General features: G+C 41.9%; 63 protein-coding genes (2 of these 63 only partly in view). 32 read left to right on the top strand and 31 right to left on the bottom strand.

The annotated features are described in order from the left end of the window. The 7 genes from NSS92_RS16635 to rbsB all read left to right on the top strand — a co-directional run. A protein-coding gene (locus NSS92_RS16635; protein WP_267586792.1) for a Ger(x)C family spore germination protein crosses the window boundary here: on the top strand, positions 1-570 show its final stretch. 573 nt of this gene lie to the left of the window's left edge; only the last 570 of its 1,143 coding nucleotides appear in the window; its start codon lies off the left edge, out of view; it ends in the stop codon at positions 568-570. A 118-nt stretch (positions 571-688) separates the two neighbouring features. Next, a complete protein-coding gene (locus NSS92_RS16630; protein WP_267586793.1) occupies positions 689-1,675 on the top strand; it encodes a LacI family DNA-binding transcriptional regulator in 987 nt (328 codons plus the stop codon). Then, positions 1,672-2,550: a ribokinase gene (rbsK, locus tag NSS92_RS16625; RefSeq protein WP_340869360.1), complete on the top strand. Its 879-nt coding sequence runs from the start codon at positions 1,672-1,674 to the stop codon at positions 2,548-2,550. Before NSS92_RS16630 ends, rbsK begins: the two co-directional genes overlap by 4 nt. Beyond that, positions 2,547-2,939, top strand: coding sequence for a D-ribose pyranase (gene rbsD, locus NSS92_RS16620; RefSeq protein WP_267586795.1), 393 nt, complete (start codon positions 2,547-2,549; stop codon positions 2,937-2,939). Before rbsK ends, rbsD begins: the two co-directional genes overlap by 4 nt. A 14-nt stretch (positions 2,940-2,953) precedes the next feature. Continuing rightward, complete coding sequence (locus NSS92_RS16615) at positions 2,954-4,435, top strand: sugar ABC transporter ATP-binding protein (RefSeq protein WP_340869356.1); 1,482 nt, start codon at positions 2,954-2,956, stop codon at positions 4,433-4,435. A gap of 1 nt (position 4,436) precedes the next feature. After that, positions 4,437-5,390 carry a ribose ABC transporter permease RbsC gene (rbsC, locus tag NSS92_RS16610; RefSeq protein WP_340869354.1) on the top strand — a complete coding sequence of 318 codons (954 nt, stop codon included), beginning with the start codon at positions 4,437-4,439 and terminating at the stop codon, positions 5,388-5,390. Positions 5,391-5,403: 13 nt separating this feature from the next. Beyond that, positions 5,404-6,321: a ribose ABC transporter substrate-binding protein RbsB gene (gene rbsB, locus NSS92_RS16605; protein WP_024423679.1), complete on the top strand. Its 918-nt coding sequence runs from the start codon at positions 5,404-5,406 to the stop codon at positions 6,319-6,321. Positions 6,322-6,358: 37 nt separating this feature from the next. On the opposite strand, the gene NSS92_RS16600 is transcribed toward rbsB, so the two are convergent. Together NSS92_RS16600 and alsR are read right to left on the bottom strand one after the other, a co-directional pair. Continuing rightward, a complete protein-coding gene (locus NSS92_RS16600) occupies positions 6,359-6,961 on the bottom strand; it encodes a flavin reductase family protein (protein WP_267587103.1) in 603 nt (200 codons plus the stop codon). A 74-nt stretch (positions 6,962-7,035) separates the two neighbouring features. Beyond that, positions 7,036-7,923, bottom strand: coding sequence for an acetoin biosynthesis transcriptional regulator AlsR (gene alsR, locus NSS92_RS16595; RefSeq protein ID WP_340869352.1), 888 nt, complete (start codon positions 7,921-7,923; stop codon positions 7,036-7,038). Positions 7,924-8,073: 150 nt separating this feature from the next. On the opposite strand from alsR, the gene alsS reads away from it, so the two are divergent. From alsS to NSS92_RS16570, 5 genes are all read left to right on the top strand, one after another. Beyond that, complete coding sequence (gene alsS, locus NSS92_RS16590) at positions 8,074-9,774, top strand: acetolactate synthase AlsS (protein ID WP_340869349.1); 1,701 nt, start codon at positions 8,074-8,076, stop codon at positions 9,772-9,774. A 35-nt stretch (positions 9,775-9,809) separates the two neighbouring features. Next, on the top strand, positions 9,810-10,580 hold the full coding sequence (gene budA, locus NSS92_RS16585) for an acetolactate decarboxylase (protein ID WP_340869347.1): 771 nt from the start codon (positions 9,810-9,812) through the stop codon (positions 10,578-10,580). A gap of 152 nt (positions 10,581-10,732) precedes the next feature. After that, positions 10,733-11,209, top strand: coding sequence for an Lrp/AsnC family transcriptional regulator (locus NSS92_RS16580; RefSeq protein WP_075612425.1), 477 nt, complete (start codon positions 10,733-10,735; stop codon positions 11,207-11,209). A gap of 16 nt (positions 11,210-11,225) precedes the next feature. After that, positions 11,226-11,807: a chromate transporter gene (locus tag NSS92_RS16575; RefSeq protein ID WP_340869340.1), complete on the top strand. Its 582-nt coding sequence runs from the start codon at positions 11,226-11,228 to the stop codon at positions 11,805-11,807. After that, positions 11,807-12,343, top strand: a complete 537-nt coding sequence (locus tag NSS92_RS16570) for a chromate transporter (RefSeq protein WP_024423686.1) — start codon at positions 11,807-11,809, stop codon at positions 12,341-12,343. Before NSS92_RS16575 ends, NSS92_RS16570 begins: the two co-directional genes overlap by 1 nt. A 33-nt stretch (positions 12,344-12,376) precedes the next feature. Here NSS92_RS16570 and NSS92_RS16565 read toward each other — a convergent pair whose 3' ends face one another. Together NSS92_RS16565 and NSS92_RS16560 are read right to left on the bottom strand one after the other, a co-directional pair. After that, the gene (locus NSS92_RS16565) at positions 12,377-13,696 is read right to left on the bottom strand and encodes a UDP-glucose dehydrogenase family protein (RefSeq protein WP_340869338.1); all 1,320 of its coding nucleotides are present in this window, start codon (positions 13,694-13,696) and stop codon (positions 12,377-12,379) included. 116 nt (positions 13,697-13,812) lie between these two features. Continuing rightward, complete coding sequence (locus tag NSS92_RS16560) at positions 13,813-13,956, bottom strand: hypothetical protein (protein ID WP_003214884.1); 144 nt, start codon at positions 13,954-13,956, stop codon at positions 13,813-13,815. A gap of 186 nt (positions 13,957-14,142) precedes the next feature. On the opposite strand from NSS92_RS16560, the gene NSS92_RS16555 reads away from it, so the two are divergent. Continuing rightward, positions 14,143-15,750 (top strand): SWIM zinc finger family protein, encoded by a 1,608-nt coding sequence (locus NSS92_RS16555; protein ID WP_340869335.1) that lies wholly within the window; start codon positions 14,143-14,145, stop codon positions 15,748-15,750. Then, positions 15,737-18,514, top strand: coding sequence for a DEAD/DEAH box helicase (locus NSS92_RS16550; protein WP_340869333.1), 2,778 nt, complete (start codon positions 15,737-15,739; stop codon positions 18,512-18,514). The genes NSS92_RS16555 and NSS92_RS16550 overlap by 14 nt, the downstream gene beginning before the upstream one ends. 70 nt (positions 18,515-18,584) lie before the next feature. Here the strand turns inward: NSS92_RS16550 and NSS92_RS16545 are convergent, their stop codons facing one another. From NSS92_RS16545 to NSS92_RS16535, 3 genes are all read right to left on the bottom strand, one after another. Further along, positions 18,585-19,373, bottom strand: coding sequence for a PAS domain-containing protein (locus NSS92_RS16545; RefSeq protein ID WP_251219992.1), 789 nt, complete (start codon positions 19,371-19,373; stop codon positions 18,585-18,587). 153 nt (positions 19,374-19,526) lie between these two features. Next, the gene (locus NSS92_RS16540; protein WP_340870060.1) at positions 19,527-20,387 is read right to left on the bottom strand and encodes a Cof-type HAD-IIB family hydrolase; all 861 of its coding nucleotides are present in this window, start codon (positions 20,385-20,387) and stop codon (positions 19,527-19,529) included. A gap of 403 nt (positions 20,388-20,790) precedes the next feature. Further along, positions 20,791-21,144, bottom strand: a complete 354-nt coding sequence (locus NSS92_RS16535) for a hypothetical protein (protein ID WP_340869328.1) — start codon at positions 21,142-21,144, stop codon at positions 20,791-20,793. A 117-nt stretch (positions 21,145-21,261) separates the two neighbouring features. Between NSS92_RS16535 and NSS92_RS16530 the strand changes: the two genes are divergently transcribed. Then, positions 21,262-21,672: a YwpF-like family protein gene (locus NSS92_RS16530; protein ID WP_024423692.1), complete on the top strand. Its 411-nt coding sequence runs from the start codon at positions 21,262-21,264 to the stop codon at positions 21,670-21,672. 27 nt (positions 21,673-21,699) lie between these two features. Here the strand turns inward: NSS92_RS16530 and mscL are convergent, their stop codons facing one another. Continuing rightward, positions 21,700-22,095, bottom strand: coding sequence for a large conductance mechanosensitive channel protein MscL (gene mscL, locus NSS92_RS16525; RefSeq protein WP_024423693.1), 396 nt, complete (start codon positions 22,093-22,095; stop codon positions 21,700-21,702). 127 nt (positions 22,096-22,222) lie between these two features. Beyond that, positions 22,223-22,657: a 3-hydroxyacyl-ACP dehydratase FabZ gene (fabZ, locus tag NSS92_RS16520; protein WP_012011512.1), complete on the bottom strand. Its 435-nt coding sequence runs from the start codon at positions 22,655-22,657 to the stop codon at positions 22,223-22,225. Positions 22,658-22,876: 219 nt separating this feature from the next. Here fabZ and NSS92_RS16515 point away from each other — a divergent pair, with 219 nt between their 5' ends. Beyond that, positions 22,877-23,932: a tetratricopeptide repeat protein gene (locus tag NSS92_RS16515; RefSeq protein ID WP_340869325.1), complete on the top strand. Its 1,056-nt coding sequence runs from the start codon at positions 22,877-22,879 to the stop codon at positions 23,930-23,932. 14 nt (positions 23,933-23,946) lie between these two features. Here NSS92_RS16515 and NSS92_RS16510 read toward each other — a convergent pair whose 3' ends face one another. The 4 genes from NSS92_RS16510 to spoIIID form a co-directional block, all read right to left on the bottom strand. Beyond that, positions 23,947-24,765 carry a flagellar hook-basal body protein gene (locus NSS92_RS16510; protein WP_267586805.1) on the bottom strand — a complete coding sequence of 273 codons (819 nt, stop codon included), beginning with the start codon at positions 24,763-24,765 and terminating at the stop codon, positions 23,947-23,949. Between the two features lie 30 nt (positions 24,766-24,795). Next, positions 24,796-25,635, bottom strand: coding sequence for a flagellar hook-basal body protein (locus NSS92_RS16505; protein WP_061110178.1), 840 nt, complete (start codon positions 25,633-25,635; stop codon positions 24,796-24,798). 124 nt (positions 25,636-25,759) lie between these two features. After that, entirely contained in the window at positions 25,760-26,761 is a 1,002-nt protein-coding gene (gene mbl, locus NSS92_RS16500) for a cell shape-determining protein Mbl (RefSeq protein ID WP_007497573.1), read from the bottom strand. Between the two features lie 184 nt (positions 26,762-26,945). Next, on the bottom strand, positions 26,946-27,224 hold the full coding sequence (gene spoIIID, locus NSS92_RS16495; RefSeq protein WP_008343327.1) for a sporulation transcriptional regulator SpoIIID: 279 nt from the start codon (positions 27,222-27,224) through the stop codon (positions 26,946-26,948). 347 nt (positions 27,225-27,571) lie between these two features. Between spoIIID and NSS92_RS16490 the strand changes: the two genes are divergently transcribed. The 3 genes from NSS92_RS16490 to NSS92_RS16480 all read left to right on the top strand — a co-directional run bounded on the left by NSS92_RS16490 (position 27,572) and on the right by NSS92_RS16480 (position 29,902). Then, positions 27,572-27,985 (top strand): MarR family winged helix-turn-helix transcriptional regulator, encoded by a 414-nt coding sequence (locus NSS92_RS16490; protein ID WP_024423697.1) that lies wholly within the window; start codon positions 27,572-27,574, stop codon positions 27,983-27,985. A 15-nt stretch (positions 27,986-28,000) separates the two neighbouring features. After that, on the top strand, positions 28,001-29,188 hold the full coding sequence (locus NSS92_RS16485) for an MFS transporter (protein WP_202738533.1): 1,188 nt from the start codon (positions 28,001-28,003) through the stop codon (positions 29,186-29,188). Between the two features lie 114 nt (positions 29,189-29,302). Further along, complete coding sequence (locus NSS92_RS16480; RefSeq protein WP_340869319.1) at positions 29,303-29,902, top strand: undecaprenyl-diphosphatase; 600 nt, start codon at positions 29,303-29,305, stop codon at positions 29,900-29,902. A 38-nt stretch (positions 29,903-29,940) separates the two neighbouring features. Here the strand turns inward: NSS92_RS16480 and NSS92_RS16475 are convergent, their stop codons facing one another. Next, on the bottom strand, positions 29,941-31,329 hold the full coding sequence (locus NSS92_RS16475) for an MFS transporter (protein WP_267586807.1): 1,389 nt from the start codon (positions 31,327-31,329) through the stop codon (positions 29,941-29,943). 176 nt (positions 31,330-31,505) lie between these two features. Between NSS92_RS16475 and NSS92_RS16470 the strand changes: the two genes are divergently transcribed. The 5 genes from NSS92_RS16470 to NSS92_RS16450 all read left to right on the top strand — a co-directional run bounded on the left by NSS92_RS16470 (position 31,506) and on the right by NSS92_RS16450 (position 35,631). Continuing rightward, positions 31,506-32,393, top strand: coding sequence for a transporter substrate-binding domain-containing protein (locus NSS92_RS16470; protein WP_340869317.1), 888 nt, complete (start codon positions 31,506-31,508; stop codon positions 32,391-32,393). A gap of 42 nt (positions 32,394-32,435) precedes the next feature. Further along, positions 32,436-33,113 (top strand): amino acid ABC transporter permease, encoded by a 678-nt coding sequence (locus tag NSS92_RS16465; RefSeq protein WP_080652918.1) that lies wholly within the window; start codon positions 32,436-32,438, stop codon positions 33,111-33,113. 10 nt (positions 33,114-33,123) lie between these two features. Further along, a complete protein-coding gene (locus NSS92_RS16460) occupies positions 33,124-33,864 on the top strand; it encodes an amino acid ABC transporter ATP-binding protein (protein WP_324290851.1) in 741 nt (246 codons plus the stop codon). Positions 33,865-34,056: 192 nt separating this feature from the next. Further along, positions 34,057-35,265: an ammonium transporter gene (locus tag NSS92_RS16455; RefSeq protein WP_267586809.1), complete on the top strand. Its 1,209-nt coding sequence runs from the start codon at positions 34,057-34,059 to the stop codon at positions 35,263-35,265. Between the two features lie 18 nt (positions 35,266-35,283). Continuing rightward, positions 35,284-35,631 (top strand): P-II family nitrogen regulator, encoded by a 348-nt coding sequence (locus tag NSS92_RS16450; RefSeq protein WP_034281209.1) that lies wholly within the window; start codon positions 35,284-35,286, stop codon positions 35,629-35,631. A gap of 85 nt (positions 35,632-35,716) precedes the next feature. On the opposite strand, the gene NSS92_RS16445 is transcribed toward NSS92_RS16450, so the two are convergent. Next, the gene (locus tag NSS92_RS16445; RefSeq protein ID WP_048237629.1) at positions 35,717-36,613 is read right to left on the bottom strand and encodes a peptidoglycan DD-metalloendopeptidase family protein; all 897 of its coding nucleotides are present in this window, start codon (positions 36,611-36,613) and stop codon (positions 35,717-35,719) included. A gap of 116 nt (positions 36,614-36,729) precedes the next feature. Here NSS92_RS16445 and NSS92_RS16440 point away from each other — a divergent pair, with 116 nt between their 5' ends. From NSS92_RS16440 to rpsN, 5 genes are all read left to right on the top strand, one after another. After that, positions 36,730-37,239: a GNAT family N-acetyltransferase gene (locus NSS92_RS16440; protein ID WP_340869311.1), complete on the top strand. Its 510-nt coding sequence runs from the start codon at positions 36,730-36,732 to the stop codon at positions 37,237-37,239. 164 nt (positions 37,240-37,403) lie between these two features. After that, positions 37,404-37,826, top strand: a complete 423-nt coding sequence (locus NSS92_RS16435; protein WP_142945391.1) for a DUF5362 family protein — start codon at positions 37,404-37,406, stop codon at positions 37,824-37,826. 142 nt (positions 37,827-37,968) lie between these two features. Then, a complete protein-coding gene (rpmG, locus tag NSS92_RS16430; protein WP_003214771.1) occupies positions 37,969-38,118 on the top strand; it encodes a 50S ribosomal protein L33 in 150 nt (49 codons plus the stop codon). A gap of 82 nt (positions 38,119-38,200) precedes the next feature. Then, entirely contained in the window at positions 38,201-39,397 is a 1,197-nt protein-coding gene (locus tag NSS92_RS16425; protein WP_340869308.1) for a GTP-binding protein, read from the top strand. 16 nt (positions 39,398-39,413) lie between these two features. Next, positions 39,414-39,683, top strand: a complete 270-nt coding sequence (gene rpsN, locus NSS92_RS16420; protein WP_340869306.1) for a 30S ribosomal protein S14 — start codon at positions 39,414-39,416, stop codon at positions 39,681-39,683. Between the two features lie 254 nt (positions 39,684-39,937). Here the strand turns inward: rpsN and moaA are convergent, their stop codons facing one another. Both moaA and fdhD read right to left on the bottom strand, forming a co-directional pair. Beyond that, the gene (gene moaA, locus NSS92_RS16415) at positions 39,938-40,945 is read right to left on the bottom strand and encodes a GTP 3',8-cyclase MoaA (RefSeq protein WP_267586814.1); all 1,008 of its coding nucleotides are present in this window, start codon (positions 40,943-40,945) and stop codon (positions 39,938-39,940) included. Between the two features lie 10 nt (positions 40,946-40,955). Next, entirely contained in the window at positions 40,956-41,744 is a 789-nt protein-coding gene (gene fdhD / locus NSS92_RS16410; RefSeq protein WP_340869303.1) for a formate dehydrogenase accessory sulfurtransferase FdhD, read from the bottom strand. A 134-nt stretch (positions 41,745-41,878) separates the two neighbouring features. Between fdhD and NSS92_RS16405 the strand changes: the two genes are divergently transcribed. Continuing rightward, positions 41,879-43,144 carry an L-lactate MFS transporter gene (locus NSS92_RS16405; protein WP_267586816.1) on the top strand — a complete coding sequence of 422 codons (1,266 nt, stop codon included), beginning with the start codon at positions 41,879-41,881 and terminating at the stop codon, positions 43,142-43,144. 82 nt (positions 43,145-43,226) lie between these two features. Beyond that, on the top strand, positions 43,227-45,575 hold the full coding sequence (locus NSS92_RS16400) for an FdhF/YdeP family oxidoreductase (protein WP_340869300.1): 2,349 nt from the start codon (positions 43,227-43,229) through the stop codon (positions 45,573-45,575). Between the two features lie 52 nt (positions 45,576-45,627). Here NSS92_RS16400 and NSS92_RS16395 read toward each other — a convergent pair whose 3' ends face one another. From NSS92_RS16395 to NSS92_RS16370, 6 genes are all read right to left on the bottom strand, one after another. Further along, positions 45,628-46,305 carry a VWA domain-containing protein gene (locus NSS92_RS16395; protein WP_267586818.1) on the bottom strand — a complete coding sequence of 226 codons (678 nt, stop codon included), beginning with the start codon at positions 46,303-46,305 and terminating at the stop codon, positions 45,628-45,630. An 82-nt stretch (positions 46,306-46,387) separates the two neighbouring features. After that, positions 46,388-47,086 carry a VWA domain-containing protein gene (locus NSS92_RS16390; protein ID WP_267586819.1) on the bottom strand — a complete coding sequence of 233 codons (699 nt, stop codon included), beginning with the start codon at positions 47,084-47,086 and terminating at the stop codon, positions 46,388-46,390. Positions 47,087-47,408: 322 nt separating this feature from the next. Then, positions 47,409-48,434 carry a stage II sporulation protein D gene (spoIID, locus tag NSS92_RS16385; protein WP_267586820.1) on the bottom strand — a complete coding sequence of 342 codons (1,026 nt, stop codon included), beginning with the start codon at positions 48,432-48,434 and terminating at the stop codon, positions 47,409-47,411. A 254-nt stretch (positions 48,435-48,688) separates the two neighbouring features. After that, on the bottom strand, positions 48,689-49,996 hold the full coding sequence (gene murA, locus NSS92_RS16380; RefSeq protein ID WP_024423722.1) for a UDP-N-acetylglucosamine 1-carboxyvinyltransferase: 1,308 nt from the start codon (positions 49,994-49,996) through the stop codon (positions 48,689-48,691). Positions 49,997-50,028: 32 nt separating this feature from the next. Next, complete coding sequence (locus NSS92_RS16375; RefSeq protein WP_073978872.1) at positions 50,029-50,763, bottom strand: YwmB family TATA-box binding protein; 735 nt, start codon at positions 50,761-50,763, stop codon at positions 50,029-50,031. Positions 50,764-50,892: 129 nt separating this feature from the next. Further along, positions 50,893-51,123, bottom strand: a complete 231-nt coding sequence (locus NSS92_RS16370) for a DUF1146 family protein (RefSeq protein WP_024423724.1) — start codon at positions 51,121-51,123, stop codon at positions 50,893-50,895. A gap of 170 nt (positions 51,124-51,293) precedes the next feature. Here NSS92_RS16370 and NSS92_RS16365 point away from each other — a divergent pair, with 170 nt between their 5' ends. After that, positions 51,294-51,770, top strand: a complete 477-nt coding sequence (locus tag NSS92_RS16365; RefSeq protein WP_340869292.1) for a hypothetical protein — start codon at positions 51,294-51,296, stop codon at positions 51,768-51,770. A gap of 41 nt (positions 51,771-51,811) precedes the next feature. On the opposite strand, the gene NSS92_RS16360 is transcribed toward NSS92_RS16365, so the two are convergent. The 8 genes from NSS92_RS16360 to atpB form a co-directional block, all read right to left on the bottom strand. Beyond that, positions 51,812-52,207 (bottom strand): F0F1 ATP synthase subunit epsilon, encoded by a 396-nt coding sequence (locus NSS92_RS16360; RefSeq protein WP_003214592.1) that lies wholly within the window; start codon positions 52,205-52,207, stop codon positions 51,812-51,814. A gap of 24 nt (positions 52,208-52,231) precedes the next feature. Next, positions 52,232-53,653 carry a F0F1 ATP synthase subunit beta gene (gene atpD, locus NSS92_RS16355; protein ID WP_024423726.1) on the bottom strand — a complete coding sequence of 474 codons (1,422 nt, stop codon included), beginning with the start codon at positions 53,651-53,653 and terminating at the stop codon, positions 52,232-52,234. 24 nt (positions 53,654-53,677) lie between these two features. Continuing rightward, on the bottom strand, positions 53,678-54,544 hold the full coding sequence (locus tag NSS92_RS16350; protein ID WP_024423727.1) for a F0F1 ATP synthase subunit gamma: 867 nt from the start codon (positions 54,542-54,544) through the stop codon (positions 53,678-53,680). 88 nt (positions 54,545-54,632) lie between these two features. Continuing rightward, the gene (gene atpA / locus NSS92_RS16345) at positions 54,633-56,141 is read right to left on the bottom strand and encodes a F0F1 ATP synthase subunit alpha (RefSeq protein ID WP_003214775.1); all 1,509 of its coding nucleotides are present in this window, start codon (positions 56,139-56,141) and stop codon (positions 54,633-54,635) included. 16 nt (positions 56,142-56,157) lie between these two features. Beyond that, positions 56,158-56,703: a F0F1 ATP synthase subunit delta gene (locus NSS92_RS16340; RefSeq protein ID WP_151862824.1), complete on the bottom strand. Its 546-nt coding sequence runs from the start codon at positions 56,701-56,703 to the stop codon at positions 56,158-56,160. Beyond that, positions 56,700-57,221 (bottom strand): F0F1 ATP synthase subunit B, encoded by a 522-nt coding sequence (gene atpF / locus NSS92_RS16335; protein ID WP_034281220.1) that lies wholly within the window; start codon positions 57,219-57,221, stop codon positions 56,700-56,702. The genes NSS92_RS16340 and atpF overlap by 4 nt, the downstream gene beginning before the upstream one ends. A gap of 120 nt (positions 57,222-57,341) precedes the next feature. After that, positions 57,342-57,554, bottom strand: a complete 213-nt coding sequence (gene atpE, locus NSS92_RS16330; RefSeq protein WP_003214968.1) for a F0F1 ATP synthase subunit C — start codon at positions 57,552-57,554, stop codon at positions 57,342-57,344. Positions 57,555-57,602: 48 nt separating this feature from the next. Beyond that, positions 57,603-57,671, bottom strand: partial view of a F0F1 ATP synthase subunit A gene (atpB, locus tag NSS92_RS16325; RefSeq protein ID WP_340869286.1) — the 3' end only. The gene runs 666 nt beyond the window's last position; only the last 69 of its 735 coding nucleotides appear in the window; its start codon lies off the right edge, out of view; the stop codon is at positions 57,603-57,605.

Raw genomic sequence — 57,671 nt, 5'->3', positions numbered from 1 at the left:
TTCACACTGCCGTTGCTCTACTACGATAAATCAAAAAAGTTAACGAGTGTGAGGGGGGTTGCTTTATTTGATAATGAGAAGAAGAAAGGTGAACTCTATGCTCAGGATGCCATTCTGCTCACCATCATGGATGGTAAAATGGGCAATTATGCAAACTTCACTAAAAAAGTAAGAAATGATATGAAATCAAAGGAAAACAATTATATTACCATTCAAGTAACTGATTCAAAGAGAGACATTAAAATCGTCAATTCTGATCATCGAAACGTAACCTTCTCTCTTGAGTTTGAATTTAACACCTCTGTTCTTGAATATCCGAAAGATAATTTAGATACAGATAAGAAAATCGAAATGTTAAATAAACGGCTCTCAGCGATTTTGACAAAAGACGCCGAAAGAATCATCGCAGCCCTGCAAGAGGCAAATTCTGATGTCCTAAGTCTCGGCAGAAAATATCGGGTAAAACACTATGATGAATATATGAAAATGAACTGGGTCACCGATTATCCGAAAGTAAAAATCATTCCAAAAATCAAAGTGAATATTACACAAACAGGTATTATTAGTTAAAGAAAAGGAAGAAGCCATCTTTCTTTTCTTTTTTTATTTATTTTAGATTGTCATTTCGATGCTTTCGTGATAATCTATGTGTGTAAACGGTTACACATTCATGAAGGGAGGCTCTCCATTGGCTACAATTAAAGATGTTGCAAAAGCTGCACAAGTGTCTGTTGCCACTGTTTCACGCGTGCTCAATGATACTGGATATGTTCATTCAGATACGAAAACCCGCGTGACACAAGCGATGCAGGAGTTGAACTACTTTCCCAATGAAGTGGCTAGATCCCTTTTCAAAAGAGAATCACGCTTAATCGGTTTGATCTTGCCTGATATTACAAACCCCTTCTTTCCTCAGCTGGCTAGAGGCGTTGAGGATGAAATTCATGCGCACGGTTTTCGGTTATTATTCGGGAACAGTGATGAAGATCGAGAGAAGGAGATGGCCTACTTACAAACCTTTAAACAAAATCAAGTGGTCGGTGTCATCGCTGTCACAAATGAACCTGAATCAGATATATACACTGATGGTGATCTACCTGTTGTGTTCTTAGATCGAACCGTTCCACATGCACCTTCTGTTTTTGCAGATGCTGCAGCTGGCGGGAAAATGGCGGCAATGGAATTAATCAGACGCGGCAGCCGGCAGATCACACTGCTAAAAGGACCTGCCCATCTGCAAACAGCGCGGCAGCGATTCAAAGGCGCACTCGATGTTCTCACGGAAACAGGTGTCGACTTTCATGTGATGTCAAATGCTTCATTTTCCTTTCAAGAAGCCCGAAAAAGCGCCAAGGCCCTTTTCCAGCTGTACCCTGAAACAGATGGCATCATTGCCAGCAATGATATCGTCGCAACAGCGGTCATCCATGAAGCGCTTCGTATCGGAAAAGCCATTCCAGAGGACGTTCAAATCATTGGATTTGATGATATCCCGCAAAGCGAGCTGCTCTTCCCTTCCTTATCGACCATTAGGCAGCCCGCCTATGAGATGGGAAAAGAAGCGGCACAGCTATTAATCAAAGCGATTCAGAAACAACCGATAGATCAACCAGTTATTCAAATGCCCGTCTCTTTTATTGAACGAGAGACCACAAGAAAGGTGGATTCACAATGAGTCATATTGTTGTAGTAGGAAGCAGTTCAATGGATTTAGTCGTCACATCAGATAAACGGCCAAATGCCGGTGAAACGGTTTTAGGCGAATCGTTTAAAACCGTCCCAGGCGGAAAAGGTGCCAATCAGGCAGTCGCAAGTGCCAGACTCGGTGCAGATGTATATATGGTCGGCCGAGTTGGTGATGACGCTTATGGGCAAGATATTCTCAGCAATTTAGAAACACAAGGTGTCCGCACCTCATATATGAAACCGGTTACCGAAATGGAGAGCGGCACAGCTCATATCATTTTAGCAGAAGGTGATAACAGCATTGTTGTGGTCAAAGGGGCAAATAATGAGGTCACTCCTGACTATGTAAGTGATGCTCTTTCTACAATTGATGATATTGGGATGGTTCTCATCCAGCAGGAAATACCTGAAGAAACGGTCGAAGCGGTCTGTGCCATTTGCAGTGAAAAAGAAATCCCTGTGATTTTAAACCCTGCACCAGCCCGCAAAGTATCGCAGCAGGTTTTACAGCAGGCTGCTTACATTACACCGAATGAACATGAAGCTGTTCTGATGTTTGATGGTCTGCCAATCGAAGATGCCTTGCGTCAATACCCTAACAAATTACTGATCACAGAAGGGAAAAATGGGGTTCGATATTTTGACGGATCGAAAGAAGTGTTAGTTCCAGGTGTACCTGTCGAAGCAGTCGATACAACAGGAGCTGGCGATACCTTTAACGGAGCCTTAGCTGTCGCCCTAACAGAAGGCAAATCCCTCTATGACGCACTTGCCTTTGCCAACCTTGCAGCATCAATGTCCGTCACAAAGTTTGGTGCACAAGGCGGCATGCCAACAAGAAAAGAATTGGAGAAAAAGAAATGAAAAAAAACGGCATCCTAAACAGCCATATCGCCAAGGTACTTGCTGACCTTGGCCACACAGATACAATTGTCATCGCAGACTGTGGCCTCCCTATTCCAGAAGGTCCAGTCAAAATCGACCTGGCGTTATCGATCGGCACACCGTCCTTTCAGGAGGTCACCTCCCTCCTTCTTCAGGAAATGGCCGTTGAAAACATGACTGTAGCTAGCGAAATCAAAGAAGCCAATGAACGAGATTATTTATTTCTTAAGAAAGCGTTCTCAAAGCCATTACATGATGTAGACCACGAGACATTCAAAGACATGACCAAACAGGCAAAAGCAGTCATTCGAACGGGTGAAGCCACCCCATACGCAAACTGCATTCTTCATGCCGGTGTCATCTTTTAAAGGAGGAGCCAGATATGAACATTGAGATGCATAACATCCATAAGGCTTTTGGCAAAAACACCGTTCTCTCCGGGGTCTCCTTTGACCTCATCACAGGTGAAGTCCATGCACTCATGGGTGAAAATGGTGCGGGAAAATCAACTTTAATGAATCTGCTGACAGGTCTTTATTCTTTAGATCAAGGAACGATTCAAATCGACGGAAAAGAAACCGCTTTCAAAAATCCGAAAGAAGCGGAACAGCACGGCATTGCCTTCATTCATCAGGAGCTCAACATATGGCCGGATATGACCGTCTTGGAGAACCTATTCATCGGGAAAGAAATCTATACGAAGCTCGGACTGCTAGACACAAAGAAAATGAAGGTCCTCGCCCAAACGCAGCTGGACCGATTGTCTGTGAATCTCTCGCTTGATCAAGAGGCTGGCAGCTGTTCTGTTGGACAAAAACAGATGATTGAGATTGCAAAGGCATTAATGACCGAGGCGAAGGTCATCATCATGGATGAGCCGACAGCAGCTCTAACGGAACGTGAAATTGAAAAGCTCTTTCAAGTCATTGAATCTCTCAAAAAAGAAGGCGTTTCTATCGTCTATATTTCTCACCGTATGGAGGAAATCTTTGCAATCTGTGACCGAATTACGATCATGCGTGATGGGAAAACGGTCGATACGAAAGCCATACCTGAAACGAATTTCCATGAAGTCGTCAAAAAAATGGTCGGCCGGGAATTGACAGATCGATATCCCGAGCGAACGCCTTCTACAGGAGACATTGTCCTTGAGGTGAAACAAGCCTCGAGAAAAGGACAATTTCAAGATATCAACTTCTCAGTTAAAGCTGGAGAAATCGTCGGTGTTGCAGGCTTAATGGGTGCTGGCCGGACCGAAATGATGCGGTCGCTGTTTGGCCTCGATCCTCTTGACCAAGGAGAAATATGGGTTCATGGGAAAAAGGCTGTTATTAAAAAACCAAGTGATGCCGTCAAGCTCGGCATCGGCTTTATCACAGAGGATCGCAAGGATGAAGGGCTGATGCTTGATGCATCCATCCGAGAAAACATCGGTCTGCCAAACTTAAAAAGCTTCTCTCCAAAGGGACTGATTGATAAGAAAACTGAACAGGATTTTGTCGACCTGCTCATCAAAAGACTAACGATTAAAACGGCTTCCTCTGACATTTCTGCCCGAAGCCTGTCTGGTGGAAATCAGCAAAAAGTCGTCATCGCCAAATGGATCGGCATACAGCCAAAGGTGTTGATTTTAGATGAACCGACACGAGGTGTCGACGTCGGAGCGAAACGAGAAATCTATCAGTTAATGAATGAATTGACCGATCGAGGCGTTGCCATTTTAATGGTCTCCTCTGAACTCCCAGAGATACTCGGGATGAGCGATCGAGTGCTCGTCATTCATGAAGGAACTATCAGCGGAGAATTAGACAAAACAGAAGCTACACAGGAACGAATTATGACACTAGCTACAGGAGGGAAGTAACATGAAACCACTTACTTCAAATGGACGATTTGATCACATCATGCAAAAGCTTGGGCCATTCTTAGGACTCATCATCCTTGTCGCCATTGTTTCTATTTTAAACCCGGCCTTTTTAGAGCCATTAAACATCTTAAACTTACTGAGACAAATCTCCATTAATGCCCTCATTGCCTTTGGGATGACGTTTGTTATTTTAACTGGAGGCATTGATTTATCTGTCGGTGCCATTCTCGCACTATCCAGTTCCCTGACTGCCGGCTTTATCGTTTCTGGCATGGATCCGATTTTAGCCATTATCGTCGGCTGTATCATCGGTGCCGTTCTTGGGATGATCAACGGTCTTTTAATTACAAAAGGAAAAATGGCTCCTTTTATCGCAACGCTTGCCACGATGACGATTTTCAGAGGTTTGACACTCGTTTATACAGACGGAAACCCGATTACTGGGCTTGGCTCTAACTATGCCTTTCAGTTATTCGGCCGCGGATATTTCTTAGGCATTCCTGTTCCAGCGATCACGATGCTTCTCACTTTTATCGTACTTTGGGTACTGCTTCATAAAACACCTTTCGGCAGAAGAACATATGCGATCGGCGGGAATGAAAAAGCGGCTCTCATCTCAGGAATCAAAGTACCACGCGTGAAAATTATGATCTATTCATTAGCAGGCTTCATGTCTGCCTTAGCAGGTGCGATCTTAACATCTCGCCTAAATTCAGCGCAGCCAACAGCTGGTACGTCCTATGAGCTTGATGCCATTGCTGCCGTCGTACTTGGCGGGACAAGCCTGTCCGGCGGAAGAGGACGAATTGTCGGCACACTCATCGGGGTGCTCATTATCGGTGTCCTGAACAATGGTATGAACTTACTTGGTGTTTCATCATTCTATCAATCTGTTGTGAAAGGGATTGTTATCTTGATTGCAGTCCTACTAGACAGAAAGAAATCTGCTTAAGGAGGCAGCCGCTATGAAAAAATATCTTATTCTCATCCTGACTCTCTCATTGTTCATGCTTTCTGCCTGCTCACTTGAACCCCCGGAGTGGGCCAAGTCATCAAAGGATGGCAAGAAAAAAGACATCAAAATTGGGCTGTCGATCTCGACGTTAAATAACCCATTCTTCGTTTCTCTGAAAAACGGTGTGACAAAAGAAGCGAAAAAGCTTGGCATTGAAGTCGTGATTGCAGATGCACAAAATGATTCAGCTAAACAAACAAGTGATGTAGAAGACCTTATTCAGCAAGGCGTCGACGCATTGCTCATCAACCCAGCGGATTCATCTGCCATATCAACCGCTGTCGAATCAGCAAACGCTTCAGATATACCTGTCATCACATTAGACCGCTCAGCCGAAAGTGGAAAGGTAGAAGCACTTGTCGCCTCAGATAACGTCAAAGGCGGTGAAATGGCAGCTAAATTTATCATCGACAAGGTTGGCAAAGGAGCAAAAGTCGCTGAATTAGAAGGCGTACCAGGCGCTTCCGCTACACGTGAGCGTGGAAAAGGATTCCATCAAATAGCAGATAAAGATCTAAAAGTGACAGCAAAACAAGCTGCTGACTTCGACCGGACAAAAGGACTGAATGTCATGGAAAACCTCCTTCAAGGAAACCCTGACATCAAAGCCGTTTTCGCCCACAATGATGAAATGGCTCTTGGCGCACTAGAAGCGATTCAAAGTTCTGGGAAAGACATTCTTGTCGTTGGCTTTGACGGAAACGAAGATGCACTCAGCTCGATCAAAGCAGGAAAGCTCTCTGCAACAGTTGCGCAGCAGCCAGAGCTGATCGGTCAACTGGCAGTCGGCGCTGCAAACGACGTATTAAAAGGGAAAAAAGTACAAAAGAACATCGCAGCTCCACTCAAACTAGAACAGAAGAAATAAACAGAAAACCCCCGATTTCCCTCGGGGGTTTTTCCTATTACTGTGGTCTTTTCAGCACAAATGACGTGCCTAAATGAGCATAATCATTACCTGCTAGGCGCGCGACTGGTTTCAGTTCATTAGTAGAAACATATCCTTTTTCTGCATCATAAACAGCCTCATCTAAATGCGCACATACAACCCGTCCAATGATATGATCGACCGTGATCTCCCCTTCATCATTTTGAAAAGTGAGATGTTTTTCCAGCTGACATTCAAAACGAATGCGTGCTTCCTTGATCCCCGGCACAGAAATGACATGACTCTCTATTTGATGAAGACCAGTTCGATCCAGTTCACTCTCTTCCCGCGGCAGCGTAGCAGCTGTTTCATTAATATCTTCTATTATGGCTTCATCACTCACATGGACGACAAACTCTTCCCTGTCAATGATATGCTGCGCAGTATCTTTCATCTGACCTTCACGTCGTCCGATAGAAACGGCAATGAGCGGCGGGTGTCCGCTGATGACATTAAAGAAACTAAATGGTGCAGCATTGACAACATTTTCTTTAGATAGACTTGTAATAAACGCAATCGGTCTTGGAACGATAGATCCAGATAATAATTTATATGCCTCTTTTCGTGACAACTGATCCATTAGCAATGTAATCAATTCAGGTACGCCTCCTTTTAATGTAACGACATCATACCATAACCCTTTCTCTATACCTCTTATTCCAGCTCGATGCGATGCAGGATATGGTGGACTAGATGAAATAAAGCAGGATTATGATTTTCACGTCTATAGGAAATCGTCCATTCCGCCAGAAGCTGTTCATCCTCAATGGACCGATATACAACATCCAGATTAAATAAACGCCGGGCTGATTTTGGAATCACTGCAATACCGATCCCTGCTGTGACAAGGCCAATGATCATTTGATATTCCGCCGCTTCCTGCACAATATTTGGAGAAAACCCGTACTTTTCACATAGCAGGATAAAGTGCTGATAAAGGGACGGCCATGATTCCTGTGATAAAGAAATAATCGGTTCATGACGGATATCTTCAATCGCGACCGTCTCTTTATTAGCCAATCGATGATTTTTTGGAATCGCAAAAATACATTCACTTTGCTTCATCAAACGACTCACTAATTCTTCATGCGGCGATGTAGGATGTAAAAAACCGATATCAATCTCACCATTTAAAAGTGCCTCTAGCTGCTGCGGAACAGAAAGCTGCTGCAGCTCAATACTGACAGAGGGATACAGCTCCCTGAATTCACGTACAACAGGGGGCAGAATATCATATGTCGCCGTTCCAACAAAACCTATGATGATTTTCCCCAGCTCTCCTCTTGCTGTATGACGGGCATGATCAACGGCTTTATCAAGCTGTTGCAGTACTCCCCGAATCTCATGTAAAAAGACCTTTCCAGCTGCTGTTAGCTCCACCACCCGCTTCGACCGGTGAAATAAAGGAAAACCCAATTCTTCCTCAAACTGCTTAATTTGCTGACTAAGTGGAGGCTGTGTCATATTCAACCGTGCGGCTGCTCTGCCAAAATGCAGCTCCTCCGCTACTGTGACAAAATACTGCAAATGTCTCAGTTCCATCCTTTCACTCCTCACACACTTATTCGTGAAACATATCAAAACCACGTTAAACATATATTGGAAAATTTATTTTATGAAATGTATAGTAAATCATATCATGAAAATATATTTTCATAAAAAATTTTACTTGCCGAAAGGAGTGCGGGGTAAATGAAATCTCAAGCACAACCCCTAACAAGACGAGGAGCAGAGTTGATTGTCGATACGCTGATTGCTCAAGGTGTGACCCATGTTTTTGCGATTCCAGGTGCAAAAATTGACGCTGTATTTGATGTATTAAAAGACAGAGGTCCAGAGCTTGTCTTATGCAGACACGAACAAAATGCAGCCTTTATGGCAGCTGCTGTCGGACGTTTAACTGGCAAACCAGGTGTTTGTCTCGTCACATCAGGTCCTGGTGCATCTAATTTAGCAACAGGTCTATTAACAGCCAATACAGAAGGTGATCCCGTTGTCGCAATCGCCGGAAACGTCATTCGTGCAGATCGTCTGAAACGAACACATCAATCACTCGACAATGCGGCATTATTCAAACCAGTCACAAAATATAGCGTTGAAGTACAAGACGTAAACAATATACCAGAAGCATTAACAAATGCTTTTCGCGCGGCACAAAAAGGGCAGGCTGGAGCAGCATTTATCAGCTTTCCACAAGATGTCGTGACAGAACACACCACACAAACACCAGTGTCTGCTCACCCTTCTCCAGAATTAGGTCCTGCACCAGATGCTCTCATCAGTTCGGCTATCGCCAAAATTCAAAATGCACACTTACCTATTGCGATTGTGGGAATGAAAGCTAGTCGTCCAGCTGCTGCAAATGCCACAAGAGCATTATTAAAAACACTTGGTATCCCATTTGTTGAAACGTACCAAGGAGCCGGCGTTCTCTCAAGAGAGCTCGAGTCTCAATATGTAGGCAGAATCGGCTTATTCCGTAATCAGCCGGGTGACCTTCTCATTGAACAAGCAGATGTCCTTTTGACCATTGGCTTTGATCCAATTGAATATGATCCGAAACATTGGAATCTTCAGCCGCAGCAGCGTCAGATCATCCATGTTGATGACATGGAGGCAGATATTGACCATTTTTATGAGCCAGCGCTTGAGCTTGTAGGCAATATTTCTGAAACCGTCAAACATCTAGCGCATGACAGTGTTCCCCTTTCTCTAAGCAAAGAGCAGATAGAATTAGTCACTGAATTACAGGAGCTATTAAGCGACATCGAAAAGACACCAGAAAGAGAAAGTCATCGATCTCACCCGCTGGATGTCATTCATACATTGAGACGTCTGATTCCTGATGACATGAAGGTCACGTGTGATATCGGATCTCACGCGATTTGGATGTCCCGTCACTTCCGCGTCTATGAACCGAACTCATTCCTAGTGAGTAACGGCATGCAAACATTAGGCGTCGCATTACCATGGGCAATTGCGGCTTCTATCATGAATCCAGATGAAAAGATTATCTCGGTCTCAGGTGATGGCGGTTTTCTCTTCTCTGCAATGGAGTTAGAAACAGCTGTCCGGATGAAAACAAACCTCGTTCACCTTGTTTGGAACGACAGCACATACGACATGGTCGCATTCCAGCAGGAAATGAAATATGACCGCACATCCTGCGTTGAATTCGGGCAGATCGATTTAGTGAAATATGCGGAAAGCTTTGGAGCGACTGGATTAAGGGTCAACTCACCTGAGGAGCTTTCAACCGTCCTTCAAAAGGGTATAAACATAGAAGGACCCGTGATTATTGATATTCCGATTGACTATCAAGACAACCCTGACCTCGCCAGTCAAAAATGGCCAGAAGTCTTTCGCAAAAAACACGCAATGAACGTCAGATAAGACTTTGATACATTACATTAAAGGAGTGAGCGGTTATGGGTATGATGCACCCAATGAATCAACAGAATGACACAAGACAGCATGACAAACAGCAAGAGGTCTATCAAGTATCGACAATGACCTCCCTGCTGGAAGCCGTATACGATGGAGATTTCTCCCTCGCGCATATTCCTGAACACGGTGATTTTGGCATCGGTACATTCAATCAATTAGATGGAGAGCTGATCGGCTTTGACGGCGCATTCTACCGGCTGCGCTCGGATGGAACCGCGACACCGGTCACCGATCAAGATTATTCACCATTCTGCTCTTTAGCATTCTTTGAAACAGATATCGTTCATCGAATTGATGCAACTATGACGTCCAAAGAGCTGGAAGAAGAAATTGACCGCATTTTACCAAGTAAAAATATCTTTTATGCGGTCCGCATTGATGGATCATTCAAAAAGGTTCAAACACGTACGGTTGAAAAACAGGAAAAACCTTATGTTCCGATGGTAGAAGCAGTCAAATCACAGCCTATTTTCGACTTCGAGGATATTCAAGGTACGATCGCAGGCTTCCGTACACCGCAGTACGCACACGGCATTGCGGTAAGTGGATATCATCTTCATTTCATTGATGATGATCGAAGTGTTGGCGGACACGTATTTGATTACACCGTTGATCAAGTCACCATCCGCATTTCTCAAAAACGCCATATGAATTTACACCTGCCAAATACGCAGGAATTCTTCCAAGCAGACATTGATCGTGCTGATCTTGCACAGCAAATTGCCAGTGCAGAAAGCAGCCCGGATCAATAAATGAAGACACCCCGATGATTCCGGGGTGTTTTTTTATGCATAAAGATGATTTATTGCACGTGATTTTTTCGTTTCGATAGTAAATGATAAATCATTCATTCTATTCGTAATAAAATATGATAGAATATCAACAGAAGAAAGGTGGTTATATGGTGTCAAAAGACTATAGCATTCCGAACCTAACATTAGACGAAAGAGATAAACAAATTTTATCCCTATTACACGAGGACGGGCGCATGTCTTATACAGATCTCGGCAAACAAGTCGGTCTGTCACGTGTTGCCGTGCAAGCCCGCATTCAGCAGCTCATTGAAGCAGGAGTCATTGAACGATTCACCGCTGTAATTAACCCCGCGAAGGTTGGCATTCATGTCTCTGTCTTCTTTAATGTAGAGGTAGAGCCGAAATTTTTAGAAGCGGTTGCCCTTCAGCTTGAACAGGAAACAGCTGTCACAAGTCTTTATCACATGACAGGACCAAGTAAGCTGCATATGCATGGCATTTTTCAACATGAACAGGAAATGGAGACATTCCTGACAAAAAAGCTATACCCGCTAGAAGGCGTTGTCAGTGTGGACTGCCAAATGCTCATTAAACGATACAAAAGCCGCATGGGCATGAAATTGTAGACAGGAGTTGAACCACTTGCAATCATATATCGAACTCATCATCGCTATGGTGCGAACCGGTATTCTCGGTTTTGGCGGAGGCCCTTCCGTCATACCGCTTATTCGCCATGAAGCGGTGGTGAAATACCAATGGATCAACGATGACGAATTCGGAGAAACACTCGCCATCGCCAATGCATTACCAGGCCCGATCGCAACGAAAATGTCAGCATACCTCGGCTATCGATTAAATGGCGTATCTGGCGCAATTGTCGCCACAGCTGCTCATATTTTACCAACATGTCTCGCCATGGTAGCACTCGTCACACTTGTCAGCGTCTTAAGCTCCTCACAAATCATTCAAAATATGATTGGCGCTGTGACACCTGTCATTGCCGTGCTGCTCGGCATCATGGCATATGAGTTTGGACAAAAAACGCTGAAAGGCTTCGGCATGATCTTCGGAATCGCTCTATTCCTTCTTGCCTTTATTGGGCTGCAGATGCTGTCCATTCATCCAGGAATCATTGTGATGATCTTTTTATTTTATGGCGCTTTTCATTTTAAACTGAAAAATCGCTGGAATCGGCCAAATAAAGAGAAAGGAGTGTCTTCATGATGCTGATTCTCTTTTTATTCTGGGCATTCTTTTTATCCAATCTATTAGGCTATGGCGGTGGCCCTGCATCAATCCCGCTCAATTATGAAGAAATCGTCAATCATTTTCATTGGATGACGAACGAAGGATTCTCCAATATGCTGGCTTTAGCCAATGCACTGCCGGGGCCTATCGCTACGAAGATTGCAGCATATGTCGGCTATGACGTTATGGGCTGGCCAGGCTTTATCGTGGCACTGCTTGCAACTGTCCTGCCGTCCGCTGTTGGGCTGATTTTATTGCTCAAGCTCATTGACCGCTTTCGTCAATCTCCCGTCGTAAAAGGCATGACCTTATCCGTTCAGCCTGTCATTGCGATGATGATGCTTTTATTAACATGGGAAATCGGCGGAGATGCAGTGAAAGCTATCGGCTGGACGCAATCGCTCGCCATTGCCGCGATCTCCTTTTTCTTGATGACCAAATTCAAACTGCACCCTGCCTTTCTTATTGTGGCTGCATTTTTATATGGCGGATTCATTCTGCCGCATTCATAAAAACCGATAACATTCACTGTTATCGGTTTTCTTTTACATATAAATTGGCGAAACTGATCTGCGCCCAATCGAATGATACTCGACCTCTGCTTGTTCTGCCGCTTCAAGTGTATGACAGTTTCGACCATCGAAAATAAGCGGCCGCTTCATCCATTTCTTATAGGACGCGAGTGGAAACGACTGAATATCCGCCCACTCTGTTAATAGACAGACCGCATCGGCATCCTTGATCGCTTCTTCAATCGTTTGAGCGAATAAGACTTGATCTGGCAGCTCGCGAGCTGCACGCCGAGCAGCAACAGGATCATATGCCACAAGCTTCGCACCTAATTGATGAAGCTCATGAGCGATCGGAATAGACGGTGCCTCCCTCACATCGTCTGTATTCGGTTTAAAGGACAGACCAAGAAGCGCAATTCGCTTCCCTTCAAGAGCTGCCCCCAGCCGCTCCTGAATATTTCGGATAAAACCTGCCCGCTGCTCATTATTTACTTTAATGACAGCCTTTAATAGTTCAAAATCATGGGACACATGCCCTGCAATTTGGACAAGTGCATTTGTATCCTTTGGAAAACAAGAACCTCCATAGCCGATGCCCGCTCTGAGAAAGGAAGAACCGATCCGCTGATCAAGCCCCATTCCCTGCGCCACCCATTCGACATCAGCACCTGTTTTTTCACAAATGGAGGCAATCTCATTCATAAAACTGATTTTTGTCGCAAGAAATGCATTTGATGCATACTTGATCATTTCAGCACTTTTACGGTCTGTTTTCACCAATGGAAGGTGGAAATCAGCATACATCTTCTCTAACTCGTCTAATACGGCTTTTGTTTCAGCCCCTATCACAAGCCGGTCCGCCCTCAATGTATCTGAAATGGCAGAGCCTTCTCGTAAAAATTCTGGGTTAGATGCAACCGCTAATGGTTCCTTCCGTCCTAATTCTTGATGGATCAACTGATCGATTTGATCCCCCGTTCCGACAGGCACCGTACTTTTCACCACAAGAATCGCACCTGACTTTGCTTTTATCCCCATCTCTTTCGCAGCCTGAAACACATACTGTAAATCAGCTTGGCCATCTGCCTGCTGCGGGGTGCCGACTGCAATCATTAACACATCTGCCCGCGGGTAGGCTTCCGCTCCATTTACGTGAAAATGAATACGTCCCTGCTCAAGATTGCGTTTCAATAGCTCTTTTAACCCGGGCTCATACATTGGGGGAGTTCCCTGTTTCAGCTGCATGACCTTTCGGCGGTCAATATCAATACACGCCACATCATGTCCTGCCTCCGCTAAACACACACCTGTCACAAGCCCCACATACCCACAGCCTGCAATCGCAATATTCATGACACCATCAGCTCCCCATACTCCTTATGCTTGTAATGACATCGTATGCCGGGAGCTTTCATTCCATTCTTAAAAGCATACAAAAACCCCCTGCCATCACTAGCAGGGGGTCACTTTTATGAAACAAGACCATTTCGAATATGAGCAATCAGATTTTCAAGCATTTCTTTTGTTGTGACATCATTTGAATTTTCACCAATATCATGAGCGTACATCAAAATCTTTAAAAATTCTTCTTGATTTAAACCCTTATTATCCATGTCTGTATCCTTTCGATTCCACTAATTTCATTATTATATGCTGTAAGGTTGGTTTATGCAATACTCTATTACATCATTCGACAGCTTTTGAAATTTATGACCATTTTCATGAAAAACTTTTTTATAAATCCCCATTGAGCTATAATAAAAGAATTGGAATCTTTTACTTGGTTAGGAGCGGATCAAATGCTTCAGCACAACATCAACGAAGAAGAAATCAAACAAACTGCCGAACAGATCAAAGAACTTCTTCCTGCAACAGATGAAAACAAACAACTCATCAAAAAAGCATTGATTACTTATAGACAGGACAGCGTATATCGGCTCAAGCAAGAGTCTGATACCGAATGGTCAGCTTATGTACATGACGTCGTGGCAGCAAAGGTTCACCTTCATGTGCTGTTTCCTGTGAGAAGCAGCTGCTCATGTCCAGCAGATGGACTTTGCAAACACATTCTTGCTGTCTTCTTTTCGCTATACGCTCAAGTAGAGAGTGTGACCGGATTTACAGAAAATTGGTCAGAAAAAGATGAACTACAGCGCAGCAAAGAACTGATTCGCCAGCACTTCCAAGTGAAGCGCCCAGACGAACAATCACTCCAAAGCTGGCTGACTTTTTTCCAAGAGGAATTTAACCTCTGGCTGAAACGGACACCAAAGCACCAGCAAACACCGCAGCATTTGTATTACGGCTATTTATCGATCCTAAAAAAACACGCACCTGCTTCACCTGAATTCAAGAGCTTATATGCGATTCATACGTCTATCGATGTATGGCTTAGGTTTCATGAGCTGATCGACCTCGGCCGGCTTGATGCCGAAAAGGACTTTTATTCCATGAATCCATATGTGGAACAGCTCATGAACACCATTTTCGATTCAGTGGATCATTTGAAGACATACGCCCTTTCCTTTTCCCTCGATCCGTTTCTTGAAAACACACCAACTGCCGTTCGCACACTTCTTCAAATCAATGGACCTTTCCAGCATGAACGAGTAGCGGTCTTTATGGAGATTTGGGGCACCATATTAAATAGAGGGAAATGGGTCAAAAAAGAAACAGAATTACTAAAGAACGCCCAGAAGAAAGAACAAACGGTTGAACGTACCATCGGGCTGATGCACATGGATTATTTACTGAAAGAAGACGAAAGCCTCTTTCAGCAATTACAGCTGCTTAATGCTGATATGCTGCCAAATGTGCTTAATTGGCTGAAGGATCTCACAAACCGAAAGGACTGGAAGCGTCTCAAGCTCTGGTATCATGAAATCACCTATATATTAGAGGAATATTGCCAGCTAGACCTTTCCTATAGAGAACTGCGGGGAGCCGTCAGTGATTTCTTCTTTTATTTAGATGCATACTTTAAGCAGACGAAGGATCATCATTTATATGAACGCTACCTCCAAATCTGTATGCCCTATGCGTTTACAGAATACAGTCAGCTATTGTATGCACAGCAGCGTTATGCAGAATGGATTGAGATTCACAGCCTTGTTGGTTTCTCCATTAGTGAACTGGAGAAGGATCTAATCAAACAGATTGCAAAAGAGGAGCCGGAAGCCCTCATTCCATCGTACCACCGTGAAATCTCACTGCTTCTCGATCAAAAGAATCGAAGTGCTTATCGAGAGTCTGTGAAAATGCTGAAGAAACTGCGCACGCTTTATCATAAAACGAAAAAAACCGCGATCTGGGAAAGGTATGTAAAGCAGCTGCAAGATTCAACAAAACGGCTGCGTGCGTTCCAAGAGGAAATGAAGAAAGGAAAATTGATTGATGACACGCCATAAACAAATTGTCATTCATGCAGAACAAACAGAAGATTTCTCTTTCACCATTTCAGCGCAAGCAGAGGACGGACACCCTGTTCCGCTTAATGAAATGAAGAGGCAGCTTTTCCAATGGCACGAATCTTCTTTCTACGGAACATTCTTAGAAGATGTCAGCTTTATTGGTACTCCTGCCTTCCTGTTAAGCCCTTGGATGACCGTTGAATTGCTAGGAAAAAATTCATTTAATACGTTTAGTCATGTGACATTAACGGATGAAACGGAACCACTGATGAAGACAGCCTCCACCATTTACGAATTCATCGAGGACGAAGATTTCGTTCCCGATTACGAGGCGTGGACAAAAGGCGAACTTCGATTTAAAGACAAAGAAGGCCTATTAGATGGCTATACGGCTGATTGGTTCTCTTTTGCTGTACAGGATTACATTCAGTATGATGATGCGTTGCAGCACAAATGGAACCGCATAACCGCACAATCGCCTGCGCTCTCATCCTTCCAAGGACATTTTTTAGATGAGCAGGATTTCCTCGAGACGATTGGCTGGATTGATGACGAGACGCCGTTCACTGTCGGCTTGCGCTTAAACGAGCCGGATTTTGACGGAGATGATTGGAAAATCGAATTGTTTTTGCGTGATAAGAAAAACAGCGACCTTCACTTTTTTGAAGGCATCCGTTCATTGAAAAGGTCTTGGCATCCGTATCAAGATAAAATTTCAAGAGAGATGGAACGATTCAGTCAAATTGTACCTTGGCTTTCTTTCACATCTGGCACCACACTCATGTCAGAAGAAGAAGCGTGGCTCTTCCTATCAGAAGCAAGTGAAACACTTGTCAATATGGGCATTGAGATTCTGCTCCCATCGTGGTGGCAAATTGTCAAAGACAGCACGATGATGTTAAAAGCAAGGATTTCTTCTACACCGCGAGGCGAATCGCATGTCGGAATGGATGCATTAATGGACTTTAATTGGCGCTTTGCGACAAACGGCATTGAACTGACAGAAGATGAGTTCAACGAGCTTGTCCAAAGCAAACGACGCCTTGTCAACATTCGAGGACAATGGATCAAAATAGACCCGACCTTCATCCAGCAAATGAAAAAGTGGATGGAGCGTGCCGAAAATGAAGGGCTTCACATGTCTGATATTTTGTCACGCGAACTGGCAGATCAAGAAGCTTCCTCTGAATCGATTCCAGAGCTATTGGACAGTTCAGCATTTGCCCATATTCAATTTGAACTTTCATCGCAATTAAGAGGGCTTGTCCACCAATTAAATGATACGCACGAGCTGCCTTCTTACGAAATGAGTGAGTCCTTCAAAGGCACACTGCGTCCGTATCAGCAGCATGGCGTGAATTGGCTATTATTTTTAAGATCTCATGGATTTGGGGCTTGTTTAGCAGATGATATGGGCCTTGGAAAAACGATTCAAATGATCGCGTATTTCACGTATTTGAAGGAGCAGGAGCAAAATGCCGCTCCGTCTCTCATCATTGCGCCGACCTCTGTTTTAGGAAACTGGCAGCGAGAGCTCGAAACATTCGCACCACATTTGAATGTTGCCCTGCATTACGGCCCAGCACGTCCACAGGGAGAGAACTTCACAAAAGCATACGAGTCAACAGATATTGTCCTGACGTCTTACGGACTCTCACATTCTGATCGTGATGAATTAACGGCAGCAAAGTGGAATACCATTTGCTTAGACGAAGCCCAAAATATCAAGAACGCCCATACGAAACAATCGAGAGCGATTAGACAGCTCAAAGGACAGCATCACATTGCCCTCAGCGGGACACCAATGGAAAACCGTTTGACAGAGCTTTGGTCCATATTCGACTTCGTCAACAAAGGATATCTCGGCAGCCTGACCGGTTTCCATAAAAAGTTCGTCCTTCCGATTGAAAAAGACCGTGAAGAAAAAAGAATTGAACAGCTGCAGCAGCTGATCAAGCCCTTCTTATTAAGACGAACAAAACAAGATGAAGAGGTCGCCCTGAACCTGCCTGAGAAACTCGAAGAAAAAGAATTCATACCGCTATCTGCTGAGCAGGCATCATTATATGAACAGCTCGTAAAAGATACATTTGAACACATGGCATCATTAACAGGGATGCAGCGAAAAGCCATTATTTTAAGTATGCTTGGCAGACTCAAACAGATTTGCGATCACCCTGCGCTCTATTTAAAAGAGAGTGGAACAGATGTGAAACTGCTGAAACGTTCGTTAAAAATGGATAAACTCGCAGAGCTGTTAAAAGCGATACATGAGCAAGGAGAAAGCTGCCTCATCTTTACGCAGTATATTGAAATGGGCAACATGATCAAGCAGCTGGCAGAAAAGATGTTTGGAGAACCGGTCCAATTTTTAAATGGCAGCCTCTCAAAACAGGAACGGGACAAAATGGTGGACCGCTTCCAGAAGAAAGAATTCAACATCTTAATTCTCTCTTTAAAGGCAGGAGGAACAGGACTCAACCTAACCGCCGCAAATCATGTCATTCACTACGATAGATGGTGGAATCCTGCTGTGGAGAACCAAGCGACAGACCGAGCTTATCGGATTGGACAAAAACGATTTGTTCACGTCCATAAGATGATCACAACGGGCACAATCGAGGAAAAAATCGATCAAATGCTCGAAACAAAACAAACATTAAATGATCAAATTATCCAAAGCGAGAGCTGGATTACAGAGCTATCGACAAACGAACTAGAAGATTTATTTACCTTAAGTGCCGCCGCTCAATCATCTTAATCACAGCAAAAAGAGGACTTTTCTCAAGCTTAATGAAAAGTCCTCTTTTTTCATTTCATATAAACGTATGCTAAATGTTCAGTTTTTTCAATGCAGATTTCACATTCATATACGTATTTAATTCACGGAAGTCCTCTCTCATTTCTCCCATTTTCATTGCAAGATTCGGTTTAATTCCCGTCACAATGAGTTCAGTACCCGTCATTAAAATCAAATCGTTCAGCTTAAAGATCGCATCTGCCACAAATGAATCCACTTCTAATAATCCGGACAGATCGACAATAAAATAATCATCCTTGGATTGAGAGATATAGGTGGAGACCGTTGAAATGATCTTATCAAATCTTGGCGCTGTTAACGTACCAATGATCGGTAACACAGAGATACCATCTTTCACCGGAACGATGGGGACAGAAATATTCAGCACTTCATCAATTGATTGCTCAAGAAGCTCCTGCTGTTCCTTCTCTTTCGTAACATCCTTTTGCAGACCAACGAAATAAAGACGTTTTCCTTCATTTTCATCAATCCAAAGAGGAGCGACACTTAACTCGTTCCAAAACATTTGTCCAGATTTTTTATAATTTTTCAGCTGAACAGTAACAGCCTCTTTGTTCTCAATGGCTGTTCTAATTTGTTTGAGAGCAATTTGCTCAGTTTCATCTCCTTGAAGGAAACGACAATTCCTCCCTAATACTTCGGGTTCTTGATAGCCTGTCATATCTAAAAAGCCCTTATTCACATATATTAAAGGATTATCAGGTAAAGACGGGTCCGTCACCGTCAGGCCAACCTGAGTATAGTCCAAGGCTTCCTTGATTAAATGCAGATTTTCGGACTTATAAGATTCCAGCGCCATTCGTTTACTCTCCTTAATTTCCTTACAAGCGGGTTTTATTCATAATTAAATTATATGATGTTCCACATCAGGTGTAAATAGAAGTGGTTCTGAATTCCTCTTTTGTAGAATGCGCTTCTTCCTATGTGATTTATACTATGACATCTGATTCATCTATTTCAAAAGGTGCCGGATCATATGCGCCACACCATGCTCATCGTTTGATAACGTGACGTGATCAGCGATTTCTTTTATATCCTGTCTCGCATTTCCCATCGCAACCCCAACACCAGCTGCTTGAAGCATCGATTCATCATTTAAACTGTCTCCTACAGCCGCTGCCCTACTTAAAGGAATACCTAGTCTTTCTGTCAGCCTTGTTAATGCCTGCCCTTTAGACGCGTCCTTTGAACCAATTTCAAAGTTATGATCAGCCGAACTGACCAATGTTACATCTGAATCATCACCAAACATATCCCATCCGTCTTTCAATCTGTCTTGAAAGAATGAAAAACCTAAGATGTTGTAAAATGAAAGCTTTCGATCCTCACGAAACAATTCTTTATATGTATCAATATAAGAAAAACCTGACTGGCTGTATTGAACTTCTGCCGCTTTCTTTAAGACATTCTGATCCGTTTCTGGATTTGCACTTTTTAAGCGGTCCAATTCAATCGCAAGAAGCTCTCTGCCGCGATTCGGTGTGAAAATGGCTTCGTTTGTAAAGACTTCATAATAATAATCACGTTCTTCAAGCCATGACAATATGTGTTTAGCCTTTTCTTCTTGTAAAGCAGCTGAATGATACACTTGTCCCGTTGGATCATGAATCACAGCTCCATTGGCACTAATCACCCATGTATTCATACCAAGCTGATCAAAAATAGACCTCACATCAAAATACGCTCTCCCTGTGGAAACGACAACCTCAATTCCATTCGCAGCCGCTTCCTTTAATGCCTGCTCGTTTTCCTGACTCACTTTGTGTTCGCTGTTCAATAAAGTTCCATCTAAATCCGTTGCGATTAATTGAATGTTTGTCATCGTTCTCTCCTTTTTTTCTTTATTTCCAACCGACATACCGTTAACAAAATCCATCATCATTATGAAATGAGTATCCACTATTTGCAAGATATGATCGGTTAAACCGCGAATAAAAGGGTATCCGGCCACGCGATATGACCGGATACACACAAAGGGGGTTCACAAGGGGACACATGACCTATACAAAGAAGCATTGGGTTCTATTACGCAGTGTTCATATGCACAAAGCAGCATCTATCAGCTTTAGCTAGAGGGGGGCTGTCAGATGATAGATGTTACCTTTGATTAGATACTTGCCTCCTTTCCTTTCAGCTACCCCTAGTCTACGGAGAAAGACCGTATGGGACAAAACATGAAAATGGCAAAATAGACCTTCAAATTCTCTATACCCTCGTTACTTTCTGTTTTTTACCGCTTGCGTATAAAACATCATCTTGTTTTGTTTGATAAAATACTTATTTTTCATAAATTGATAAAAAATATCTGAATGAATCCAATTACTAGATGGCATGTGAATATAATCAGATCCGTCCCACGCAAACCAATAAAAACAAAGCAGGCCATCATGAACCGACAGCTGAAACTCAAAGCAGTCCATTTGATCCTCGGTGACGTATTGAAACGTGAGTGACTCCCCTTCTTCCATATACACATCACAAAATGAAAGAATGTCTCCCCACGAATAAACACGTATATTACTCTCTGCCTTCTCCTCGCCTATATGTATGTTTCGCAATTGATAAGACATAAAACATCTCCTTTCACTCATGTGCAGCTAGTTCTAAGCAGGCAGCGGTTTCATTTATACAGATGTTGTATGCTATAATGATACTTACGAATAATGAACGCTTGTGAGGTGATAAATATGAAAACCTTTAGGCTGATTGATTTAAAAATTGAACTTGATCCACAGCAAGATAAAATGTCCAGCATTCCCCTTCGTGACGGTTTAATCATTAATAAAGAAGACGGTGAAAATCACTGGATGATCGAGGCACTCATTCCAAAGAAACATAGACAGGTGTTTGAGGTGCTCTTTCAGCAGCACACAGAAGTGAAAATTCTTGTGACGATCACAAAAGAAAACAACCGCCCTGTTCATCTATCTGTCCAAGTCAAAAACATCGTTGCCTTAGAAGAAAACATTTCTGTATTACTCGATGGTAAAATGATTACAAATCGTTACAGAACAGAAACTGAAGAAGTATTAAAAGACCTCGTCAAAGAGGGGCTGTCAGGAGAAAAACTACTGGATGCTTTTAAACAAAACACATAAAAAAGAGCGGGATCAGCCGCTCTTTTTCTATTGCACATCTTTAGATTGGCTTTGATTTTTCAATAAATCTCTGATTTCAGTTAGCAGAACTTCCGTTTGATCCGGCGTTTCCACAACCTCTTCTTCCTCAACCTTTTTCCGTTTTAACTTATTCAAATAACGAATAAAGATAAAAATGGAAAACGAGATAATTAAGAAATCAACCACTGTTTGAATAAAGTTCCCATATAAAATTTGAGCAGCTCCGATTTTAATGGATAATCCGCTAAAATCATGCCCTCCAATAATAATACCGACAAGCGGCATGATTAAATCATTCACAAGAGAAGTGACAATTTTGCCAAATGCTCCCCCAATGATGACACCTACAGCCAAGTCAATGACATTTCCCTTGACGGCAAACTCTCTAAATTCTTTCAGCATCCTTTATCACCTTCATCTTTTTTTGTCTAATATGACGTTTTTTTGTCAAAATTGCAAGTCCTTATCCGTTCTAACTGAACGTTTTTAAATAAAAAAGCGATTCATCCTTGATGAACCGCCAGGAAAATCATGATACTTTAGGACCGATAGAAAATGTCAGTTCTGCTTCACATGCCACTTCGCCATCTACTGTCGCTACTGCTTTTCCTTTTGCAACCGGTCCGCGGAGACGCGTCACTTCTACCTCTAAACGAAGCTGATCACCAGGCTTGACCTGTCTTTTGAAGCGGCATCCGTCAATCCCTGCAAACAAACCAATTTTCCCTTTGTTTTCTTCCTTGCCTAACATAATCACACCAAAAACCTGTGCGAGTGCTTCTACAATAAGCACACCCGGCATGACTGGGTATCCTGGGAAATGGCCATTAAAAAATTCTTCATTCACTGTGACATTTTTAATTCCAACCGCTCTTTTTTCTCCCTCAACCTCTAAAATACGGTCGACCAATAAGAATGGATAACGGTGTGGAATAATGTCTTGAATTTGCTGAGCATCAAGCATATCTTGATCTCTCCTTCTTTTCTATATCGCTGATCTTCATTTGATTCCTATAGAAGTATATTATGAATGCTGGCATTTTTCAATATTCTCCTTACGTATATGGTAAAAAATAGAATCTATCATTACCAATTGTCATCAAATATAATCCACACTACACTCATTGTTTTTTCACAAATATGGTAATATATATTACATCATTGATTGAATAAGAGGGTAAAAATGAATTTTATGAGCGATAAATCCATAAAAAAACTTCTCCATTCCTGGTATACAATGCTAAAGCATCGACATTTTTCGAAAGCTGAAGAAATCAAAAAAACACTATTAAAATATAAACGCAAATTATCAAAAAAACAGGAGCTCTATTTCCATTATCAGCTGATGCTTTTTCGTCATCAGCTCTGGATGAATCAGACAGAGGACTTAGAAAAACTCAAACATGAACTGCTGCCCCACAAAGATGAAATGAACGAAGAACTGCAATATTATTTTTACTTCTTTCTCGGATTATATGAATCTTTAAAAAGTGATCAAAATGATGCGATTCATTATCTCGAAAAAGCAGAGGAGCGATTGCCATTACTTAACGATGAGCTGGAGGAAGCAGAGTTCCATTTCCGTACAAGCGGTGTTTATTATAACAACCGTTACTCGTTGTTATCGATTCGTCATGTTCAAAAAGCCATGGATATTTTTGCAAAGCACGAAGACATCCATAGCATCTATCGGTGTAAAATTGTGCTCGCTCTTAACTATAGCGACCAAAAAAAATATGAGGAAGCGGAAGATATTTTCATTGAGATTATTGATTACGTGAAAAAGATTGATGATCAAGAGCTGCTTGGTATCGTTTATTATGATGCTGGCTTTATTCAGTCGAGACAAAACCGTCACAAGGAAGCGCTGGAATACTTCAAAAAAGCGCTTCGTCTCCCAGCATACCGAAAGTCAGCACACTCCTATGTATCGTGCCTATACGAAACTGTGCGTTCCTGTTTTAAAGAAAATTTAACCGATGAAGGGATGAAGTATATTCAAAAAGGGCTGAAAGAAGCTGTTGCTTCCCAGTTTGATATATTAAGAATGAAGTTTCAAATCTTATCTCTTCTCTACAGCCAAACGCCAAAGGCAGATGAGCAGATCGCCACGCTCGTCACATGTCTTGAACGAAAAGAAGCCTGGATTGATCTTGAGGATCTGCTTGCTGATGTCTCAGATTTTTATAAAAAAAAGGGCGACTTTGAGCGAGCCGCCTTTTTTATCATGAGAGGCTGATACCAGCCTGCTAATTATCGAATTGTATTAATTAATCCCAGCATTTGATCGCCCATCGTGATCGTTCTTGAGTTCATCTGATAGGAACGCTGTGTTGTCATGAGGTCTGTTAATTCTTTCGACATGTCCACATTTGACGTTTCCAGTGCACCTTGCTGAAGCTGAATTGCCCCTCGGTTTGCTCCATTTAGTGCTGTTAATGCACCTTGATAGGTTCCGTCGACCGAGAACAAATTATCTCCTTCAGAGACAAGTGCTGACGAATTATTGACTTGTACAACGCCTAGATTCACTTGCTGATTCGGTTGATTATCTCTTGAAATCGCCGTAAGCCGTCCATTTTTATCGATTGAAATATCACGGAAATTCGCATTTAAGACGATCGCATTTCCGTTTTCATCAAGAATCGGATAGCCTTCGCTCGTGACAAGCTGCACTTGATTACGATTATTGCCCGGCTGTAAGTAAAGTGAACCATCTCTTGTATAACGGATATTACCGCCGGCGTTGACCTGCAAATACTGCGACGGCGCTCCGAATGCAACATCAAGATCACGTCCTGTTTCTTTAATAGAGCCTTGCAGCGAGTTAATGGACGCATTGACCATTGTCCCCGTTCCAAGCCTTAACCCAGCAGGTGTCAGACGACTGTTTGCCACCTGCTCATTTTTTTCATCTACCTGATTAAACTGCTGTCTGATCAGCTCTGAGAAACGGGTGTTTTTCGCGCGGTACCCTGTTGTTTCACTGTTCGCGATGTTGTTGCTGATGATGTCAAGCTGCTTTTGCACTTCATTCATCGATACAGCTGCGTTTATCATCGTTCTAAGCATGAGAATCCTCCTTTCTTTTTCATTTCTTAATTAGTACACTCTGCCAATTTCATTCACTGCTTTTTCTAAGCTTTTATCATACGCCTGAACCACTTTTTGATTTGTTTCAAATGCTCGGTAGGCAGTTGTCATATCTGTGTATGATTTCGTCACATCCACGTTCGAGAGCTCCGATACGCCTTGGCTTAACGTATACGACATTTGACCGTTATTGACTGCACTTGGCAGTGGCTGGTTATCAGCTGTACGGTATAAATCATTTCCTTCACGCGCTAGGTTTCTTGTATCCATCGCAACACGTACATCGATTTGACCAAGATTTTGGCCATTTTCAGACACAGTACCATCTGCATTCACTTTGAAATTCTCACTCTGAACCGTAATCGGCTGACCCGTCACGGAAAGAAGAGCGCGGCCATTAATCGTCAACTGATTTTGTGCGTTCAATGTAATGGAGCTGCTTTTCGTATAACGAACGCCTTCCGGTGTGTTGACCGCATAAAATAGCGCTGACTTCTGATTGGTCTCCGGATTGATCGGTACATTATTTTCAACTAGTGCTACGTCTGTTGTTTGATCTGTTGTTTTTAAAGTTCCCTGTGTAAATTGAGGGATTAATTCCTGCATATATGTCCCAGTATTGATTCCGCCAATCGGCGATTGCAGTGGAACACTAAAGCCTTTGCCTGAGGATGTTTGGAAACGTCCTGATTCCATTCGGCTCAGCAGCATTTCTGGAAATGCACGCATTGCCCCTTCATCCGCTTTATAGCCTGGCGTATTCGCATTGGCGATATTATTTGAAAGCATTTCTGTCCGCCGCTCTTGAGCGATCATGGCAGATGTTGCGGTGTATAGTCCTTTTAACACGTGCTCACCTCATTCAAATTCTTTCACATGACCTAAACACAATCTTCTATGAAATATATCGGCTCATTAGCAGGGTTCTTTAATAAAAATCCCCCATTCTTTCTAAAAAGAATGAGGGGAATCATTAGCTGAGTTTACGCTTTGGCAGCTTGTCCATATTATCAAGCATCACACCAGTACCAACTGCTACGCAGTCCATTGGATTTTCAGCAACGAAAACCGGTACTTTCAGCTCTTCGGCAAGCAATTGATCAAGCCCGTTTAGAAGAGCTCCGCCACCTGTAATGATGACGCCGCGATCGATAATATCAGCTGATAATTCAGGCGGTGTTCTCTCAAGAACTTGCTTCGCAGCCTGAACAATCGCAGATACAGATTCACGCAATGCTTCTTCTACTTCTTTGCTTGTGACGGTAATCGTTCTTGGTAATCCTGTCACCATGTCTCGTCCACGAATCGAAATCTCTTCGTGACGTGCGTCTGGGAATACCGTTGCAACTTGGATCTTAATATCCTCAGCCGTGCGCTCACCGATCAACAGCTTGTACTCTTTTTTAATGTAGTTAAGAATTTCCAGATCAAATTTGTCTCCAGCCATTTTAATAGAAGAGGCGGTTACAATGTCACCCATTGAGATGACAGCGATATCTGTCGTTCCGCCTCCAATATCTACGACCATGTTTCCACTTGGCTGAAAAATATCCATACCAGCACCGATTGCTGCTACTTTTGGCTCTTCTTCAAGAAATACATGCTTACCACCGCTTTTTTCAGCAGCTTCTTTGATCGCCTTCTGCTCAACAGATGTAATGTTTGTCGGGCAGCAGATGAGCATACGCGGCTTAGAGAACAGCCCTTTTACATTTAATTTGTTAATAAAATGCTTGAGCATCGCTTCAGTTACTTCAAAATCAGCGATTACGCCGTCTTTTAATGGACGAATCGCAACAATATTCCCAGGCGTACGTCCAACCATACGTCTAGCCTCTTCTCCAACAGCCAAAACTTTCCCGCTGTTTTTGTCAAGAGCTACAACAGATGGTTCATTTAACACAATTCCTTTTCCTTTGACATGAATCAGTACATTTGCAGTACCAAGATCAATTCCAATATCCCTAGCAAACATCTATATATATCCTCCTTGAAAATCTGTTTCCATAGCAAATACCACATTCTGCCCTAATTATATATTCTATCATAATTTGCAGAAAAAAAGATATTTCTTTACAAAAGTCTTTACAAAATTTGTGGTTAGAAACTACCGATATGAGGAAGATATATATATTATGTTTATGAACAAAGAACTAAGCTTACTGTTTCACAGGTTCGCCTTCTAAAATTTCTTCTTTTTTATACTTTAACTTGGTGGCTTCTCCTCCTCGCAAGTGGCGGATTGATTTATGATAATCCAGTATCTCCTTTACTTCATTAGCCAGATCTGGATTAATTTCTGGCAGTCTTTCTGTTAGATCCTTGTGTACAGTACTTTTAGAGACTCCAAATTCTTTCGCAATAACACGAACGGTTTTCTTTGTCTCCACGATATACTTTCCTATCTTGATTGTTCGCTCTTTGATGTAATCGTGCACACCACTCGACCTCCCTAAAATGGATGTGAGAAGTGTGAAATGAGATCCGTATGAAGATTATCCATTTTCAGCGGCGCTTGTTCGTTGTAATTTCTCATCCATTAGGTAGTAAATGCCAAACACGATCCCTCACCTCAAACACTCTCTTTGTCAGGTTTGTAACAGTGTATTAGCATTGAATAGGGAATATGCTAAAAATGAAGATGGGACAAGGGATTTATCAGAAAAGGCAAAACAAAAAATCATTTCGGGGCGCGAAAATTTCCACTTTACAAGAAAGGGTTCAGCACGTAAAATAGAAAAGGTGAATTTATTTACCTAGCTAAATATTTAAAAAAGGTGAGCATATGGATACGTTAAATAGAGAGTGTTTACATCAAATACATCAAGGCGCACGGCTGCTGTCTAAAAAGGCGAACGAAGCGCTTGCTGCTTATGACTTGTACATGTCCCAGTGGACTGTGCTTTTTTGTTTGGATACATTCGGCCCGAAAACCCAAAAAGACATCTGGACATATTTGAACGTCGAAGCACCGACGATCACCAGAACCGTCACCCGTTTAGAAGCAAACGGCTGGGTGAAACGTGTACAAGGAAAAGACAAACGTGAGAATCTCATCGTGATGACAGATGATGCAAAAGCCCGATTTGAAGAAATCAAACGCACGATGGAACAATTTGAAGAAGAATGTCTTTCAGATTTTACCTACGAAGAAAAACAACTCCTCCATACACTTTTACACAAATTATCAACTGAATAGGAAGTGACATACATCATGAACGAACGCATATGGACAAAAGACTTTATCATGATTGTCCTGGTGAATTTATTTACGTTCACCTCTTTTTATGCCCTTTTGACATTACTGCCCATTTACACAATGGATGAACTAAATGGAACAGAATCACAGGGCGGTCTCCTTGTGACGGTCTTCTTATTGTCTGCTATTGTGACAAGACCGTTTTCTGGCGCCATTATTGAGAAATTCGGCAAAAAACGGATGGCGATTTTCTCTTCTACAGCCTTTGCCTTACTCACTTATTTATACATTCCGATTGATCAATTCCAAACGCTCCTTGTGCTGCGTTTCGTACAAGGGATCTTTTTTAGTATTTTGACGACAGTTGCCAGTGCCATTGCGGCTGATATGATCCCGAAACATAAACGCGGGGAAGGACTCGGATACTTTGTGATGTCTATGAACCTCGCTGTTGTCATCGGTCCGTTTATCGCACTGAACCAAGTAGGAAAAATAGGATTCCATTCCTTATTTCTTCTCTTTTCCATTATCGTGACCATCGGAGCCGCTTTTACGATGCTGATTAGACAGCCAGAGCCTGAAAATGGTGGAAGCATTGTCTTCCGATTCACGTTTTCTCACCTGTTTGAAAAAGGCGCATTAAAAACAGCGGCCGTCGGTATTATTATTTCTTTCTGTTATTCGCCGATTATTTCATTTATTTCAGTATATGCCAATTCACTCCATTTGATGGGTGCAAGCAGTTATTTCTTCATTGTGTTTGCGGCTGCAATGCTTGGATCACGTCCATTTACAGGCAGACTTTTTGACCGCGTTGGAGCTCACGTTGTGATCTATCCTTCGATTGCCCTTTTTGCCATTGGTTTATGGATGCTGACAGCGACACATTCAGCCACAATGCTTCTTCTATCAGGCGCTGTGATTGGACTTGGCTACGGTTCGCTCGTGCCATGTTTACAAACACTTGCGATTCAGCACTCACCAGCTCACCGCACGGGGTATGCGACGGCTACTTTCTTCACTCTGTATGATACAGGTATTGCTGCCGGCTCATTTGTCTTTGGACTCCTTGTCAGTTTCACAGACTTTTCAAATGTGTACCTCATTGCGGGTATTGTGGTCTTACTGAGTATGGGCGTTTTTTATTGGAGCGAACGAAAACCCCAGGAAGCAAAAGCACAAAAGGTCTCCCTTTCAGAATAAAAGGGTACTATTTTAAACTTCGCCGGAAACATGCTAAAATATAGGATATTCCAAATAGAGCATACAGGCTTTGTTGAAAAATAGTTAGCATTAAGCGAAAGTATAGGTGATGTTTTGAATTACGAATTGTTTAAAGTCATACACGGGATGGCTCACCATTCTGAGTTTTTAGATCAGGCCATGATCTTTATTACGAAAAAGGCCATTCTTGTGTACGCCCTTGTCTTATTGATTTGCTGGTTTTTAGGGAATCACAAATTTAAGAAGCATGTCTTCTTTTCCGGTGTAACAGGCATTGTAGCACTTATCGTCAACTTTGCCATTACATTGTTTCATTATGAAGAGCGGCCGTTTGTGGCGCATAAGGTCGACACACTCATCCCGCACTCAGCAGACGCTTCCTTCCCAAGTGACCATACAACAGGTGCACTGGCTCTTTCATTAGCCATTCGATCTCGTAATAAAAAGCTCGGCAACATCTTGCTCGTCTTTGGATTACTTACAGGATTCTCCCGCATCTGGGTCGGTCATCATTATCCATTTGATGTTTTAGGCAGCTTGGTCGTATCGATTGTGGTTGTCTTTATCATGAATAAATTATGGAAGTTCTTTGACTCTCCAATTGATCGTATCGTAACATTTTACGAGACAATTGCAGGGAAAATTTTCAGAAGGAAGACAAAGGATCAGGGCTCAGACCTGTCCAACTCTTAAGCGGCCTTGCGATAACGTGATGAAGATTCTTCTTCCACTTATCGCGCCGCTTTTTTTATTGGCTGTCTCCCTCTGACCATACTTGAAAAATAAAGACTGACACCAATGCCAATAAGAGAAATGATGATCAACGTCCAGCCTAATTGCGCAAAATGAGCACCAGCAATTTCATCCCCAAACAGCATACCAAGCACAGCAGACGACAGAATAGAACCAAGGTAGCGGCATGTTTGAAAAAGTCCAGAGGACGTGCCAATCATTTGCTGAGGACTAGCCTTGAGCATCGCAGCTTGAAGCGCAACATTCCCAATTCCATAACTGAGCCCAAGCAGCGCCAGAACCAATCCTTTTCCCCATAATGGCGCAGGAATAAAAAAGAAAGTCATGGCAGACGCTCCAGCCAGCATCAATACAGCACTCGCTAAAACTGGATGGCGTTCATCCCCGCGATCCACCCACTTTCCAGTCAGCGGTGACACAATAATACTCACCCCTGACATACACAGCATAAAAAGACCCGTCATCTCCACACGCCAGCCTAACTCATCCTGAAAATAACTGGGCAAACCAAAAAAGAGACAATAGAAAAAGATATTTAAGATGATAAATTGCACATACACAAGTGACAGCCGCTGCTCCTCCCTGAACATCCGTATTTGAATAAACGGTTCATCCACCTGATACTCCCACCAGATAAAAGCGCCTGCACTCAGGAGACAAAGAATGCCTTGAACATATTGAATGCCATCACCCAGTGATAATAAAAATGAAAGCAGGAGAACAATGCAGACGGTAAAAAGAAGCATCCCTGGCAAATCGAGTGTTCGCACGGTTTCGCCTATGCGCAGCTTTCTCTTCTTCTGCTCCTTCGGAAACAACAATAGGCCGAGAAAGAAACTGATCAAAATAAACGGCAGATTCACTAAAAAGATGGCCGGCCAGCCGCCAATGGTCATCAGAAATCCGCCAAGCGTCGGTCCAAGCGCCGTCATCGCTGAAGCAAAAATGGATAATACCGCTAACGCCGAAGCCTGTCTTTCTTGAATATGATCCCGAATGAGTCCGACACCAGAAGGATAAATGGCACTGCTTCCAATCGCCTGTAACAGACGGATCACAATCAGCACCGCAAACGTCGGGGCAAACGGCGCGCAGATGGCTGAGACTGCGACAAGAACCAGACCGAATAAAAATAAGGTTCTCCGGCTCATGACATGATCCCCAATCCGGCCGCTCACCGGCTGCGTCACTGCACTGGCTAAATAAAAAGAAGAAATAAGCCAAGATACGGTCGTAAACGACAAACCGAATTCATGCTGAATTTGATGCAAGGCCAAAGAAATCATTGATGAATTCAGCGGATTCAACATCGTTCCAAAGGCAATAGCGGTTAAAAAAACTTTTCGATTGTCTTTCCACTTGTTCATACAGTGACCTCCTTTTTGTGATCTGTCATGTTTTTTTCCAATCCTTTCGTTATTATGAGATTCATTTCCCTTTTTTACCCTAATCAATTCAAGTTCTCTCTTAGAAAAGCAAGACATACATTCTAAAAAGGACGATGTTGGAAAAACACATATAAAATTGAGAATATGAGGAACAAATGGTAAGATGCTACACATATTTAAAAGCCTACTTTCTCCTTATATGGAGAACGGCTGAAAAGGAGGAGAAGCTTATTATTAAAAAAAGACGGTTTTGGGTCCCAGCCCTTTTCTCGGTTGCAGTATTACTTCTGTCTTCGTGTGGTTCAAATGAAACAAATGGGAACGGAGATAAACGTAATTCTACAGCGAAAGGGTCGCCAATTTTGGAGGATGGAAAATTTATTTTTGCAGCATCAGGTGAATTTCATCCGTTTAGTTACATGGATGGAAATCAGATGTCCGGCTTTGATATCGACGTAGGCAATGCGATTAGTGACAAACTAGGTCTCGAACCTATACAGAAAAAATATAAATTCGCAGGCATCGTCGAAGGCGTGAAAGCAGGCAAATTTGATGCGGCAGTTGCAAGTCATGCCATCAATGAGGAACGAAAAAAACACGTCCTTTTTTCTAAGCCCTATTACTACTCTGGTCCGCAAATTTTCACAAGACCCGGATCAGACATTCAGCATGCTGATGACTTAAAAGACAAAGAAATTGCTGTATCAAAAGGATCGTCCTACGCTGATATTGCAAAGGAACATAGCGGGCAAGAACCAAAATATTATGATAGTGATGTCGTTGCCTTAGAAGCACTAGCCAACGGAAAACACGATGCAGTCGTGACAGACTTCGCCACAGGTGCAGAAGCCATGAAGAAAAAATTGAAAATCGCAGCGCAGGAAAGACTCGGACAAAGTGAGCAGGCAATTGCTGTATCAAAAGAAAATGAACAGCTCATAGAAGAGATCAACGATGCGATTAATGCACTAAAAAAAGACGGAACATTAAAACAAATTAGCGAAAAGTACTTTGATGAAGACATCACGGTCAAACAAGATTAAAACCACGATTGTGCGCCCTTTTTATAGGCGCACTTTCTTCAAATGGAGATGATTGTTTTGCCTACCCTATCACACTTTTTTCAGACACTGATTGATTCTAGAGGTATTTTCTTAGAAGGAATGCTGATCACATTACAGCTGACGGTGATCAGCATCTTCATCGGTATGTTCATCGGGCTTTTCTTTGCTTTATTGAAAATATCCCGCATAGCCGTTTTCGGTTATATCGCCAATGCTTATATCTTTCTTGTACGCGGAACACCACTTATTGTTCAAATTTTCATCCTATATTTCGGCCTCACAGAATTGAATATACCCGACTTCTGGGCTGCTTCCATTGCGCTTGCCTTTCATAATGGCGCCTATATAGCAGAAATATTCAGAGGCGCTATCCAATCCATCGATCAGGGGCAAAAAGAAGCGGGACGATCTCTTGGCATGGGTCGCTTTTTAACAATGAGGCGCATCATTCTCCCGCAAGCGATGCGGCGTGCCCTTCCCCCTCTTGGCAACCAGTTCATTATCGGCTTAAAAGACTCATCACTCGCCGCCTTTATCAGTGTCAATGAACTATTTAACGTCGCCACCACGCAAGGCTCCAACAGCTTTGACAATATGACGTATTTACTTGTTGTAGCCGTCTATTACTTAGTTCTTGTCCTGCTGTTAACATTCGCTGTCCAAACCTTTGAGAAGAAACTATCAGCCAGTGACCAATAGGAGGAGAAGCATGACAGAATCAAAGGAAATCATTCGTGTTGAAAAACTCAATAAATACTTTGGAGAGCTTCATGTTTTAAAAGATATCGATCTCACCGTATATGAAAATGATGTGGTCGTCTTAATTGGTGCAAGCGGTTCTGGAAAAAGCACCTTGCTCCGCTGTATGAACTTTTTAGAAATAAAAAATGATGGAGATATCATCATCGATGGCAGCCCTGTTCATCCAAAGCGCAATCAATTAAACGAAATGAGACAAAAAATAGGAATGGTGTTTCAGCATTTTAATCTTTTCCCGCACAAAACTGTGCTTGAAAATATCATCGAAGCGCCTGTTATGGTGAAAAAAACAAAGAAAGCACAAGCCATCGCTGAAGCCAGTACCTTGTTAGAAAAAGTCGGACTTGCGGATAAAGCCAACGTATATCCTTCTAAACTATCAGGCGGTCAAAAACAGCGTGTCGCTATAGCCAGATCTCTCGCCATGAAGCCTGATGTCATGTTATTTGACGAACCTACGTCTGCCCTTGATCCAGAGCTTGTAGGCGAGGTGCTGCAAACGATGAAAAGCCTCGCAAAAGAAGGCATGACCATGGTCATTGTCACACATGAAATGGGCTTTGCGAAAGAAGTTGCCGATCGTGTCGTCTACATGCACGAAGGCCGCATCGTCGAAGAAGGCGTCCCTTCGGAATTGTTTGATTCTCCTAGAGAGGAACGTACAAAACTGTTTCTCAGCTCCATTTTATAGGTCAAACGCCCTTCATTTTTAGTGCTTAATTTTCGTTTTTGCTCATTTTTTACGAACTTTTCATCCATTTATATTGAACTTAACCAAAAAACCATGTCAGATAAACTTACATGTATATGTTATATATGACTTTTCTCTCTATAATGAAGAATTAAGAAAACAATAATTCTGAATGATTCGGGGGAATGCAGCATGCAAATGGGTGATACAGTATTTATGTTCTTCTGCGCACTACTCGTGTGGTTAATGACACCGGGTTTAGCTTTATTCTACGGAGGACTCGTGAGAAGTAAAAACGTGTTAAGCACGACCATGCACAGCTTAACATCACTAGCGATCGTTTCAATCGTATGGATCGTATTCGGCTATTCCTTGGCATTTGCACCAGGCAATGCGTGGATCGGAGGCTTAGACTGGGTGGGCCTGAAAGGCGTAGGCTTTGAGCCTGGTTCCTATAGTGATACGATTCCACATTCATTGTTCATGATGTTCCAAATGACCTTTGCCGTCTTAACAACAGCCATCATTTCAGGTGCCTTTGCTGAACGGATTCGCTACTCAGCAGTCGTTGTATTTACACTCCTTTGGGTCACATTTGTATACGCTCCAGTCGCACACTGGGTATGGGGCGGCGGTTGGATTGGCGAGATGGGTGCGCTTGACTTCGCAGGCGGAAACGTTGTTCACATCTCATCCGGTGTTGCGGGTCTTGTCGTTGCGATTGTGCTCGGGAAGCGTAAAGAAGCAGCAAGCTCTTCTCCGCATAACTTAATCTACACCCTTCTCGGCGGAGCTGTCATCTGGTTTGGCTGGTTTGGTTTTAACGTGGGAAGCGCTCTTACATTAGACAGCGTGGCCATGTATGCCTTTATTAACACCAATACAGCTGCTGCTGCAGGAATCATCGGCTGGCTGTTAGTAGAGTGGATGATCAACAAAAAACCGACCATGCTCGGCGCGATCTCTGGAGCCATCGCAGGTCTTGTCGCCATTACACCCGCCGCAGGCTTTGTTACACCGTTTGCTTCTATTATCATAGGAATCATTGGCGGGATCGTCTGTTTCTGGGGAGTCTTTTCACTCAAAGCCAAATTTGGCTATGATGACGCACTGGACGCATTCGGCCTTCACGGAATTGGCGGTACTTGGGGAGGAATTGCAACAGGACTTTTCGCCACAACCTCTGTCAATGACGGCGGAGCCAATGGCTTATTTTACGGAGATCCCAGCTTACTTTGGAAGCAAGTGGTCGCGATTGTTGCCACGTACGCTTTTGTTGCCGTTGTGACATACGTGATCATCAAAGTGGTCAATGTCTTCTTCAAAATTCGTGCAACCGAAGAAGAAGAATCAGTGGGTCTTGATTTAACCATGCACGGTGAAAAAGCTTATCAAGATTAAAGAAAAAGGGGTGTCTCTATGAGCAAAATGTATAAAGTGGAGATTGTCACACGTCCAGCTAATTTTGAAACATTAAAGGTGGAGCTTGGAAAAATTGGTGTCACCTCAATTACCTTTTCAAATGTACACGGCTGCGGCTTACAAAAGGGACATACAGAGCTATACCGCGGCGTTAAAAAAGAAAGCAACGTATACGAACGATTAAAGATTGAAATCGTCCTAAGCAAAGTACCTGTCGAACAGGTCGTTGAAACAGCTCAAAAGGTACTTCGTACAGGCGAACCAGGGGATGGGAAAATTTTTATATATGAGATAGCGAATACAATCAACATTCGGACAGGTGAAGAAGGACCTGCCGCCCTATAGTTTATCCTCCGCCGAGTGGCGGAGGATCTTTTTGAACAGAAAAAAACCTCTGCATATTCACATACACAGAGGACCTTGTAAGACATTAAGATTGTTTTGTTTCTTCTGACTGACTGCTGTCTTTAGAGGAATCAGAAGATTTCTCTTGATCAGAGGATTTCCCCTTCTCATCAGACTTTTCTTCAGATTTTTCTCCAGCTGGCTCTTTAGCCTTATCTTCAGCAGCAGGTTCCTTCGTTTTTTCCTCAGTCTTTGGCTGAGCAGGTTCTTTTGCTTGTTCCGTCACTTCTTGCGCTGCTTTTTCAATTGTAGAAACAGGCTTGTCAATGAAGCTAAGCGGATTAAGCGCTAAACCTTCCATACGAATTTCAAAATGCACATGGTTGCCGCTTTCAGCACCATATAGATTTTTACCAGAAGCACCAATGACATCATTCTGCTTCACTTCATCGCCTTCTTTGACACTCACTTGTGACAACGATTGATAAACAGTCGATAATCCATCTTCATGTTCAATTTCAACAACGTGACCGAGAACTGGATCTTTTTTCGCTTGAACCACTGTTCCACTAAGAGCAGCTGTGACATCAAACACTTTGCCATCTTTATCTGCAAGATCAATACCTTTGCTCAAGGTATAGGTGTTATTATAGTTTACAAGTGCTGCTTCTTTTTCTTTTTGATCAGCATCTGCTTCATAGAACTTTTTCACGACAGAAACATTATCAGAATTCTTGACCGGCATTGCAACATTTTCAATTGGCTTTCCAACTTCAACGGCATCATCACGCTGTTCTTGCCCTGTTTGATTTCCATCAGATAGTTGGTCTTTCACATCTTTTGATACCGCTTGATACCAAAGAACGGCTGTTAACACGACCGCTGCGCTGACCAAGTAAATAGCAGGGAATACCCAGCGCTTACGGAAAAATTGCTGAACTTTTGTGATTTTGGAAGTACGTTTCTTTTCTTCCTCTCTCATTTTTCATCACCTCAGCAACATTCTGAACACTTTTCAAAAAATATATACACAAGAAATCATTTTTCTTTTTATTTTGCGCAATCGCATCAATAATATGTATGATAAATGAAAAAAAGATGGGGGACTTAATTGTGAAAACTTTCAACCGGATAGCAACAGAAGATGACCTCAAAGCGATTGTTGATATCTACAATTCAACCATTGCTTCTAGAGAAGTGACCGCTGATACAGAACCTGTTTCTGTCGAAGACCGCCGGAAATGGTTTTTAAATCATTCCGACAAAAGACCTCTCTATGTGAAAACAGATGAGGATGGAAATATCTACGGCTGGCTGAGCTTTGAAACGTTTTACGGAAGACCTGCATACAACGGGACCGTTGAAATGAGTATCTATTTGAACCAAGACTATCGAGGAAAAGGCTTAGGCTCACTTTTCTTACAAGAAGCCATTGAGTTAGCACCCTCATTAGGCATTCGAACGTTACTTGCCTTTATTTTCGGGCACAACGAAGCCAGCATTCGACTGTTTAAAAAGCACGGCTTTGAGACATGGGGCCACCTGCCACGCATCGCAGAAATGGACGGCAGCAGGTACGATTTAGATATCCTAGGAAAAGAATTATAAAACGAGCGTCTCCCTGGCAAAGAGACGCTTTTTTTATGACGCAAGTCACAGCTGTAAAAAGTGTAGTGAAGAGAGAAACAATTTAATCAATCAACATTCACTCTTCCTAAAGCACTACTTACTCAAGTATGATAAAGAGTGAATACATAAAGGAGTGAACACCATTGCAACAAACTGAGAAAATCATTCAATCTCTTCATTCAATCGTAAAGTGGGGAAAGGTTGGTAGTATCTTTCTCTATATTTCAGGCGGTCTGGCTATTCTTATTGGTTTTTGGCTTGTTCTTCCTGCAGCCCTTGGCGTCTTCCTCATTATGATGGGAATCCATGTACAAAAATCTGTAAAAGCAGCTGAACAATTGATTCAGGCTCCTGATACTTCTTACGAAGAATTATTAGAACAATATGCTAAGATGATGAAAATGCAGACACTATTTGCCATTTCAAGTATTGCCGCAGTTATTCTTTCATTCATTGCCATCGTTTTGATTCTTATATTAGGCGGGTTAGCCTTCCTCCAAGAAATTCCTTATGATGTCCAGCAGTATGAAGGTGATTACGAACAAGAACTCGGTGACTTTTATTAATGGAGAGGGGTATCAATGGTTGTTCGATACCCCTTTTGTTTATCATTTGGCTTTGATTATCCTCCTATGCTTGACATTCAGTCTTGATCATTTTAAAATACAAATCGTAACTATTACGAATTAAAGGAGGACCATATTACTTATGCGCGTTAAAATTACCTTGGCCTGTACTGAAACAGGTGACAGAAACTATATCACAACAAAAAATAAAAGAACGAATCCTGACCGATTGGAGTTAAAAAAATATTCTCCTCGATTAAAGAAATACACCCTTCATAGAGAAACAAAATAAATTTTTTAGATTATAAATCGTAATGATTACTTTTTAAGTGAGGCGGAAAACAAAATGATCGTTTTTAAAAGGACAAAAACAAATGAATAAGCGTATACCTGTTACAGTATTAAGCGGCTTTTTAGGAGCAGGAAAAACAACGATATTAAATCATGTACTTCAAAATCGCAAAGGATTAAAAGTGGCTGTCATCGTCAATGACATGAGCGAAATTAATATTGATGCAGAACTAGTCAAACAAGGCGGCGAGCTTTCTCGATCAGATGAGAAACTAGTTGAATTATCTAACGGTTGTATTTGCTGCACATTGAGAGAAGACTTGTTAATCGAAGTAGAGCGCCTTTGTAAGGCGGGTAATATCGATTATATTGTCATTGAATCAACCGGTATTAGTGAACCAATTCCCGTCGCTCAAACGTTTTCTTATATTGATGAAGAAATGGGAATAGATTTGACCCGCTTTTGCCGGCTAGATACGATGGTCACAGTAGTAGATGCAAATCGTTTCTGGACTGATTTCCAGTCAGGAGAGAGTTTATTAGATCGTAAAGAAGCGGTTTCCGATGACGACGAACGAGAAATTTCAGATTTACTCATTGATCAAATTGAATTTTGTGACGTGCTCATTATCAATAAATGTGATCTAGTATCACCCTCAGAATTAGATCGGCTTGAGCATGTGCTGAACAAACTGCAACCAGGGGCATCTATCATCAGAACCTCCAAAGGTAAAGTACAGCCAGATGACATTTTGAATACTGGTTTATTCGACTTTGAAAAATCAAGTGCTTCTGCTGGATGGATCAAAGAGATCAACGCAGGACATGCTCAGCATAAGCCGGAAACAGAGGAATACCAAATTTCATCCTTTGTTTACGAAAGAAGACTTCCTTTTCATACTGGCAGGCTGAATAATTGGTTAGATCAAATGCCCGATCAGATCGTTCGTGCGAAAGGTTTTACTTGGCTTGCCACACATCATGATTTAACCATTTTAATTTCACAAGCTGGGAAATCTGTTGCGATTGAACCAATTGCATACTGGATTGCTGCTTTGCCTGAGCAAGAAAAAGTACGGATATTAAATCGGGAACCAGAGCTTCTTGATGAGTGGGACGCAGAATTTGGTGATCGCCATACAAAACTTGTGTTTATCGGTGTAGATTTGCCTAAAGCAGAAATCATTCGTACTCTTGATCAATGCTTGCTCACACCTGAGGAATTTGATCAAGATTGGACTACATTTGAGGACCCCTTTCAATGGAAAATACAAAATTAGGCCAGGAGGGTTTTAATTGGCAAAGAAATCTAAGATTGCTAAAGAAAAAAAACGACAGCAACTTGTATTGAAATATGCAGAATTAAGGAAAGAGTTAAAAGAAAAAGGTGACTATGATGCTTTACGGAAATTACCTAGAGACTCTTCCCCTATCCGCTTAAAAAACCGCTGTGAATTAACAGGCCGCCCCCGAGGTTATTTACGAAAATTTAAAATGTCTAGGATTGCTTTTCGTGAGCTTGCCTATAAGGGTCATATCCCCGGAATTAAAAAATCGAGCTGGTAAAGAATGATTTGATCTTATCACAGCACTCGTAAAAGTAAAGCAGCACACAATGATGAAAAATCTATTTTCCAATCTTATCTCAATCTTTTCGAGGTGCAAAATAGCAATTTAAAAACCAGCAGAGATTCTGCTGGTTTTTTATAATGACTGAGTTCATAAGATAAAATGACCTGTTTTCAAAAAAGGATTTTCAGCAACGATTATGACATTTTCTCTTCTTTTCAAAAATACATGATCATGATACTTTGTTGTCATTAACCACCGATGTATGACATCTCAACCTTTTTCTGATCTTTTTTCTGCTCTCTCTCAGCTGAATATTGGTCATGTCTATTCGACCATAATTCCTTTAACCTATTCGTTAATTCTTCATTATCATTTGTCGTACGAATCATCTGTTTCAGATCAAAACCCGATGATGCAAACAGACATGTAAACAATTCCCCGCGTGCAGATAGTCTTGCTCTGTTACATGTTCCACAAAAAGCATCTGAAACGGAAGAAATAATGCCTATCTCTCCTGAACCATCTTTGTAAAAAAATCGGTTGGCTACTTCGCCTGCATATTGAGGAGGTTCTGGTTTGATAGGATATGTTGAATCAATTAATTCAATTATTTCTTTCTTTGTCATGACATGCTCTAGGTTCCATTTATTCGTATTACCAACATCCATAAATTCAATAAACCTGAGAACGTGTCCTTCTTTTTTAAAGTAAGCTGCCATTGGTAAGACATCCTGATCATTCACACCTTTTTGAACAACCATATTAATCTTGATAGCAAGTCCAGCCTTTTTTGCGGCCTCAATGCCATCAAACACTTTTTGGATAGAAATATGCCTTCCATTCATTTGCTTAAAACGGTCGGGATTTAATGAATCCAAACTAATAGTAACTCTATTAAGACCTGCTTTCTTTAACTGATCAGCATATAAAGGTAAAAGTGTTCCATTGGTTGTCATCGCAATGTCTTCAATCCCTGAAATTTTTGCGAGCTTTTCTATTAAGACAGGCAGATCCTTCCGCATTAAAGGTTCCCCGCCCGTAATGCGTATTTTTACCACACCTAGGTTCTTTGCAAAAAGGGTAGCAAGTCGTTCAATTTCTTCGAAACTAAGTAGTTCTTCTTTTTTCAAGAAAGGATAATCTGGTCCAAAAATTTCAGCAGGCATACAGTACGTACATCTAAAGTTACAGCGATCAGTGACTGATATTCTTAAATCGCGCAATGGTCGATGTCTTTTATCCAAAATACTGACCATACTTTGCCTCCTATTCTGTAATACGCTGAGGATGAGTGTAAATATTAAAGGACTTTCCTCTGACGAACCCAACTGTCGTAATATTTAATTCTTCTGCCATTTTAAGTGCTAGCTCAGTAGGTGCTGATTTTGAAATGACAATAGATACTCCTAGTTTTGCTGCCTTCAATAGAACTTCCGACGATATCCGGCCGCTAAACACAAGAATTTTATCTCTAAGTGGGATTCGCTGAAGTAAACAATATCCATAAATTTTATCTAAAGCATTATGTCTTCCTATATCAGTTCTAGTGATAAATAGTTTTTCTCTATCACACAGTCCAGCATTATGCACTCCACCAGTATGTTGAAATAATTGGCTTTCTTCTTGCAAACACTTCATGAGATGCATACAGGTTTCAGCAGAAATACTGATTCGATCAATGGCCGTTTTTGCCGTCTTCACATCTTGAAGAAAATAAAAATGTCTTCCTTTCCCGCAGCATGAACCAATCACTCGCTTTGTAAAATCTGATGAATGAAATCCACTTGAGTGAACTAAATCAACATAGGCAAAACCCATACTTTCATCTATTGTAAACCTTTTAATCTCATTTTCAAATCGAATGACCCCTTCTGAAGCCAAAAAGCCGATAACCAATTCTTTCAGATGTTCTGGTGAACAAACAAGTGTCACAAATTCTTCTCCATTCACCATCACAGTTAAAGGAAATTCCTCTACAATTTCATCAGTTTTGCAGGTGATTTGGCCTTCATGGTATTGGTGTATGACTCGTTTCGTTTTAACAGAAGGATTCATTGTATGATCTTCCTTTCAACGCAAATTTAGTTATATGATCCAATCAAATTGTGATATTATTTTAAAAAGTCATAAAAATGTAACATATTTCTATCTTATCAAACTTCTTGATTGCTTTATATGGGGGGAACAAAATGAACAAATCGAAAAATCGCTGGCTCATCGCAACAAGTGCTGTAGGAATTCATTTATCTATTGGGTCTGTTTATGCTTGGAGTGTTTTTACGAATCCTTTACATGAAGCCTTTAAGTGGTCATTAACAGAAATAAGTCTGACCTTCAGTATTGCTATTTTATTTTTAGGTTTATCTGCTGCTTTCATGGGACATTTCGTTGAAAGGTATGGTCCAAGAGCATCGGGGCTCTTCTCAGCTATTTTCTTCGGCATCGGAATGACTGGGTCAGGATTCGCTGTCCACATGTCCTCACTGCCTCTCCTCTATTTATTTTATGGGGTTCTCGCTGGAATAGGTTTAGGCGTAGGCTATATTGCACCTGTATCAACATTAGTTAAATGGTTTCCAGATCGCAGAGGACTTGCAACAGGTTTAGCTATTATGGGATTTGGGTTTGCTTCTCTTATTTGCAGCCCAATTATTCAATTTCTCATTGAAAAAGTAAATATCGCAAATACTTTTTATATTCTTGGAATCTCCTATTTTATCATCATGGTGATCTCATCTCTTTATTTATCTCCACCAACACCTGATGACGTCAAACAATTTGACGTATTCAAAACAAAGCAAAGAAAAATCCCACAAGATTTATCACAGCTTACAGCAAATGAAGCGATCAAAACAAGACGTTTTTATTATTTGTGGCTTATGCTTTTTATTAATATCACATGCGGAATTGCTATTATTTCAGTAGCATCACCTCTTGCTCAAGAAAGTGTTGGGTTCACTGCAGGTGCTGCAGCTACTCTTGTTGGCATTTTAGGTGCTTTTAATGGTTTAGGACGGATTGGCTGGGCATCGTTCTCAGATTATATAGGAAGGCCGAATACGTATACGATTTTTTTCAGTATCCAGCTCATTGCATTTCCTTTACTCCCCTATTTAAAAGAACCGCTCATCTTTTCAATCGTCATGGCGATCATTTATACGTGCTATGGAGGAGGATTTGCTTCAATTCCAGCCTATATTGGGGATTTGTTTGGTACAAAGCAGCTTGGTGCCATACACGGTTATATTTTGACTGCTTGGGCCGCTGCGGGTTTAGCAGGACCTCTATTTTCATCCTTCATCCGAGATATAACAGGTAATTACACACAAAGTCTTATGGTGTTCTCTGGCTTATTTTTCATCGCTTTTATCATATCACTTCTTATTCGGAAGGATATTCAGCAGCTGAGAGAAAAAAACCCTCCTGCTGCTTCCTCTGTCTCAGCCCGACCTTAATTTGAATTTGACAGAATCACATTCTAAAGGTAATTTTTAGATATGAAAACGCTTTACAAAGTAATAGGAGGGTGATGATCTCATGGGGAAAACAAAACATAAGGGGCCTGTTAAACTCAATAAAAAACCCTCACCAAAGCTATGGGCCTCTTTTGCACCAATGGGGCTTGGCAAAGTGAAACCGAAACACATTCGAGATACAATGAAAGTGGCATGGGAGAACAAAGATAACCTTCCCTATGCGTACCGTATTTTAACGCAGGGCGTTTGTGACGGCTGTGCCCTTGGTGTCTCAGGACTGTATGATCAAACGCTCGCAGGACCTCATATATGCACCACAAGACTAAATGTGCTTCGTCTTAACACAATGCCAGCTATTGATCCAAAATGGTTTGAAGATATTCATCAGCTAAAGCAAATGGACAGCACCTCTCTTCGCAAGCTTGGGCGGATTCCTTATCCATTGATCCGAAAAAAAGGGGACAATGCCTTTACACGTATTTCTTGGGATGATGCATTAGATCAAATTGCAGCTAAAATCCAATCAATTGATAAACGGCAGCTTGCTTTCTATTTAACCGCCAGAGGAATTACAAATGAAGTTTATTATACCGCTGCAAAGGCAGCTCGATTTATGGGGACAAATCATATTGATAATGCTTCTCGCATTTGCCATTCACCGAGTAAAACCGCTCTTAAACGGTCCCTTGGCATCGGTGCCTCAAGCTGTAATTACAGTGATTGGATTGGAACGGATGTATTAATTTTTTGGGGATCTGTCGCAGCAAACAATCAGCCTGTTTCCACTAAATATATGTACGCTGCTAAAAAGAAGGGAACAAAAATTATCGTCATCAATCCGTATAAAGAGCCTGCTATGGAAAAGTATTGGGTTCCTTCTATTCCAGAGAGTGCTTTATTCGGTACAAAAATTGCAGATGATTTTTACCAAGTCAATATAGGCGGAGATATTGCGTTTATGAACGGCATCATCAAACATTGGTTTGACATGGAGCAGCATGCTCCCCATTCGGCTCTTGATCACGAATTTATTCAAAACCATACAACTGGCATACAGGATTTAAAGCAGCATGTCACACAGTTGAAGTGGGAAGACCTAGAAGCATCATCAGGTTTATCAAAAGAAAGAATGAAGGAATTTGCGATACTCCTTGCCAATGCTAATTCAGGCGTTTTTATTTGGAGTATGGGCCTTACACAGCACCGCTTTGCAACTGATAATATATCACAGGTTGCCAACCTTGCCATGCTGCGCGGATTTATCGGCAGAAAACATTGTGGTGTCATGCCAATCCGTGGGCATAGCGGCGTCCAAGGTTCCGGTGAGATGGGTGCTGATCCATTCGTTTTACCGGGTAGTGATTTTGATGAAGAGAATATTGAAAGAATTGAACATATATGGGGATTTGACATTCCTAAATGGCATGGTGACACCATTGGGCAATCCTTTGAGAAGATGGCTCTCCCAAAAGACCATCCACAAAAACTTAAAATGCTGTTTACGAGTGGCGGAAACTTTTTAGAAACGATGCCAAATCCAGAAGCGATTGAAAAAGCATTATCTGAACTTGAACTCCGTGTCCACCAAGATATCATTTTGAATACATCTACGCTGGTAGACGCTGAAGAAGCGGTGATTGTTCTGCCTGCTATGACAAGGTATGAACAACCAGGGGGCGGCACATCAACCAGTACGGAACGCATGGTATATTTCAGTCCAGAAATTGAAGGACCTCGTATTGAGGAAGCAAGAGCAGAATGGGACATTTATATTGATCTTGCGAAAAGAGTCCGGCCAGAAGATGCCGAACTAATTCATTTTGAAACAGCTGAAGACATTCGTCGTGAGATTGCGATCGCCAATCGAAACTATGACGGCATCCAGCATTTACGTCATAAAGGAGACGTTTTTCAATGGGGAGGCGCATGGCTTTGTGAAGATGGCGTGTGTCCAACACCAGACGGCAAGGGACATCTTCTTCCTGCCCAGCTGCCTCAATATCGAAAAACCGAAGGACATTTCAATATCACGACAAGAAGAGGAAAGCAATTCAACTCCATGATCTACAGTGAAAAGGATGCCTTTAATGGTGGAAAACGACATTCTATCCTAATGAATGAAGAAGATGCAAAAGAGCTTTACGTCCAAGAAGGTGATCCAGTTGTTCTCTTTAATCAATATGGGTCCTATCAAGGAGTGGCTCAATTCGGAGAGTTGAGACGTGGCAATATCGCAGTTTATTGGCCTGAAGGAAACGTTTTAATTCCTAAGGGTGTATATGAGAGCTACTCACAGATTCCCGAATATAATACGGCTGCCATATTAGAAAAAGCTGAAACCTTCCATGCAAGAAAGGATCAGCATTACGTGGAGAAACGAATTGATGAATTAGAAACGACTTTGAATTAATCGTCAACTTAAAAAACAGCTGGGGTGTTTTCCCCAGCTGCCATTTCATTCTCTACCGACCAAAAGCGCTCGCTTCTTGTTGAAGAATGCGGTTCAATTCTTCAGCATTTGCCGCCGGTTGATATTGTCCTCCACCCGCTTTTGCAACAGATTTTAGACTTTTTGCTTCTTTTTCATTCACGTCGAAGCCAATGATATTGACGATTGTATCAATTCCTTCTTCATGTAATTCCTTTGCTGCTTGTGAAGGGCTTCCACCACAAGTTTCTTCACCATCACTGACCACATAAACAATATTTTTCCCTTCAGCCTGGTGATCTTCAAAATCTTGTTTTGTATCTGTTAATGCTTTTGCAAGTGGTGTCCAGCCAGTTGGCTTATACACATTCAGTGCTTGCTGAAATGTTGATGGCTCATATGATCCAAATCCGTAAACGGCTTCAGAACTTGAACAAGAAACAGCTTTCCCTGCATTTTTATTGGTTCCTTCATGACCAAAAACGCGAAGCAGAACTTGTGTATCTTCTGATAAAATGCTCGCGAAGCTTTGAATAGACCGTTTGGCGATATCGATTTTCTTTTCTCCTTCAACTGATTGTGCCATGCTCCCGCTTAAATCGAGTAATATCACCACATGCGCAGGCGGCTCCTGTTTTGTTACAGCATGAGCTGGTGAAGAAAGAAGCAGGACAAGACTAGCCAAAATGGTTAATACGATATTTCTTTTCATCAATAAAAACCTCCCTTTTTACTTTTGTACAGAAAAAGAGAAACGACAGCATAAATCAATCGTTTCCCTTTTGTTCAGCAAGTTATTCGTGTAGTTTTAATGATTCTGCTGTAAAGATAGAACCCATTTCTTTACCAGTGCTTGCTTGGTAGTAATGGCCTTTACCAGCTTTGGCTACTTGCTTCAATTGACCTTCATAGCCATCGTTAAAGTCTAATCCGATCACATTTACAACAGTTGATCCTTTTGAGTTATGCAATTCTTTTGCTACTTTTACTGGATCTCCACCACAAGTTTCTTCACCATCAGTGATTAAGTACACAATATGCTTTGTTCCTGCAGTAAGCTGTTCATCCGCTTGCTTTGCATTTTCAAGTGCACGTGCAATTGGTGTCCAGCCAGTTGGCCCAAGTCCGTTTAAAGAGTTTTCGAAGCTGTCCTTTTCATAAGGCTGTACGCCGTAAACGCCTCTAATGACTTCACATGATTGAGCTTTACCTGAATTTTTGTTGTTTCCTTCAGAACCAAACAAGCTCATACGAATTTTAGCGTCTTTTGGAAGTGACTGAGCAAATTTAAATACCTCTTGTTTTGCGAGATCAAATTTGCGCTCTCCCTCAACTTTTCTTGCCATGCTTCCACTTGCATCAAGCAAGATTGTGACTCTTACATCTTTATTATGTTTTTTGACTGTAGATGCTTCTGCAAATACTGGTGAAGAGATTGACATAGATAATGTCAATACAGCTAAGGTTACGATTGAGAATACTTTTTTCAACATAATTTTCCTTCCTCCTTATGTATTTAATTGAAACATCTTAATCGTAAAATATTCTGTCTTGGAATGGTATAGGACTCGGTCCCTTTTTCTCTTTCATCAAAATCACTAAAATTCTGTCAGATGTCTAGATATTTTCACCTAACGTGTCAATTATCCTTTCGATTTCTCCTCCTTTTGAGGGGCTTTGTATCGGCCATCAGTTCTTATCGGGACGTAAATGTTTAAGTTTTCCTTCGGTGCGTCTTAAGTCGCAATTTGTCACATTCTGTTCAAACCTCTTTGAATACAAAAAAAAATGCCTCATTTCTGAGGCACCTTTGCTTTATTTTTTAGCCATATATGTGTTGAGAAAACGATCGGCTGATTCGATTTGAATTCCTTTATAATAATGTTTCACGATGGCATCTACTTTTTTGCCTGCCTGCGCCATATAATGCGCACCATATTGACTCATGCCTACACCATGCCCATATCCTTTTGTTGTAATAACAATCTGCTGGCCTTGGCGTTCCCATGTGAAGTCCGCTGAATGAAGGCCTAGTGATTCCCGAATGTCTCGTCCTGACAGCGTTTTACCGTTGATCACAGCTTTCGCTACTTGATTTCCTGGTGTCCGTTCGACAATCTGTCCGACTTGAGCCTGCTGAGTGAGCGTCACACCTAATTTTTGCTGAAATTCACTCACCGAGATGGTTTTCTTGTTTTGGAATTTTGGCGATTTTTCGTCCCATTTACTTGAGACACTTTTCAAATAAGGGATTTCGTTTTTCCAATAGGCCTCGGCATTTTCCGTTTTTCCGTTACTTGTTGAAAAGAATGAAGCATCAATTGGTTTCTCGTCATAAGTCAGCACTTTTCCTTGTGTACTGGCGACAGCTTCCGTGACCTTTTTTAACTTCCAATTGTACGCTTTCCCCCAAATTTTCTTGAGTTCCTGTTTGTTTTTGTAAACTTGGAACATTTGGGTATCATCTACAAGAGAGCCCTTAGGTGATTTGACAGTCTTATCACTGATCATTTGTCTGACGATATACGTTCTTGCTGCGAGCGCCTGTGCCTTGAGTGCTTCCATTTCAAAATCAGCTGGCATTTCAGATGCTACGACACCGATCACATACTCTTCTAAGGGGATATTTTCTACCTGCTGATGAGCTGAGCGATAGACGGGGATAGCGACGGGTGATTGCTTCAATTTGACTGAACCCTTGACTTCTTTTTTTACTGATGGTTCTGCTGCTACGTGCTGGCTGGCCTCCGGTTTCCCTTGGAACGTCGGCAACACAAGTAATGTTGGAATCATTAAAATGATGATGCATATTCCTGCGATTGTCCATATCATTGGTTTCATATTTGGCTGCCCCCATTTGTCATTGAATCTCTTTTATCCTATGGACAGGGACAAGCTAATATGACAGCTTCTTTCATTTAGTGGACAAGTCTTTTATGAAGATATGAGGCTGTTCTTCGATGGATTTTACTGTTCGTCTGTATGAATAAAATTTAAGATGGTTGGATACACTAATGATAAGCTTCGTGAAATAGGCATTCTATGATTCTAAAAAAAATCAGCATGCCCAATGGACACACTGATTTCTTTCATGATTAAGCGTTCAGATCTGATACAACTTGTTCTTGTGTCACATCTGCTGATTCATCGTTTACTCTTTCAATATCTGCACCGATTGCTGCAAGCTTTTGGTGGAAGTTCACATAACCACGGTCAATATGCTTCAACTCAGTGACACGTGTATGACCTTCTGCCACTAATCCAGCAAGTACAAGTGCTGCTCCTGCTCTTAAATCAGTCGCTGCCACTTCAGCACCTTGAAGTTGAACCGGCCCATTGATAATGACAGAGCGACCCTCAATTTTAATATCGCCATTCATGCGGCGGAATTCTTCAGCATGCATAAAGCGGTTTTCAAACACCGTTTCTGTGATCATGCTTGTTCCGTTCGCACGAAGCAATAGCGCCATCATCTGAGATTGCATATCCGTTGGGAACCCAGGATGCGGCATTGTTTTTAGATCGATTGGCTTGAGCTCAGATGGTCCAATGACTCTTAAACCTTCTTCTTCTTCAATGATCTGAATACCCATTTCTTCCATTTTTGCAACAAGTGATGTCATGTGCTCTGGCACTGCGCCTTTTACAAGAACATTTCCTTCTGTAATGGCTGCTGCCACCATGAAAGTACCTGCTTCAATTCTATCAGGGATGATGTTGTGTTTTGCACCGTGAAGTGTTTCCACACCTTCGATTTTGATTGTACCAGTACCAGCACCGCGAACCTTACCGCCCATGGCATTGATGTAATTCGCTAAATCAACAATTTCAGGTTCTTTTGCTACGTTTTCTAAAATTGTCGTTCCTTCAGCTAATGCTGCTGCCATGATGATGTTTTCAGTTGCCCCTACACTTGGGAAATCCAAATAGATTTTTGCACCTTTTAAACGGCCTTTTACTTCAGCCTCGATGAAACCATTACCTACTTGAATTTTAGCTCCCATTGCTTCAAAGCCTTTTAAATGCTGATCAATTGGTCTTGAACCAATCGCACAGCCTCCAGGTAATGCAACTCTTGCATGACCTGTTCTTGCTAAAAGTGGTCCCATGACAAGCACGGATGCTCGCATTTTACGGACATACTCAAACGGAGCCTCAGTTTCTAGTGCATGAGATGCATCAACTGATACTTCGTTATTTTCAAAATGTACTTCTGCTCCTAAATGACGTAACACTTCATTGATTGTATATACATCGGAGAGCGTAGGTACATCACAAATTACGCTTTTTTCTGTACTTGCTAACAAAGATGCAGCGATAACTGGTAAAACGGCATTTTTTGCGCCTTCTACTTTAACTGTGCCGTTTAACTTTTGACCGCCGCGGACGATGATTTTTTCCAAGGTCTTCCCCTCCGCGTCCCAAATTCTCTATATTAATATTCAGTCGTTACGATTGGTGTGCCAACCGTAATCGTATGATTTTCGTTCATTTCCGAACTTCTGATGGCAATTTGAACATTCATTTTATCATTTGAAGTCATAATGAACTGTTCCCACTTATCTGTGTAAGCGGAAAGCGACACAAAATTAGACTCAACGAGATACTCAACTGGTTTTGCTTGAAATTCATTTGCTAACGTTTCAGCTTTTTTTTGCAAAACAACATCCATCATACCATTTACATGACCATCGAGACAAGTAAAAATTACAATTTTCTCTTGTAATATGCTTTTTGCATGACGTACGAACTGATCATATGTATGCTCCCAGGTATTCAGTGGGCGAGCACCTTTTTGCTCATATAATAAATACGACTTTTGGTTGGATTTTGTGTCGGTCTTCACGAGTAAAATTTTCGATTCTGTATCATTTTTTTCATCTTTGTAAATTCCTGTGACTTTGGTGACATGTTGCTCTTTTTTTTCGGTCCACTCATACTGTCGTAGTTCGTCTTTCAAACGTTTCACTTTTTTTGAAAATTGTTCGGATGAAATATCTACATTTGTTTTGGCATGAAGGGTCCACCCATCGACTTCGATTTGCTGGTTTTTCAGCCCCTCTGCTATTTGAGCGAGCGGAGAAGATTCTTCCGCACGAACTCCTTGAATCATCAGAACAAAAAAAAGAATAAACGCAAATAATGGCCAACCTTTCAAATACTTTCTCACTTGTCATTCCCCCTTGCTACAAGTGTTGCCGCAAGGAGGTCAATGCATACGTGGAAAAGTCAACAAAAGGCGAGCCTTTTGACCCTTCCTTTTACGTTCCCGCAGAAGGCAGTGACCAAACCTTTTATGTTAGAACATATAAGGAATTTGTCTGGAGAAGTTTAAGTAATCAAGGAAGAAATTGCTGACCGCAGATGCGATGGCAATGGTAATGAGCATCATCAGCAGCCTTGCTTGAACGATTTTCCCTTTTTTAATGAGTGGATCAATATTTACAGCAAGCAGTGCCCACCATGTAACCGCGATAAAAAATAGGTGGATCACAATGCCCACGATTGCTTGTTGTCCTACGTCTTCCATACAGTTGAATCCTCCTTTTATTTATTTCTGTAAAGGAAAACTCCCTTTCATTATATCCTCGAAAATCGGAAAGATGAATCATTTGGAAAAAAGAGCTACATTTAGTGTGAATCCCCTCTTATCCTGATGCCAAGGAGATGATATACTGCGTGTGGAAGGAGCTGAACACATTGAAAGATTCTTTTCCTGACTTTGTTGATTTGTACGGAGAATTGGTTCCCTCATTTGATCATGAATGGGAGGCCATTGCTTTCTACTTTGATTATAGACAGACACAGCTAGAAGAATTAGCACAATTGTGTCATTTTCATAACATTTCTTTGGATGACTCTGAGGAAAGCCTGTATCAGTTAGAATCACTATACTTTGATGCATTGACCAAGCAGCTGTTCGCTAAGTGGAAAATGCCAATAGATGCATTAGAAGCGATGATGAGTGTGTATTTAGGAGAGGTTGTCATCCGTCATCATGCAGATGCTGACTGGGTGGTGCGGCCTTATATGGACTCTCCGCATCAATATACGCTTGGTTTGCGCAGAAACAATAAAACATGGCATAGTAGTACGCAATTTTGCGAGAACTTATATCTAGAAAAGCAAGCATCTCATCCTTATATGTCGATGTATCAATCTCTTATGTCATCCTAAAAAAAACCTTCTTATCATTGTGATAAGAAGGTTTTTCTGTTTTATTTCCCTGCTACATTTAAACGGTTTAACGCCCGTTTTAATGCGAGTTCCGCCCGGCGTACATCACTTTCATTCGGGTGGTTCAAATGCTCTTCAGCACGCTGTTTCGCTGATTTAGCACGATCGACATCAACTTTATCTGATGTTTCAGCGGCCTGAGCAAGAATCGTTACTTGTTCAGGGCGGACTTCAACAAATCCGCCACTTACTGCAACCAATTCAGTTGATCCACTATGTTTTAAGCGAACTGCACCGATTTTTAGCGGAGCAACCATTGGAACGTGGCCAGCTAAAATACCAAGCTCACCGCTTTCTGCTCTTACACTGACCATTTCCACATCCGCTTGATACACTGGGCCGTCGGGAGTAACGATATTGACTTGAACGGTCTTCATGCTTTTACCCTCCTAAGGACCAGATTAGGCCTCTACACCCATCTCTTTGGCTTTTTCAATCACTTCTTCAATGCGTCCAACTAAGCGGAATGCATCTTCTGGAAGGTGATCGTATTTACCAGACAAGATTTCCTTGAAGCCTTTAACAGTTTCTTTCAATGGCACATAAGAACCCTTTTGGCCAGTGAACTGCTCTGCTACGTGGAAGTTTTGAGATAGGAAGAATTGAATACGACGCGCTCTGTGTACCACAAGCTTATCGTCCTCAGATAATTCATCCATACCTAAAATGGCAATAATATCTTGAAGCTCTTTATAACGCTGCAATGTTTGCTGCACTTCACGCGCAATCGCATAATGCTCTTCACCAACGATCTCAGGTGCAAGTGCACGAGATGTTGAAGCAAGAGGATCAACCGCTGGGTAAATACCCATTTCAGTCAGCTTACGCTCAAGGTTTGTCGTTGCATCAAGGTGAGCGAACGTAGTTGCTGGAGCTGGATCCGTGTAGTCATCCGCAGGTACATAGATCGCTTGAATCGATGTAACCGATCCCACGTTTGTAGACGTGATACGCTCTTGCAGCTGACCCATTTCTGTTGCAAGTGTCGGCTGATAACCTACCGCTGAAGGCATACGTCCAAGAAGGGCTGATACTTCAGAACCTGCTTGTGTAAAACGATAGATGTTATCGATGAAGAACAATACGTCTTGACCTTGTTCATCACGGAAATGCTCTGCCATTGTCAAACCAGTTAGGGCAACACGCATACGTGCACCTGGCGGCTCGTTCATTTGGCCGAAGACCATGGCTGTTTTCTCGATAACGCCAGAATCTTTCATTTCGTAGTAAAGGTCGTTTCCTTCACGTGTACGCTCTCCAACACCAGCGAATACAGAAATACCGCCGTGTTCTTGTGCGATGTTGTTGATCAATTCTTGAATCAGAACGGTTTTACCTACACCGGCTCCACCGAATAGACCGATCTTTCCACCTTTGATGTAAGGAGCAAGCAAGTCAACAACTTTGATACCTGTTTCAAGAATTTCAACTTCTGTAGAAAGTTGATCAAAAGAAGGCGCTTGTCTGTGGATTGGATCTCTTTGCGCTTCCACACCAAGTGGCTCATCTAAATCAATGTTATCTCCCAGTACGTTGAATACACGTCCAAGTGTTACGTTACCAACTGGTACTGAAATTGGTTTTCCAAGGTCTACAGCTTCCATACCGCGCTTCACACCGTCTGTTGATGCCATCGCGATGGTTCTCACTGTATCATCACCTAAATGTAGTGCTACTTCTAAAGTTAAGTCGATATCAACTTCACTTTCGCTTTCCGCTTTATGCGAAACTTTGATCGCATTATAAATCTCAGGCAAGTGACCGTCTTCAAAACGAACGTCTACGACTGGTCCCATGATCTGACTGATGCGTCCTGTTTTCATTGCATTCCCTCCTGACAATTATTTCTATTCTAAGGCAGCTGCTCCGCCGACAATTTCTGTAATCTCTTGTGTAATCGCTGCTTGACGAGCACGGTTGTAAGAGAGTGTCAGGCTGTCGATCAATTCTTTTGCGTTGTCTGTTGCACTCTTCATTGCTGTCATTCTTGCAGCATGTTCACTTGCTTTGCTGTCAAGAAGCGCACCGAAAATCAAACTCTCTGCATATTGAGGAAGGAGAACTTCAAGAATCTCTTCTTCAGAAGGCTCAAACTCATAAGATGCGGAACGTTTATTTGGTGTCGCTGCGGCCGAAAGGTCCGTTAGCGGCAATAATTTCTTCTCTGTTACTTCTTGTGAAATCGCACTGACAAAGTGGTTGTAGAACATGTAAAGTTCATCAAACGCTTCATCAGAGAACATTTGAACTGTACTGCTTGCTAATTCTTTAATATCAGCAAACGCTACTTCGTCTCCAAGCCCTGTTACTTCAGAAATAACTGGAATACCACGCTTTTTGAAGAAGTCGCGTCCGATTTTACCAATGACAATCACCGCATATTCATCAGCGGATTGATGACGAGATTGAATGGTTTGGTAAGCGGCACGCAAAATCGAGCTGTTAAAAGGTCCTGCAAGCCCTCGATCAGATGTAATGACGAGATACCCTGTTTTCTTGACGGGTCTTGAAAGAAGCATTGGGTGCTTAGCACTTGTTCCAGTTGCGATTGCAGCAACCACTTCCTGGATTTTCTCCATGTAAGGAACAAAAGACTTCGCATTGTTTTCAGCACGATTCAGTTTCGCAGCTGATACCATTTGCATCGCTTTTGTGATCTGACTCGATTTTTTCGTTGACGTGATCCTTGACTTTATATCGCGTAATGAGGCCAAAGATTTCACCACCTTTTTTCAGGAATCCGTGTTCATTTACGTGAAAAGAGAGAAAAAGAGAATCTTTTTCTCTCGGAAAGATTACTAATTAGTTGCTTGGTGCAAACGTACGTTTAAAGCCTTCGATTGCTGTATTCCACTCTTCATCAGCAGGCATATTTCCTGTTTGAGAGATTGTGTCAAACAAGCCTTTATGGTTTTCTTCAATGTACATGAATAACTCAGCTTCGAAGCGTTTGACATCAGCAATCGCGACATCGTCTAAGTATCCTCTTGTGAGTGCGTAAAGAATCGCTACTTGTTTTTCAACTTTAAGCGGTTTGTTCAAGTCTTGTTTTAAGACTTCAACTGTTCTTGCACCACGGTTTAATTTCGCTTGAGTCGCTTGGTCTAGATCAGATCCAAACTGAGCGAATGCTTCAAGCTCACGATAAGAAGCAAGATCCAAACGAAGTGTACCTGCTACCTTTTTCATCGCTTTGATTTGTGCAGAACCACCTACACGGGATACAGACAATCCTGCGTTTACCGCTGGACGTACGCCTGAGAAGAAGAGGTCAGATTGTAAGAAAATCTGTCCATCTGTGATGGAAATAACGTTTGTTGGGATATATGCAGAGATATCACCAGCTTGCGTTTCTACGAAAGGCAATGCTGTGATAGAACCGCCACCCTTTTCGTCACTAAGCTTCGCTGCACGTTCTAATAAACGAGAGTGAAGATAGAAAACATCACCAGGGAATGCCTCACGACCTGGAGGACGACGAAGCAATAATGAAAGCTCACGGTAAGCTGCCGCTTGTTTAGAAAGGTCATCATAGACAACAAGTACGTGCTTGCCGTTATACATGAATTCCTCACCCATCGTTACACCTGCATAAGGAGCAAGGTAAAGAAGTGGAGCTGGCTGTGATGCAGAAGCTGTGACAACGATTGTGTAGTCAAGCGCACCATGCTTACGAAGTGTTTCAACAACACCACGAACCGTTGATTCTTTTTGTCCGATGGCTACATAAATACAGATCATGTCTTGATCTTTTTGGTTTAGAATCGTATCAATTGCAACAGATGTTTTACCTGTTTGACGGTCACCAATGATCAATTCACGCTGTCCGCGGCCGATTGGAATCAAGGCATCAATTGCTTTAATTCCTGTTTGAAGCGGCTCATGTACAGATTTACGATCCATAACACCAGGTGCTTCACTTTCGATTGGACGTGTTTTGCTTGTTAAGATTGGACCTAGTCCATCAACAGGCTGACCAAGCGGGTTCACAATACGTCCGATTAACTCTTCACCTACTGGAACCTCCATGATACGACCTGTACGTTTCACGTCGTCACCTTCGCGGATATCTTTGTAAGGTCCTAAAATAACGATACCTACGTTAGACTCCTCAAGGTTTTGAGCCATACCCATTACACCGTTAGAGAACTCAACCAGCTCTCCTGCCATAATGTTGTCAAGGCCATGTACACGCGCGATACCGTCCCCTACTTGAATGACTGTACCGACATCTTTTACTTCAATTTCTGATTGATAGTTTTGGATTTGCTGCTTTATCAGCGCGCTAATCTCTTCAGCTTTGATACTCACTAAGGTTTCACCCCTTCTAACGATTTTCGCCTGCAAGCTGACGTTCAATGCGGGAAAGCTTTCCGCTGACACTGCCGTCATAAATGCGGTTTCCGATACGGATTTTCACTCCGCCTATTAGATCCTTGTCAATCACATTTTCAACACGCAGTGATGTGACTCCGGCTTTTTTGGCAAATACTTCAGATAAAGATTGAATTTCAGCACCGCTCAGCGGTTTCACTGAATACACGACCGCATCGTCTATTTGTTTCGTGCGGTTTGCAAGTTTCACAAACTCAGACGTCATTTCAGAGAAAATATTCGTGCGTCCGCGGTCAATCAATAAATACATTGTGTGCAATACATAAGTAGAAACACCTTTGAAAGCTTCGGCAATCAAATGTTTCTTTTTGTCTGCCGTAATCTTTGGATGAACAAGGAAGTCATTGAGTTCTTGATCAGCCTTTAGAACTTTTTTGATCTCATTCAGCTCTTTTTCAGTTTCGTCTACTGCCGAAGAAGCAAGAACGATGTCAAAAAGAGCAGAAGCGTAACGCTTAGAGACAATAGTTACGCTCATCGGCTTTCGCCTGCCTCTTTAAGGTACTCTTGAATCAATTTCTCTTGTGCCTGCTCATCAAGTTCTTTTTCAATCACTTTAGATGCAATCAGCACAGATAGTGATGCAACCTGCTCACGCAGTGCAGCCACAGCTTGTTCTTTTTCTTTCACGATTTCAGTTCTAGCAGACTCTTTCAAGCGCTCTGATTCTTGTCGTGCTGCTTGAATGATCTCTTCTTTTTGTTTCTCACCAATCTTTTTCGCATTTTCGATGAGTGTATGTGATTCTTCGCGTGCTTCTTTCAATAAGACACGTTGTTCTTCAAGAAGCTTTTCAGCTTGAACGTGCTTTTCTTCAGCACTTGAAATTTCATTACCTATATAATCTTCACGCTGTTTCATAATCCCTAATAAAGGCTTAAGCGCAAATTTCTTTAAAAGTGCAAGCAAGATGAGCATAGCGATAAGCTGGAATAACATATCACCGGCGTTGAAGCTTAAGCCCCCTGCTCCTAAAACCACTGGTAACTGAGACATTTAGTACGGCAACTCCCTTCTTTAAATAATATGTTAAGAAACAAAACATAAAGGAATGGCGAAGTTTCGAACTAATCTGATCTTCGCCATTAAAATTCATATTAGAACGCTTCTCACATATTAACCAAAGAATGCCAAGAATGCGATAACGACAGCGATAATTGGAAGTGCCTCAACTAAAGCGACCCCGATGAACATAAGTGTTCTTAGTTCTCTACCAGCTTCTGGCTGACGAGCGATTCCTTCAACTGTTTTAGATACGATTAGACCGTTACCAATACCTGCTCCTAGTGCTCCTAAACCGATTGCAATTGCTGCTGCTATTAAATTCATTAAAAAGCTCCTCCTTTAAAATAACGTCCTTTTTGGACTCTCAATTTTTTAGTGTTCGTCGCTGACTTTATGGGATATGTACACCATTGTCAGCATGGTGAAGATAAATGCCTGGAT

Source organism: Bacillus sp. FSL M8-0166 (genome assembly GCF_038008825.1).
Classification (GTDB): domain Bacteria; phylum Bacillota; class Bacilli; order Bacillales; family Bacillaceae; genus Bacillus; species Bacillus safensis.
Note: the sequence above shows the minus strand (reverse complement) of the source record. Positions and strands in the feature narration are given on the sequence as shown.

What these genes read in the sequence shown, in the direction of transcription:
- NSS92_RS16395 (WP_267586818.1), bottom strand. Translation starts at nt 46,305, where the DNA reads ATGAAAAGAAATATCGTATTAACCATTTTGGCTAGTCTTGTCCTGCTT.
- NSS92_RS16360 (WP_003214592.1), bottom strand. Translation starts at nt 52,207, where the DNA reads ATGAAGACCGTTCAAGTCAATATCGTTACTCCCGACGGCCCAGTGTAT.
- fabZ (WP_012011512.1), bottom strand. Translation starts at nt 22,657, where the DNA reads ATGCTTGATGCTCAGCAAATTCAAGACATTATTCCACACCGTTATCCA.
- NSS92_RS16570 (WP_024423686.1), top strand. Translation starts at nt 11,807, where the DNA reads ATGCTGATTCTCTTTTTATTCTGGGCATTCTTTTTATCCAATCTATTA.
- NSS92_RS16485 (WP_202738533.1), top strand. Translation starts at nt 28,001, where the DNA reads ATGAACGAACGCATATGGACAAAAGACTTTATCATGATTGTCCTGGTG.
- rbsK (WP_340869360.1), top strand. Translation starts at nt 1,672, where the DNA reads ATGAGTCATATTGTTGTAGTAGGAAGCAGTTCAATGGATTTAGTCGTC.
- NSS92_RS16465 (WP_080652918.1), top strand. Translation starts at nt 32,436, where the DNA reads ATGGAGATGATTGTTTTGCCTACCCTATCACACTTTTTTCAGACACTG.
- NSS92_RS16510 (WP_267586805.1), bottom strand. Translation starts at nt 24,765, where the DNA reads ATGCTTAGAACGATGATAAACGCAGCTGTATCGATGAATGAAGTGCAA.
- NSS92_RS16405 (WP_267586816.1), top strand. Translation starts at nt 41,879, where the DNA reads ATGAACAAATCGAAAAATCGCTGGCTCATCGCAACAAGTGCTGTAGGA.
- budA (WP_340869347.1), top strand. Translation starts at nt 9,810, where the DNA reads ATGGGTATGATGCACCCAATGAATCAACAGAATGACACAAGACAGCAT.
- NSS92_RS16445 (WP_048237629.1), bottom strand. Translation starts at nt 36,613, where the DNA reads ATGAGAGAGGAAGAAAAGAAACGTACTTCCAAAATCACAAAAGTTCAG.
- rbsB (WP_024423679.1), top strand. Translation starts at nt 5,404, where the DNA reads ATGAAAAAATATCTTATTCTCATCCTGACTCTCTCATTGTTCATGCTT.
- atpD (WP_024423726.1), bottom strand. Translation starts at nt 53,653, where the DNA reads ATGAAAACAGGACGCATCAGTCAGATCATGGGACCAGTCGTAGACGTT.
- NSS92_RS16475 (WP_267586807.1), bottom strand. Translation starts at nt 31,329, where the DNA reads ATGAACAAGTGGAAAGACAATCGAAAAGTTTTTTTAACCGCTATTGCC.
- fdhD (WP_340869303.1), bottom strand. Translation starts at nt 41,744, where the DNA reads ATGAATCCTTCTGTTAAAACGAAACGAGTCATACACCAATACCATGAA.
- NSS92_RS16400 (WP_340869300.1), top strand. Translation starts at nt 43,227, where the DNA reads ATGGGGAAAACAAAACATAAGGGGCCTGTTAAACTCAATAAAAAACCC.
- mbl (WP_007497573.1), bottom strand. Translation starts at nt 26,761, where the DNA reads ATGTTTGCTAGGGATATTGGAATTGATCTTGGTACTGCAAATGTACTG.
- alsR (WP_340869352.1), bottom strand. Translation starts at nt 7,923, where the DNA reads ATGGAACTGAGACATTTGCAGTATTTTGTCACAGTAGCGGAGGAGCTG.
- rbsC (WP_340869354.1), top strand. Translation starts at nt 4,437, where the DNA reads ATGAAACCACTTACTTCAAATGGACGATTTGATCACATCATGCAAAAG.
- NSS92_RS16600 (WP_267587103.1), bottom strand. Translation starts at nt 6,961, where the DNA reads ATGGATCAGTTGTCACGAAAAGAGGCATATAAATTATTATCTGGATCT.
- mscL (WP_024423693.1), bottom strand. Translation starts at nt 22,095, where the DNA reads ATGCTGAAAGAATTTAGAGAGTTTGCCGTCAAGGGAAATGTCATTGAC.
- NSS92_RS16455 (WP_267586809.1), top strand. Translation starts at nt 34,057, where the DNA reads ATGCAAATGGGTGATACAGTATTTATGTTCTTCTGCGCACTACTCGTG.
- NSS92_RS16450 (WP_034281209.1), top strand. Translation starts at nt 35,284, where the DNA reads ATGAGCAAAATGTATAAAGTGGAGATTGTCACACGTCCAGCTAATTTT.
- NSS92_RS16425 (WP_340869308.1), top strand. Translation starts at nt 38,201, where the DNA reads ATGAATAAGCGTATACCTGTTACAGTATTAAGCGGCTTTTTAGGAGCA.
- spoIID (WP_267586820.1), bottom strand. Translation starts at nt 48,434, where the DNA reads ATGAAACCAATGATATGGACAATCGCAGGAATATGCATCATCATTTTA.
- NSS92_RS16490 (WP_024423697.1), top strand. Translation starts at nt 27,572, where the DNA reads ATGGATACGTTAAATAGAGAGTGTTTACATCAAATACATCAAGGCGCA.
- NSS92_RS16530 (WP_024423692.1), top strand. Translation starts at nt 21,262, where the DNA reads ATGAAAACCTTTAGGCTGATTGATTTAAAAATTGAACTTGATCCACAG.
- alsS (WP_340869349.1), top strand. Translation starts at nt 8,074, where the DNA reads ATGAAATCTCAAGCACAACCCCTAACAAGACGAGGAGCAGAGTTGATT.
- NSS92_RS16515 (WP_340869325.1), top strand. Translation starts at nt 22,877, where the DNA reads ATGAATTTTATGAGCGATAAATCCATAAAAAAACTTCTCCATTCCTGG.
- NSS92_RS16615 (WP_340869356.1), top strand. Translation starts at nt 2,954, where the DNA reads ATGAACATTGAGATGCATAACATCCATAAGGCTTTTGGCAAAAACACC.
- NSS92_RS16560 (WP_003214884.1), bottom strand. Translation starts at nt 13,956, where the DNA reads ATGGATAATAAGGGTTTAAATCAAGAAGAATTTTTAAAGATTTTGATG.
- NSS92_RS16470 (WP_340869317.1), top strand. Translation starts at nt 31,506, where the DNA reads ATGGTAAGATGCTACACATATTTAAAAGCCTACTTTCTCCTTATATGG.
- rpmG (WP_003214771.1), top strand. Translation starts at nt 37,969, where the DNA reads ATGCGCGTTAAAATTACCTTGGCCTGTACTGAAACAGGTGACAGAAAC.
- NSS92_RS16390 (WP_267586819.1), bottom strand. Translation starts at nt 47,086, where the DNA reads ATGTTGAAAAAAGTATTCTCAATCGTAACCTTAGCTGTATTGACATTA.
- NSS92_RS16550 (WP_340869333.1), top strand. Translation starts at nt 15,737, where the DNA reads ATGACACGCCATAAACAAATTGTCATTCATGCAGAACAAACAGAAGAT.
- NSS92_RS16555 (WP_340869335.1), top strand. Translation starts at nt 14,143, where the DNA reads ATGCTTCAGCACAACATCAACGAAGAAGAAATCAAACAAACTGCCGAA.
- NSS92_RS16340 (WP_151862824.1), bottom strand. Translation starts at nt 56,703, where the DNA reads ATGAGCGTAACTATTGTCTCTAAGCGTTACGCTTCTGCTCTTTTTGAC.
- NSS92_RS16535 (WP_340869328.1), bottom strand. Translation starts at nt 21,144, where the DNA reads ATGTCTTATCAATTGCGAAACATACATATAGGCGAGGAGAAGGCAGAG.
- rbsD (WP_267586795.1), top strand. Translation starts at nt 2,547, where the DNA reads ATGAAAAAAAACGGCATCCTAAACAGCCATATCGCCAAGGTACTTGCT.
- NSS92_RS16370 (WP_024423724.1), bottom strand. Translation starts at nt 51,123, where the DNA reads ATGGAAGACGTAGGACAACAAGCAATCGTGGGCATTGTGATCCACCTA.
- NSS92_RS16460 (WP_324290851.1), top strand. Translation starts at nt 33,124, where the DNA reads ATGACAGAATCAAAGGAAATCATTCGTGTTGAAAAACTCAATAAATAC.
- NSS92_RS16440 (WP_340869311.1), top strand. Translation starts at nt 36,730, where the DNA reads ATGGGGGACTTAATTGTGAAAACTTTCAACCGGATAGCAACAGAAGAT.
- NSS92_RS16565 (WP_340869338.1), bottom strand. Translation starts at nt 13,696, where the DNA reads ATGAATATTGCGATTGCAGGCTGTGGGTATGTGGGGCTTGTGACAGGT.
- moaA (WP_267586814.1), bottom strand. Translation starts at nt 40,945, where the DNA reads ATGGTCAGTATTTTGGATAAAAGACATCGACCATTGCGCGATTTAAGA.
- atpF (WP_034281220.1), bottom strand. Translation starts at nt 57,221, where the DNA reads ATGTCTCAGTTACCAGTGGTTTTAGGAGCAGGGGGCTTAAGCTTCAAC.
- atpE (WP_003214968.1), bottom strand. Translation starts at nt 57,554, where the DNA reads ATGAATTTAATAGCAGCAGCAATTGCAATCGGTTTAGGAGCACTAGGA.
- NSS92_RS16545 (WP_251219992.1), bottom strand. Translation starts at nt 19,373, where the DNA reads ATGGCGCTGGAATCTTATAAGTCCGAAAATCTGCATTTAATCAAGGAA.